General features: G+C 32.3%; 53 protein-coding genes. 23 read left to right on the top strand and 30 right to left on the bottom strand.

All coding sequences use genetic code 11. The features are described from left to right. Positions 1-235: 235 nt before the first annotated feature. Positions 236-3,301: an SIR2 family protein gene (locus ACN0TY_RS05950; protein WP_417443747.1), complete on the bottom strand. Its 3,066-nt coding sequence runs from the start codon at positions 3,299-3,301 to the stop codon at positions 236-238. A gap of 279 nt (positions 3,302-3,580) precedes the next feature. Then, positions 3,581-4,240, bottom strand: a complete 660-nt coding sequence (nfsB, locus tag ACN0TY_RS05945; protein WP_417443746.1) for an oxygen-insensitive NAD(P)H nitroreductase — start codon at positions 4,238-4,240, stop codon at positions 3,581-3,583. A 159-nt stretch (positions 4,241-4,399) separates the two neighbouring features. Between nfsB and ACN0TY_RS05940 the strand changes: the two genes are divergently transcribed. After that, a complete protein-coding gene (locus ACN0TY_RS05940) occupies positions 4,400-4,729 on the top strand; it encodes a winged helix-turn-helix transcriptional regulator (RefSeq protein WP_417443745.1) in 330 nt (109 codons plus the stop codon). A gap of 32 nt (positions 4,730-4,761) precedes the next feature. On the opposite strand, the gene ACN0TY_RS05935 is transcribed toward ACN0TY_RS05940, so the two are convergent. The 6 genes from ACN0TY_RS05935 to ACN0TY_RS05910 are packed head-to-tail and all read right to left on the bottom strand — an operon-like array spanning position 4,762 to position 11,143. Beyond that, a complete protein-coding gene (locus ACN0TY_RS05935) occupies positions 4,762-5,511 on the bottom strand; it encodes a LytR/AlgR family response regulator transcription factor (RefSeq protein WP_417443744.1) in 750 nt (249 codons plus the stop codon). Further along, positions 5,504-6,544: a sensor histidine kinase gene (locus tag ACN0TY_RS05930; RefSeq protein WP_417443743.1), complete on the bottom strand. Its 1,041-nt coding sequence runs from the start codon at positions 6,542-6,544 to the stop codon at positions 5,504-5,506. The genes ACN0TY_RS05935 and ACN0TY_RS05930 overlap by 8 nt, the downstream gene beginning before the upstream one ends. Position 6,545: 1 nt before the next feature. Beyond that, positions 6,546-7,763: an ABC transporter permease gene (locus tag ACN0TY_RS05925; protein WP_417443742.1), complete on the bottom strand. Its 1,218-nt coding sequence runs from the start codon at positions 7,761-7,763 to the stop codon at positions 6,546-6,548. Positions 7,764-7,815: 52 nt separating this feature from the next. Next, entirely contained in the window at positions 7,816-8,556 is a 741-nt protein-coding gene (locus ACN0TY_RS05920) for an ABC transporter ATP-binding protein (RefSeq protein ID WP_417443741.1), read from the bottom strand. Positions 8,557-8,575: 19 nt separating this feature from the next. Continuing rightward, positions 8,576-9,778 (bottom strand): efflux RND transporter periplasmic adaptor subunit, encoded by a 1,203-nt coding sequence (locus ACN0TY_RS05915; RefSeq protein ID WP_417443740.1) that lies wholly within the window; start codon positions 9,776-9,778, stop codon positions 8,576-8,578. Between the two features lie 33 nt (positions 9,779-9,811). Next, entirely contained in the window at positions 9,812-11,143 is a 1,332-nt protein-coding gene (locus ACN0TY_RS05910; protein ID WP_417443739.1) for a TolC family protein, read from the bottom strand. Between the two features lie 330 nt (positions 11,144-11,473). Here ACN0TY_RS05910 and ACN0TY_RS05905 point away from each other — a divergent pair, with 330 nt between their 5' ends. The 10 genes from ACN0TY_RS05905 to ACN0TY_RS05860 all read left to right on the top strand — a co-directional run bounded on the left by ACN0TY_RS05905 (position 11,474) and on the right by ACN0TY_RS05860 (position 21,208). Beyond that, the gene (locus ACN0TY_RS05905; protein ID WP_417443738.1) at positions 11,474-11,818 is read left to right on the top strand and encodes a cupin domain-containing protein; all 345 of its coding nucleotides are present in this window, start codon (positions 11,474-11,476) and stop codon (positions 11,816-11,818) included. Positions 11,819-11,828: 10 nt separating this feature from the next. Continuing rightward, positions 11,829-12,230, top strand: coding sequence for a group III truncated hemoglobin (locus tag ACN0TY_RS05900; RefSeq protein ID WP_417443737.1), 402 nt, complete (start codon positions 11,829-11,831; stop codon positions 12,228-12,230). Between the two features lie 101 nt (positions 12,231-12,331). Continuing rightward, on the top strand, positions 12,332-13,228 hold the full coding sequence (locus ACN0TY_RS05895) for an SMP-30/gluconolactonase/LRE family protein (protein ID WP_417443736.1): 897 nt from the start codon (positions 12,332-12,334) through the stop codon (positions 13,226-13,228). A gap of 46 nt (positions 13,229-13,274) precedes the next feature. Then, the gene (locus tag ACN0TY_RS05890) at positions 13,275-14,234 is read left to right on the top strand and encodes a tRNA dihydrouridine synthase (RefSeq protein ID WP_417443735.1); all 960 of its coding nucleotides are present in this window, start codon (positions 13,275-13,277) and stop codon (positions 14,232-14,234) included. A gap of 272 nt (positions 14,235-14,506) precedes the next feature. Next, positions 14,507-14,905, top strand: coding sequence for a DoxX family membrane protein (locus tag ACN0TY_RS05885; RefSeq protein WP_417443734.1), 399 nt, complete (start codon positions 14,507-14,509; stop codon positions 14,903-14,905). Positions 14,906-14,977: 72 nt separating this feature from the next. Next, entirely contained in the window at positions 14,978-16,372 is a 1,395-nt protein-coding gene (locus ACN0TY_RS05880; RefSeq protein ID WP_417443733.1) for a TolC family protein, read from the top strand. Between the two features lie 15 nt (positions 16,373-16,387). After that, a complete protein-coding gene (locus ACN0TY_RS05875) occupies positions 16,388-17,371 on the top strand; it encodes an HlyD family secretion protein (protein ID WP_417443732.1) in 984 nt (327 codons plus the stop codon). Beyond that, positions 17,368-18,528: an ABC transporter permease gene (locus tag ACN0TY_RS05870; RefSeq protein ID WP_417443731.1), complete on the top strand. Its 1,161-nt coding sequence runs from the start codon at positions 17,368-17,370 to the stop codon at positions 18,526-18,528. The genes ACN0TY_RS05875 and ACN0TY_RS05870 overlap by 4 nt, the downstream gene beginning before the upstream one ends. Then, positions 18,525-19,691 (top strand): ABC transporter permease, encoded by a 1,167-nt coding sequence (locus ACN0TY_RS05865; RefSeq protein WP_417443730.1) that lies wholly within the window; start codon positions 18,525-18,527, stop codon positions 19,689-19,691. Before ACN0TY_RS05870 ends, ACN0TY_RS05865 begins: the two co-directional genes overlap by 4 nt. Positions 19,692-19,747: 56 nt before the next feature. Then, positions 19,748-21,208 (top strand): potassium/proton antiporter, encoded by a 1,461-nt coding sequence (locus tag ACN0TY_RS05860; RefSeq protein ID WP_417443729.1) that lies wholly within the window; start codon positions 19,748-19,750, stop codon positions 21,206-21,208. Between the two features lie 65 nt (positions 21,209-21,273). Here ACN0TY_RS05860 and ACN0TY_RS05855 read toward each other — a convergent pair whose 3' ends face one another. The 9 genes from ACN0TY_RS05855 to aroC all read right to left on the bottom strand — a co-directional run bounded on the left by ACN0TY_RS05855 (position 21,274) and on the right by aroC (position 29,556). Continuing rightward, complete coding sequence (locus tag ACN0TY_RS05855; protein WP_417443728.1) at positions 21,274-21,741, bottom strand: heme-binding domain-containing protein; 468 nt, start codon at positions 21,739-21,741, stop codon at positions 21,274-21,276. Positions 21,742-21,806: 65 nt separating this feature from the next. After that, positions 21,807-22,292, bottom strand: a complete 486-nt coding sequence (locus ACN0TY_RS05850; protein ID WP_417443727.1) for a hypothetical protein — start codon at positions 22,290-22,292, stop codon at positions 21,807-21,809. Then, the gene (locus tag ACN0TY_RS05845; protein ID WP_236958399.1) at positions 22,282-22,599 is read right to left on the bottom strand and encodes a DUF6787 family protein; all 318 of its coding nucleotides are present in this window, start codon (positions 22,597-22,599) and stop codon (positions 22,282-22,284) included. The genes ACN0TY_RS05850 and ACN0TY_RS05845 overlap by 11 nt, the downstream gene beginning before the upstream one ends. 170 nt (positions 22,600-22,769) lie before the next feature. Beyond that, positions 22,770-23,411 (bottom strand): cytochrome P460 family protein, encoded by a 642-nt coding sequence (locus ACN0TY_RS05840; protein WP_236958400.1) that lies wholly within the window; start codon positions 23,409-23,411, stop codon positions 22,770-22,772. Between the two features lie 34 nt (positions 23,412-23,445). After that, on the bottom strand, positions 23,446-24,570 hold the full coding sequence (locus ACN0TY_RS05835) for a cytochrome P460 family protein (protein WP_417443726.1): 1,125 nt from the start codon (positions 24,568-24,570) through the stop codon (positions 23,446-23,448). Positions 24,571-25,199: 629 nt separating this feature from the next. Further along, a complete protein-coding gene (locus ACN0TY_RS05830; protein ID WP_417443725.1) occupies positions 25,200-25,562 on the bottom strand; it encodes a hypothetical protein in 363 nt (120 codons plus the stop codon). 253 nt (positions 25,563-25,815) lie between these two features. Then, a complete protein-coding gene (locus tag ACN0TY_RS05825; RefSeq protein WP_417443724.1) occupies positions 25,816-26,970 on the bottom strand; it encodes a flavohemoglobin expression-modulating QEGLA motif protein in 1,155 nt (384 codons plus the stop codon). Then, on the bottom strand, positions 26,967-28,409 hold the full coding sequence (locus tag ACN0TY_RS05820; protein WP_417443723.1) for a dicarboxylate/amino acid:cation symporter: 1,443 nt from the start codon (positions 28,407-28,409) through the stop codon (positions 26,967-26,969). Before ACN0TY_RS05820 ends, ACN0TY_RS05825 begins: the two co-directional genes overlap by 4 nt. Positions 28,410-28,485: 76 nt before the next feature. Next, entirely contained in the window at positions 28,486-29,556 is a 1,071-nt protein-coding gene (gene aroC, locus ACN0TY_RS05815) for a chorismate synthase (RefSeq protein WP_417443722.1), read from the bottom strand. Positions 29,557-29,741: 185 nt separating this feature from the next. Here aroC and ACN0TY_RS05810 point away from each other — a divergent pair, with 185 nt between their 5' ends. Beyond that, on the top strand, positions 29,742-30,572 hold the full coding sequence (locus ACN0TY_RS05810) for a UDP-2,3-diacylglucosamine diphosphatase (protein WP_236958406.1): 831 nt from the start codon (positions 29,742-29,744) through the stop codon (positions 30,570-30,572). A gap of 37 nt (positions 30,573-30,609) precedes the next feature. Then, complete coding sequence (locus ACN0TY_RS05805; protein ID WP_417443721.1) at positions 30,610-31,404, top strand: hypothetical protein; 795 nt, start codon at positions 30,610-30,612, stop codon at positions 31,402-31,404. Between the two features lie 6 nt (positions 31,405-31,410). Here ACN0TY_RS05805 and ACN0TY_RS05800 read toward each other — a convergent pair whose 3' ends face one another. Then, entirely contained in the window at positions 31,411-34,311 is a 2,901-nt protein-coding gene (locus ACN0TY_RS05800; protein WP_417444006.1) for an FAD-binding and (Fe-S)-binding domain-containing protein, read from the bottom strand. A gap of 75 nt (positions 34,312-34,386) precedes the next feature. Between ACN0TY_RS05800 and ACN0TY_RS05795 the strand changes: the two genes are divergently transcribed. Together ACN0TY_RS05795 and ACN0TY_RS05790 are read left to right on the top strand one after the other, a co-directional pair. Further along, complete coding sequence (locus ACN0TY_RS05795; RefSeq protein ID WP_236958409.1) at positions 34,387-34,884, top strand: hypothetical protein; 498 nt, start codon at positions 34,387-34,389, stop codon at positions 34,882-34,884. A 128-nt stretch (positions 34,885-35,012) separates the two neighbouring features. After that, a complete protein-coding gene (locus ACN0TY_RS05790; protein WP_417443720.1) occupies positions 35,013-36,122 on the top strand; it encodes a redoxin domain-containing protein in 1,110 nt (369 codons plus the stop codon). Between the two features lie 325 nt (positions 36,123-36,447). Here ACN0TY_RS05790 and ACN0TY_RS05785 read toward each other — a convergent pair whose 3' ends face one another. Then, positions 36,448-37,134: an SIMPL domain-containing protein gene (locus tag ACN0TY_RS05785; RefSeq protein WP_417443719.1), complete on the bottom strand. Its 687-nt coding sequence runs from the start codon at positions 37,132-37,134 to the stop codon at positions 36,448-36,450. Between the two features lie 52 nt (positions 37,135-37,186). Continuing rightward, positions 37,187-37,834 carry a rhomboid family intramembrane serine protease gene (locus ACN0TY_RS05780; RefSeq protein ID WP_417443718.1) on the bottom strand — a complete coding sequence of 216 codons (648 nt, stop codon included), beginning with the start codon at positions 37,832-37,834 and terminating at the stop codon, positions 37,187-37,189. Between the two features lie 56 nt (positions 37,835-37,890). Here ACN0TY_RS05780 and ACN0TY_RS05775 point away from each other — a divergent pair, with 56 nt between their 5' ends. Then, positions 37,891-38,808, top strand: coding sequence for a lysophospholipid acyltransferase family protein (locus tag ACN0TY_RS05775; RefSeq protein WP_417443717.1), 918 nt, complete (start codon positions 37,891-37,893; stop codon positions 38,806-38,808). A 114-nt stretch (positions 38,809-38,922) separates the two neighbouring features. On the opposite strand, the gene glmM is transcribed toward ACN0TY_RS05775, so the two are convergent. Continuing rightward, positions 38,923-40,311 (bottom strand): phosphoglucosamine mutase, encoded by a 1,389-nt coding sequence (gene glmM / locus ACN0TY_RS05770; protein ID WP_417443716.1) that lies wholly within the window; start codon positions 40,309-40,311, stop codon positions 38,923-38,925. Positions 40,312-40,593: 282 nt separating this feature from the next. Here glmM and ACN0TY_RS05765 point away from each other — a divergent pair, with 282 nt between their 5' ends. The 5 genes from ACN0TY_RS05765 (at position 40,594) to ACN0TY_RS05745 (ending at position 47,394) form a co-directional block, all read left to right on the top strand. Beyond that, positions 40,594-41,178 (top strand): ACP phosphodiesterase, encoded by a 585-nt coding sequence (locus tag ACN0TY_RS05765; RefSeq protein ID WP_417443715.1) that lies wholly within the window; start codon positions 40,594-40,596, stop codon positions 41,176-41,178. 7 nt (positions 41,179-41,185) lie between these two features. Next, a complete protein-coding gene (gene ggt, locus ACN0TY_RS05760; RefSeq protein WP_417443714.1) occupies positions 41,186-42,865 on the top strand; it encodes a gamma-glutamyltransferase in 1,680 nt (559 codons plus the stop codon). 12 nt (positions 42,866-42,877) lie between these two features. Continuing rightward, a complete protein-coding gene (locus tag ACN0TY_RS05755; protein WP_417443713.1) occupies positions 42,878-43,585 on the top strand; it encodes a hypothetical protein in 708 nt (235 codons plus the stop codon). Between the two features lie 217 nt (positions 43,586-43,802). After that, positions 43,803-46,634: an excinuclease ABC subunit UvrA gene (uvrA, locus tag ACN0TY_RS05750; RefSeq protein WP_417443712.1), complete on the top strand. Its 2,832-nt coding sequence runs from the start codon at positions 43,803-43,805 to the stop codon at positions 46,632-46,634. 70 nt (positions 46,635-46,704) lie between these two features. Beyond that, the gene (locus ACN0TY_RS05745) at positions 46,705-47,394 is read left to right on the top strand and encodes a TIGR00730 family Rossman fold protein (protein ID WP_236958419.1); all 690 of its coding nucleotides are present in this window, start codon (positions 46,705-46,707) and stop codon (positions 47,392-47,394) included. A 41-nt stretch (positions 47,395-47,435) separates the two neighbouring features. On the opposite strand, the gene ACN0TY_RS05740 is transcribed toward ACN0TY_RS05745, so the two are convergent. The 4 genes from ACN0TY_RS05740 to ACN0TY_RS05725 all read right to left on the bottom strand — a co-directional run bounded on the left by ACN0TY_RS05740 (position 47,436) and on the right by ACN0TY_RS05725 (position 52,819). Next, positions 47,436-48,314, bottom strand: coding sequence for a YihY/virulence factor BrkB family protein (locus ACN0TY_RS05740; RefSeq protein ID WP_236958420.1), 879 nt, complete (start codon positions 48,312-48,314; stop codon positions 47,436-47,438). Positions 48,315-48,426: 112 nt separating this feature from the next. Next, entirely contained in the window at positions 48,427-51,018 is a 2,592-nt protein-coding gene (locus tag ACN0TY_RS05735) for a phosphoenolpyruvate carboxylase (protein WP_417443711.1), read from the bottom strand. Between the two features lie 87 nt (positions 51,019-51,105). Then, the gene (locus ACN0TY_RS05730; protein ID WP_236958422.1) at positions 51,106-51,585 is read right to left on the bottom strand and encodes an Lrp/AsnC family transcriptional regulator; all 480 of its coding nucleotides are present in this window, start codon (positions 51,583-51,585) and stop codon (positions 51,106-51,108) included. A 100-nt stretch (positions 51,586-51,685) separates the two neighbouring features. Further along, positions 51,686-52,819, bottom strand: coding sequence for a M14 metallopeptidase family protein (locus ACN0TY_RS05725; protein WP_417443710.1), 1,134 nt, complete (start codon positions 52,817-52,819; stop codon positions 51,686-51,688). 302 nt (positions 52,820-53,121) lie between these two features. Between ACN0TY_RS05725 and ACN0TY_RS05720 the strand changes: the two genes are divergently transcribed. Both ACN0TY_RS05720 and ACN0TY_RS05715 read left to right on the top strand, forming a co-directional pair. Beyond that, positions 53,122-53,550: a helix-turn-helix transcriptional regulator gene (locus tag ACN0TY_RS05720; protein ID WP_417443709.1), complete on the top strand. Its 429-nt coding sequence runs from the start codon at positions 53,122-53,124 to the stop codon at positions 53,548-53,550. Further along, positions 53,551-53,928 (top strand): hypothetical protein, encoded by a 378-nt coding sequence (locus tag ACN0TY_RS05715; protein ID WP_417443708.1) that lies wholly within the window; start codon positions 53,551-53,553, stop codon positions 53,926-53,928. It abuts the gene before it with no gap. Between the two features lie 192 nt (positions 53,929-54,120). Here ACN0TY_RS05715 and ACN0TY_RS05710 read toward each other — a convergent pair whose 3' ends face one another. The 5 genes from ACN0TY_RS05710 to ACN0TY_RS05690 form a co-directional block, all read right to left on the bottom strand. Continuing rightward, positions 54,121-54,567, bottom strand: a complete 447-nt coding sequence (locus ACN0TY_RS05710) for a DinB family protein (RefSeq protein ID WP_417443707.1) — start codon at positions 54,565-54,567, stop codon at positions 54,121-54,123. 51 nt (positions 54,568-54,618) lie between these two features. Further along, the gene (locus tag ACN0TY_RS05705) at positions 54,619-55,068 is read right to left on the bottom strand and encodes a hypothetical protein (RefSeq protein WP_417443706.1); all 450 of its coding nucleotides are present in this window, start codon (positions 55,066-55,068) and stop codon (positions 54,619-54,621) included. Between the two features lie 498 nt (positions 55,069-55,566). Further along, a complete protein-coding gene (locus ACN0TY_RS05700; RefSeq protein WP_417443705.1) occupies positions 55,567-56,523 on the bottom strand; it encodes an alpha/beta hydrolase in 957 nt (318 codons plus the stop codon). Between the two features lie 249 nt (positions 56,524-56,772). Next, positions 56,773-57,075: a type II toxin-antitoxin system RelE/ParE family toxin gene (locus ACN0TY_RS05695; RefSeq protein WP_417443704.1), complete on the bottom strand. Its 303-nt coding sequence runs from the start codon at positions 57,073-57,075 to the stop codon at positions 56,773-56,775. Beyond that, positions 57,072-57,314 carry a type II toxin-antitoxin system ParD family antitoxin gene (locus ACN0TY_RS05690; RefSeq protein WP_417443703.1) on the bottom strand — a complete coding sequence of 81 codons (243 nt, stop codon included), beginning with the start codon at positions 57,312-57,314 and terminating at the stop codon, positions 57,072-57,074. The genes ACN0TY_RS05695 and ACN0TY_RS05690 overlap by 4 nt, the downstream gene beginning before the upstream one ends. Positions 57,315-57,671 lie beyond the last annotated feature (357 nt).

Genomic DNA, 57,671 nt, shown 5'->3' with positions numbered 1-57,671 from the left:
ATTAAAATTTGAAATACTCGATTCTCTATGTGAGTAAAAATAAAATCCTATACACTTGTTATATTTAGAACTTCAATTAATCCTTTTTTTTAATGTTTCATTATCTTGTGTCTTAAAACAAAAGAAACAAAAATTCAAGGTTACATAAAATTTTGGAAACAATTAACGGCTCATTTCACCTATTGTTTTAGCCAAAATTTTATGAGGTCGAATACTATGCAGCTTAAGCTATTCCTTAATAATCAATTTCACCATCAACAGCAAAACCTCCTGAATAATTGAATAAAAGTTTATAATGTACTCTATCTGATACATTTAATTCTCCAACTATATTTTTGTGCATAAATACCATTGTCTTAGAATTGAATCTTGTTGATTTTAGATAATAACCAGTAGCTGTGGTTCTTGCAACCATTCCTGTTTCTCTAAAATCTTCTTGATTTATAGTCCTATTTACATCATAAATGACTTTTAACTTATCTGTAAAACTCATATAATCAGAATATCTTAAGTCACCAAATAGTCTATCACACTCTTTAGATTTATTAATGTACAAGAATGCTGAATAGCACAACTTTATGAAACTATCTTTAGGGTAGTTAGATAAATATGTAGCGTATTCATTTTTTAGTTCATCAAATGAGAATCTATCTAGTTTATGCATAAGCTCAAACCTTAATCTATTTAAAGAAATTTCATCTCTTTTAAGTTTCACTCCATCATCACATACTTTAAAAGCTTCTTCAAAATGACCAGACTTCATAAATATTCGGGCAAGTAAATATCTTGCAGCCATATTTCTTGAATTAATCCTAACTGCTTTTTCAAAATAAGATTTTGATTGTACAGGGTCTTTTAATAATTGGTAAACCTTTCCATGTTCAGTTAGTATTAAAGTGTCATTCGGATTTTTTAAGGAAGCTTCGTCTATCAGGTTTTGAATTTCTACTATTAATTCATCGTCTTGATTAGTGTCTTTTTTGTACCATGAAATTAAATAATTAATTAAAGTATGATAATTATAAACATTATTATAATTTTTTCTTGCCCCACGAATTAATATACGTTTACCCTCTTCCAAGTAAAATTTGGACTTATCTAAATCTTTTTCGTTTAAAGACTGTTTCATTAAAATCATACCGTGTGTATGATGTAATACATTTGAAGCAGGATTTAATCTTAAAGCATCTTTTATTACTTCTTTTGCATCATCATAGTCATCAGTTTTATTAACTAAAAACAATGCTTTTTGTTGTAAAACATAGTAATCATCTGGTACTTCTTGAATTAAAATATCGTAACAACTCTTTGCAATTTCTACATTATCAAAAATAACCTCTATCGTATTGTGATGATATAGCTTTTTAATTAATGATGCTTCTAATGGATTAGATGGAATATATTCGGAAAAGATTTTTGTTAAAAAATCAACTTTTTCAACATCATCCTTAAAGTAAATTCTACTTACAATTTCTGCAATTACAGGATGCCTCGATTTTAATAAAATATCAGTTTCTGATTCATCATCCTCATAATAAATAATGTCTTTTGTGTATTTATATACGTTTTCAGATAAACTATTCAAATCTACTTCTAATACTCGCAGTAATAAGCTTTGTGGTATTTTATATCTGAATTGATGTATAAAACAAATATGACGATAAACATTTTTTGCAACTCCATCTTTAATTCCTGTGTATTCGTTGGCTATAATTTCTTCAAAATTTAAAGCCATTGTTGCTTCACGCATTGCGACAATAAGCTCACTATTTGCCTTTTCTTTAAATAGCTCAAATCTCCTTTCTTCATTGTATTTCTTCAATTTAAATAGAGCATCATTTATTTCTAGCTTACTTAAAATAAGACCAATTTCATTATCTGAAAGCTTTCCTAAAGAAAATTCAACTGGTTTGGCATAAAAGTCATTATGATGGGCATGCCAATCAGAATTTCTTGAAGCACCAATTATTAATATTTTAGCTTTGGCATTTCTGAAATCCGAAATTAGCTGGTTAATTTTTGTAACTCTATCAGTTGTGTTGTCTATGAAAAGAATTAAAGGAGTATTTAATTTTTCATATAAGCTTAAAATTTCTTTCGAAGATAAATTGGACCTTGATTTTGCAAATAAAACACTATCTCCTACTCTTTCAGAAATTTCCAAAGCTAATCTTCTTATAAAAGTAGATTTACCGTCACCTGCTCTACCAGTTATTAACCATAAATTGAATTTTGGACTTTTATACCAACTCTCAAAGTTTATTAGTACATCTTCTAATAAATCTCTTGATGCATCTAAATCGTGCTTAATATCACTCCAATTTGGTTGAGCGCCTTTGTAAAAGTTTTTATTTAATTGAGAATGTTTACTTATTTCTGCTTTTGGGAATTGATAATTTTGAGAAAGGCTGTAAGCAACTTCTTCATTAATTTTGGCCTTATCAAATAAATCAGAATCTGGTAAATGTTGTATTAAATAATCTCTCAATGTAGTTCTTTTTCCAGATGATAAATTTGATATATGATCAGCGAATTCATCTATTTTATAATCAAAACAAATAAAACCTTCTGATTCTAAAAAGTGTCTTAATGAAGATTTAATATTAGGTGCTATAAAAAAATATCTGTTTGGTTGAGTTGTTGTTCCACAGTATTTTTTAATTTCAGCCCAGACTTGCTGAAAATTAGAATCAATTAAACTGTAACCAATAAATATCATTGGCCTTTCCATTAAGTCAGTACTTAATTGAGTAAATAATTTAAGATGTGGGTTTTTAAATTCTGCATATTCATTCAAAGAAAAAACTAAATCAATATCAGGTCTTCCAATGCAACCGTGTAACTTAAATAAATTTACTTCTATATTTTTATTTTCTGTTTGTAAGTCTTTTGGGCCAACAATCGTTTTAATTTTTTGGGCTTTATCCGTGTTTTTTTTGTAAGCAATTTCAATAGCTCTATCAAGATTTGTAGTGTAAATATTAGACCATTTAAATTTAGATAATTTTGTTATACCACTTGATGGCTTTATCTCTTTAAAAAAATCTTGTAAAAATTCAAATAGACTCTCTTTACCAAATTGCTTTTGAACCATACTTGAAACTAAAGAAAGTGCTTCATAATCGAACTTTTCTTTTGGATAAAAATGATTATAAATGATTTCAGCCAATCCAGATCCAACAGGAGATGTGTTTCCATTATTTAAAACAGAAGAAGCTACAGCTCCAGACCCTAAAAAAAGGCATGATTTATTAGATAAAATTGCATCTATTAATATTTGTTCATCAGTTGGCTTTGGCATATGAATACTTTTTAAACAAATATATTAAATTACTTAAGTATATAAGCTAATATTATTTCCATTCCACACACTTTACACTTCCCTCCTACGTCGTCTCATAAAAGTGTTCCATTAACATTGTAGTAGAAACTTTTTAGAATAAATTTTTTGAAGAAACTATAGTAACAACTGCAAACAAAAAAGTTTTATCCATACAACTAAACTACTGTTGCACAAATAAAACTTTTTATGAGATATTTTAAGCTACTTACTAAGTGTAAATAATAAGTATCTTATAAATTATACGATCGAGAAAATCTCATTTGGTGATAATCTTGATTTTGGTGTTTTTTCTGTTGAGTTAAAGTCAGATTCTGCTCTATAACCTAAAGAAACAGCTACTAAAGCGGTGAAACCTTTTTCTCTTAAACCAAATTCCTCGTCTAAAACTTTTACGTCGATCCCTTCCATTGGTGTAGCATCGATTCCTAAAGTTGCAACTCCTAATAAAAAACCACCTATGTTAAGGTATACTTGTTTTTCCATCCAGTGTTGTTGGTCTTTTAAATCGTATTTATGAATATTTGCAAAAGCTTTTACTGCACCTAGAAAACCGTTTTTTATGTCTTCATTTGGAAACCTTCCACTTTTATCCTCTGTATCTGCAATGTGTTGGTAGTAGTCTTCATCAACATCAATTTTTGAACAGAATAATACTACTGCTGAAGCATTTGTTATTTTAGGTTCGTTAAAATGAAAGAAACCTTGTGTTCCTTTTGCTATACGTGCTTTTCCTTCTGGAGTTTCTGCAATTATAAAATGCCAAGGCTGAAGGTTTACACTTGATGGACTCATTCTTAATAGGTTTTTGACTTGAGCCATATCTGCTTCAGATATTTTTTTTGTTGGGTCAAATTTTTTAGTTGTGTAGCGCCAGTCTAATACTTCTTTTAAATTCATTTTTTAATTTTATTAATTTATTCTTCAATCTTAGTAAATGTAATTACTGTTAAATAGATACTATAATTTTTATAGTAGCAAAATTAAGTATAGTTTTGAAGCTTTACAATAACGGTCAAAAAGGATAGTATAGTATAAATTCCATATAAAAATATTATTATGCATACATTTAAAGGCAAAGAATACCCATGTTGTTCGAGTTTAACCATGGGAGTTATAGGTGGGAAATGGAAGACTGTAATTCTATTTCATCTTATAAATAGCACATTACGATACAACGAATTACGGAAACTTATGCCAACGGTTACCGAAAGAACACTGAGCCTACAACTTAAAAAACTGGAAGATGATGGGGTTATTAAAAGAGAAGTTTATACCTCTAAACCTCCTTTAAAAGTAGAGTATTCTTTATCAGAACTAGGAGAAACCCTAATCCCTACATTAATAGCTATTGCAAAATGGGGAGAGTTTGCTGCTGATAAAAAATAATCGATTTGGATAGCCTATTATTTGTGAATTAATCAAAAAGAATTTTTCTCTATAAACTCTAAAAATCTAGGTTTATACTGCTCTGAGACTGTGATTCGCTGTTTATTGATAATTATTTGACTCCGCTCTACTTCTTCAATATTTTTTAAAGAAACAATAAACGATCGATGTACACGCATAAAGTCGCTTTTTGGCAGCTCTTCTTCTAATGATTTTAAGCTTTTTAATGTGAGGATAGGTTTTGATTCCCCTTGAATCCAGATTTTTATATAGTCTTTTAAACCTTCAAAATACAAAACATCAGCAAGCTTAATTCGTAACTGCTTGTATTCTGATTTCACAAAAATAAACTCCTTTTGTGGCTCTTCTTTGGAGTCAGCCTCTTTAGAATCTGAATGCTTACTACTTTCTACCATTTTAAACCATGTGAGTGCTTTATTAGCTGCAGCTAAAAACTCGGCATAATCAAATGGCTTTAATAAATAATCGAGGGCTTCTACTTTATAACCTTCAATTGCATATTGGTTAAAAGCGGTTGTAAAAATTATCTTAGCTTTTTTTGGGAGCATCTTAGAGAGCTCTAAACCTGTTAAGTCAGGCATTTGAATGTCTAAAAATAGTACGTGGATGTCATTTTCTGAAACAAAGTTTAAAGCATCAATAGCATTATGAAAAATACTTTCTAGCTTTAAAAAAGGTGTTTTTTCAATATAACTAGCTACCAAATTTGCAGCCATCGGCTCATCATCAACAACGATACATTTTAGCACATTATTATCCATCAATAACTATTTTTAATTCAGAAATAAAAACATCCCCCTTTACTTCAAATCTTACTTCATGCCTTTCTGGATAAAGAAGTTCTAGTCGCTTTTTGATATTTTGTAATCCTATTCCAGAGCCACTTTTATCAATATTTGATTTTGGAAAATTATAGTTTTCAGTTTTAAAAAGCACTTTATTCCCTTCCGTTTTTAAACAGAAATTAATAACCCCCTTTTTTGTACTTGAAACACCGTGTTTAAATGCATTTTCAACCAAAGAAATAAATAAAAGAGGCGCTATTTTAATTGAAGGATCTACATTTTCAAACTCATAATGAACAACTGTATTATCTGACAAGCGTAGTTTCATCAATTCAATATACTTTTCTAAAAAGGTTATTTCGCTTTGTAGCGGCACTTTTTCAGTATTTGTTTCATATAATAAATACCGCATTAATTTACTTAAATTATGAATGGTAACCTTTGCTTCATCAGGAGAAATATCTACCATCGAATAGATATTATTCAGTGAATTAAAGAAAAAATGCGGCTGTAATTGATACTTTAAATGTTGTAATTCGGCTTCCAGCTTAATATTCTCCGCTTTCTTGCGTTCCGACTCGGTTTTTAAATAACGCTCGGTAATTTTTAATGCGATAGAAAAAATAAGAGCAATTAAATAAGATACAATCTGCAAGTATGCAAATAATGATTTTGGAGGCCCTTCCCCTTCTGCCCTTCTGGGAAGTGAATCTCGAAAATAAGTATCGATAAGATAGCTTGATAAAAATACGAAGCCAACTATAATTATAGCGTTGATTACAATGTATATAATGATTTTCTTCTTGAAGAAGTAAGTGTCTATTAATACAAAGTAATTGCTGTAAAATAAAATTGCGTAGAAACACAATGGCACCCAAGAACCTGCTATTACTCTCGATAAGCCTTCTTGCTTGCTTGCTAAAAGTAAATAAGGCAAACTAAACAATACAATCCATACCAGAATATGAAAAATAACTGTTACTTTTTTATTTCTTATATCGATAATCATCCTATTCGTATCTCAATGCATTTATTGGGTCTAGTGCAGCTGCTTTTCGTGCCGGATACCATCCGAAGAAAATACCAGTAACAGCACAAACAGCAAACGAAACAATAATTGAAAAACTCGTAATACTTGTTGGCCAATGTAAAAAATCTTCTACCAAAAAAGTAGCTAATAATCCCAAAGATACACCAATTATTCCACCCGTTATACTTATTAAAATGGCTTCTATTAGAAATTGCATTAAGATGTCATTTCCTCTCCCTCCAACTGCCATTCTTAGTCCAATTTCTCGTGTACGTTCTTTTACAGACACATACATAATATTCATAATTCCGATTCCTCCAATAAGCAACGAAATACTTGCTATGGCCACTAATAACACGGTTAGCATCTCACTTGTAGAACTGAATGTAGAAATCAATTCATTCATAGAAAACACATTAAAATCATCATCTTCATTACCAGTTATCTCATGTTGATTACGCAGGATATCAGTGATTTCATTAACAGCATCTTCCGCCTTCTCTTCACTAATTGCGGAAGCTACAATACTTTGAACATGATCGATAGCTAAAATCCTTTTCTGAACTGTAGTATAAGGAGTTAAAACAACATCGTCTTGGTCTTGCCCAAAAGTGTTTTCCCCTTTCTCACTAAGAACTCCAATAACTTTAAAAGGGGTGTTATTATAGCGAATCATTTTCCCAATAGGATCATCATCCAAAAATATATTCTCAACAATTGTTTGTCCGATTACTACTACCTTAGCAAAAGATTTCACATCGTCATCAGTGAACATGCTCCCTTCTTCAATTGTTGTTTTCTTAATGTCTATATATTCTGGAGAAACACCATAAATACTTGTGGGCCAGTTATTGGCGCCATAAATTACTTGTCCGTTTCCAGAAACTTGTGGAGAAACATCGGTAACCAATTCAGCTTGATTTTTTATAGCTAGAAAATCATCTATTTTCAAAGTTTCCATCTCGCTACCACCCAAGCGCACTCCTCCCCTAACATCAGCTCCTGGTCTAATGTTTATCATATTGGAACCCATACTAGAAATTTGTGTTTTGATGCTTTGTTTTGATCCCTCTCCAATGGCTAACATTGTAATTACTGAGGCCACACCAATTATAATTCCTAACATAGTAAGCAACGTCCTAACTTTATTAATTAGGATAGCATTCCATGCAGTTTTTATTAAATTAGATATTTTCATTAGTTATTTTTTTATGTTAAGATGGATTCAAAATCATCTATTATATAATTCATTAATCTTCTTTAGGGAGTGCAGCAAGTGCTTCCGCAGCATTTAAAATATTAGAATTATAGTCATCTTTAATAATGTTTCCATCCTTTAAAACAATTGTTCTACTGCTAAATTCGGCGATATCAGGCTCGTGGGTTACAAACACAATTGTTTTCCCATTTTTATTTAATTCTTGAAAGAGCGACATGATTTCGTATGACGTTCGTGTATCCAAATTCCCTGTTGCCTCATCTGCTAAGATCACCACGGGATCGTTCACTAAAGATCTAGCGATGGCTACACGTTGTTGTTGCCCTCCAGATAATTGTGCTGGCGTATGGTGAACTCTCTCCCCTAAACCTACTTTAGTCAAAGCATTTAAAGCTCTTTCTTTACGCTCTTCTGTACGAATGCTATTGTTGTACATTAATGGAAGCTCTACATTTTCTATAGCGCTTGTTCGCGGCAATAGATTATAAGATTGAAAAATGAATCCTATTTTTTCATTCCTAATAGTAGCCAATTCATTTTTAGATAATGATTTTACTCTCACCGAATCAATTTCATAAATACCATCACTTGGTTGATCTAAACACCCCAATACATTAAGCATTGTACTTTTCCCAGAACCACTAGATCCCATTATGGTAACAAATTCTCCTTCGTGAATAGTAAAAGAAATACCTTTTAGAGCATGAACCGTTTCTTCTCCCATTTTAAAGGATCTCTTTAGGTTCTCGATTTTTATAATCTCCTTTTTCATATGTATTCGTTTAATGGGATTATTTTTTTCCTGGAGGTTTTGGCATAAACGGACTTTCACTTCCGCCAGGAGCCGGCCCTAAAGGGGTATCTGTTTTCATAGCGTAAATTAATTGATCTCCTTCGGATAAACCATTTACGACTTCTACATTGACACCATCGCTCTCTCCTATTTCTACTTTTACAGGCTTAATCTCTTTTCCATTTAGTGTCCATACAACGTTTTCTCCCTCCAAAGGTTTCTCATCACCCTTAGGCATTGAAGTAATTCCTTCTTGCATTTCATACGCATGAATCATCCCCATTTCAGGCTCAAAGTTTACCGCTTTAGCCTGAATTGTTATTACATCTTTTAACTCCAAGCTATAGATATATACCGTAGCTGTTAATCCTGGTTTTAATTTTAAATCTGGATTATCTGCCTTAATAACAACGGTGTAAGTAATTACATTAGATTCTTCTGTTGGGTTTAAACGTACTTGAATAACCTCTCCAACAAATTCTTGTTGCTGGTAAGCGTCTACTGTAAATGTAACACGTTGCCCTTCTTTAACTTCTCCGATATCTGCTTCATCTACATCTGCTTCTACTTGCATTTCTTTTAAATCTTTAGCAATTGTAAATAACGTTGGAGTCTCAAAGCTAGCGGCTACCGTTTGTCCTTCATCAATTTCTCTTGATAAAACCACCCCATCTATTGGAGAATAAATATCAGCATAACTCAAGTTCGTTTTTGCCTGTTGGTAATCAGAATAAAGCTGGTCTACTGTATTTTTAGCTGTGTTTAAATTGTATAAAGCTTCATCATAATCTGCTTGACTGATAACACCCTTCTCGAATAAAGTATGCTGACGGTCATAGACTTTTTTAAGATATTCCTTATCATTTAAAGCATTGTTATAACTAGCTTTTGATTGTGCCAAAGATGCTCTTAAATTTGTTTTATCAAGCTCGGCAATCAATTGTCCTTTCTCAACAACACTGTTGTAATCGACATATATCTTTTCTACTTCCCCAGAAACTTGTGTTCCAACTTCTACTTCTGTAAGCGGTTGCACTGTACCGGTAGCAGTAACCATTTTGGTCACCTCTCCTTTCTTTGCAGTGATTGTTTCTATTGCAATCGTAGCATCGCTATTTTTATTTAATAATAAATAAGCAACACCAGCACCTATTGCTAATACTACAATAAGAAGTACTATTTTTAATTTTTTATTTTTCATTTGATACTATTTATTTTAAAACTGGTTGATAAACTATATTTTAATTTCATTTCCTTGATAAAACTCTAATAACTGCGTGTATAATATGTTTAGATATTTAGCTTGCAGATAATTTTGCTGTGCATTTGTATATGTATTCTGACTAATAATTAAATCGGTAGCATTAAGTCCTCCTAAATTAAATCTTTGCTGAGCTAGCTTATACGACTCTTCTGCGGCTTCACTAGCTGCTTCGGCTGCTACCAACTGCTCCTGTGTTGCTAATACATTTTGATAAGCAGTTTCTACCTTTTTATAAATCTCTTTCTTAACGGTTTGCTTTTGAATACCAGATTGATCGATCGCTATTTTTGCCTTCTGAACTTCTACTTTTGTTTGATTTCTATTGAAAATCGGTACGGTTAAAGAAAGTCCGACACGCTGATTAAAATTGCTATTCATCTGATCTTTAAAATTAAAACCCTGAACGCTCGTATACCCAGAACCAATACTTCCTGTTAATGATAAACTCGGCAGATATGCTCCTTTTGTTATCTCAAGGTCTTTTTCTGAAACATCAACTCCCAAAGATGCTGCTTGATATTCAGGTAAATATCCTAATGCAGCTTCATATACATTATTCCTATTGGCAATAATTTTAGGCTCATAAGTATCAGTATTTGGAGCTTCAATCTCAAAATTTGTAAGAGGCTCTAGTTCTAGTAACTGCTTTAAATCTATTATTTGTTGTGCATAAGAATTCTTAGCTTCTATCAAACTATATTTATTTGTAGCTTCTTGTGAGATGGCATCAGTATAATCTTGCATTGCTATACTTCCTGCTTCGAATCGTGCTTTTGCAGTTGCACTTTCTTTAGTGGAAGCTTCTAAGTTCTTTTCAGCAATAATAATTCCTTCTTTAGCATATAAAGCTTGTAAATATGCTTCAGTAACACTTAAAATAATGTTGTTCTCTGCTTCTGCAACAAATAAAGAATTCTGATCTACAAGCAATTTATTTTGCTTAATCTGATTGTTTAACTGATTCCCTTGAAATATTGTAATAGAGGTATTTAAATCAAAACTTGTTGAGTGGATTTGCTCATTTACAAAGTCGCTAGTAATAGGGTCAATCGACTGCCCGTTTGTAAATATCTGTGAAGCCGAACCCATTAAATTAGGAAGCCTTGCCGATTTAGATTTACTATAATCTAACTCTGCTATATCCTTATTATAACTGGCATCTTTTATAACGATGTTATTATCTAGTGCATATGAAATACAGTCTTGTAAATACCATATTTTTGGTGTTTCACTACTGGAAACATCTTGACCGTATGATAGACACCCTGCGAATAAACCTAAAATAGTAAGATATAATTTCATTGTTTGATTTTTTACTACAACAAAATTGAAACTATATACACTATATATATAACGCGATAGACGTTTGGGGAGATTCACTATACAAAAGCCCCTTTTTTATCGATGGGATTTTATAATTATCCTAAAAAAAGCATACTTATCAATGTTACATATTGACATTCAGATACTTTTAAGTTTTTCTTTTAACTTAAAATCATTGCTAAGTATAATATTGCCTGGTTTACTATTGAAGAAAGAAATTAATAAGAGAATGTTTGAGGTTTTTATTTAATATCTTTATAGAAAGAAGTATAATCGATATTTTTTCGATTGCTGAAAAATACTAATATTATGAAATTAGAATCTTTCAATAAAAATATAGCGTTTAATGATGAAAAGGTGGTTACTAAAGTTCTTTTGGAGACTTCCTTTTCAAAAGAAATAAGAATCCTTCTCAAAAAAGGTCAAATTATGAAAGAACATAAGGCTCCTTTCCCAATAATTGTACATTTACTGGAAGGAGCAATAGGTTTTGGTGTTGAAGGTGAAGTGCATTCTATCACAAAAGGCGATGTACTTACGTTGGGTGCTAATGTTCCTCACGATTTAACTGCGAAGGAAGATAGTATTGTTCGTTTAACGCTTTACAAATTAGATAAAATAGAGCGTGTAGAAAAAGTGATTACAGACTCATAATTAGCTTCCAATGAAGAATATTGAAGACAGAAATGATGTAAATATTTTAGTGAATACATTTTACGCTAAAATAAGAAAGGATGAATTACTGGGACCGATTTTTAATGTTCATATTCCTGATGAAAAATGGCCCGAACACCTAAGTAAGCTAACTGATTTTTGGGAAACAAATTTATTTGGAATTGCTAAATTTAAAGGCAGTCCATCAAGAAAGCATGTTAATGTAGATATGAATATGGACTATTCTATAGAGCAAACTCACTTTGGAAAATGGCTGCAATTATGGTTTGAAACAATAGACGAACTCTACGAAGGAGACCTAGCAAGAAAGGCTAAAGATTCTGCCCGAAAAATGGCTACAGGTCAGTTTTTAACCATTTGGCACAATAGACCCGAAGAATACAAAAAGTAAGACTAGTGTAAAAATATAAAATACCACTTCTATCCTATTCGGATTAATTTAAATCCCGATTTAGGAAGAATTCTTATATTTAAAGTTCAATAATCTTATTCATGAAAAATATTTATTACTTCTCCATTTGTATACTTTCCATCTTATTGTTTTCTTTTCCTGAATGGAAAGATAAGGGTGATATAATTGCTGAAAATGCCGAAGTTGAAATGGCGGGAACAGGATTTAAATTCACAGAAGGACCTGCTGTAAACTCAAAAGGGCAAATTTATTTTACAGACCAACCGAATGACAGAATTCATATTTGGGACTCAAAAAAGGGGATCTCTTTATACCTAGAGGGAACTCGGAGAGCTAATGGAATGTATTTTGATGAACAACAGCAATTACTAGCCTGTGCAGATGAGTTTAACCAGCTTATATATTTTGATAGCAATAAAGAGATTCATGTAATTTATGAAGATTTTGAAGGGAAACATCTAAACGGTCCAAACGACTTATGGATAAATAATAAAGGGGGAATCTATTTTACAGACCCATATTACCAGAGAAATTGGTGGGATGAAGACCATACTGAGATTCAAAATACTCGTGGAGTTTACTATTTAAATCCAAGTGGTGAAATTTCAAGGGTAATTAATGACTTTAAAAAGCCTAATGGGATTATAGGTACTCCAAATGGAAAAACGCTTTATGTTGCTGATATCGAAGATGACAAAATTTGGAAATATTCTATTGAAAATGACGGGGGTTTAACCAATAAAACTTTTTTTGCTCCTCATGGAAGCGATGGAATGACTATAGACAATAAAGGAAATGTTTATTTAACTTCTGGTAAAATATGGGTGTATAATCCTAAAGGGGAATTAATAAAAGAGATTGAAACTCCTGAGAAACCAAGTAATGTATGTTTTGGAGGTAAAAAGAGAGATATTCTTTTTATTACAGCAAGAACGTCAGTTTATACGCTAAAAATGAAAGTTAATGGAGTAGATTAGAAAACCATTCGCCAATTACACTATCTTTGTGCCTCTAAATTATAAGATGGCTTCTACTCTACTTTCATCGCCTTTGCAAGGCTTTACAGATTTCAGGTTTCGCAATGCTTTTCATCATTATTTTGGTGGGATAGATACCTTTTATGCTCCCTATATTAGACTTAATGGTAAGCTTAAAATTAAAGAATCTTATAAAAAAGATTTGTCTCCAGAAAATAACACAACCCTAGAAGTTATTCCACAAGTAATTACCAATGACCCAGAGGAGTTTCTATTTGTTGCTAAATATGTACAAAGCTTAGGCTATAAGGAGTTAAATTGGAATTTAGGATGCCCATATCCTATGGTTACTAAATCTGGAATGGGCTCTGGGCTAATCTGCAATCCACAACGAATAAATGAGGTGTTACATAAAGGTCACAATGAAACTGATATTTTAGTTTCTATGAAAATGAGAATGGGATATGAAAATGCTGAGGAAATTCTGGATACATTTTCTATTTTAGATCAATATCCTCTTAAAAACATAGCCATTCATGCCAGAATTGGAAAGCAACTCTATAAGGGACCTGTAGATTTAGATGCCTTTGAGAAATGTATTAGTAGCACAAAACATAAATTATATTACAACGGAGATATTACAAGTGTTGCTGCATTTAAAGCAATAGAAAAACGTTTTCCTTCCATAGATCATTATATGATAGGCCGTGGACTGATTGCAGATCCCTTTTTGCCGAATATGATAAAAAATAACACTACAGAATACCCAGCAGATAGATGGTCTATTTTTTCGGAATTTCATGATACTATTTATAAGCAATATGATGAATATCTATCTGGCCCAACACCTATAAAAATGAAAATGTTAGGTTTTTGGGAGTATTTTTCTCAGGCTACTTCAAATCCTCAGAAAACATATAAAGCTATTAAAAAAGCTGGAAATCCAATAAAGTATAGGCAAGCTGTAAATATGATTCTCAATACAGAAGCTAAAATTAGAAACTAATATATTATTGCCTTTATTTCTTATAGCTTCAATTTTACTTCTAAACGATAGGATTCTATTATACTATGTTTTAACAATGCTATTTATTTTTAAATAGGCTACATATTTATAGAAAATAAATTTGTGTGACTCGCTACAATAGCACAATTATTACTATTTTAGAGGTGTACAAAGGTTTTATTAATGATTTATAACCTTTTACATCCCCCTTCCCTCGCTTAAGTCTCTGTACTTAAAAAGCTACAATCATTATTACATATAATAATTAAAAAATGCATAAAAAAACAGCTTATATAATTGTAAGAATGGCTATCGGGTTAAGCATGTTCGGACACGGACTCGTTCGTATTCCTAAACTCGAGGCTTTTAGTAACGGAATCATAAAGACATTTGAAAACTCTATGCTCCCCGAGTTTTTGGTAATCCCATTTTCTTATGTATTACCATTTGCTGAATTAATATTTGGGCTTCTACTTATTTTAGGATTATTTACTAGAGTTGCAGCTATTGCAACTTCAATAGTATTACTTTCTCTAGTATTTGGATCTACATTAATAGAGAGTTGGGGGAACATCACTTCCCAATTAATACATATTGCTTTTTTAGTATTCGTTATTCAAAACATAGAAGAGAACACCTATGCTATTGATAATATTATTAAACAGAAGTAAAAGTTGAACTAGAGTCATTCTAGTTATATTTAATAAATAAGGATATAATCTTTGACTAACACTTAATAAGTAATGATTAAAAAAATACTCTTAATAAGTTTCCTTAACATTATCTGTTTTAGTCCTATAAATGCTCAAAATAATTTGAGTAATGTCGAAATTGATCTTATTAATCGGGGGTTAGAAAAAAGTTACGAATTGAAAAACTCCATTCATGAATTATCGATTGATAGTATTGAAAGAAAGACTATCCGACAAAACTTTATTCCAACTTTAGAACTGGATGCTCTTTATGGATATGGATCGAGTGGAATAAATGTTAACTTTCCTACGCTTCAACTGCCCATTACAGGAGTGAATTTATTTGATGGCAAGACTAGTTTTGATGCTCAAGGTCAAGTCTTTAATACCAATCTTACCGCTAAGGCATTACTGTTTTCTGGATTACAAGTTAACTATGGTTCTAAAGCTACCGATGAAAAAATTAAGGCTAAAAACTATATGCTCACTGCAAAAAGAGCAGATCTTGTAAAAGACATGATAGCTACTTTTGATAAAATAGAATTCTTAAAACGATCTGAAGTTGTTATTTTAAAAAGCGAAGAGCGATTGGCTAAAGAAAAAGCTAGAGTAACCACAGCAATAAAAAATGGATTAGCAATTCCATATGATCGTGATAAAATTAAAGCATCAGAATTAAACTTAGCATCAAAAAAAGCAGAGCTATATGGAAATCTAGGATTATTGTATTTAAAGCTCTCTATGCTTACAGATGTTGATGTTTCAACATTAGAAAAACAAAATTTCGAATTAAAACCATGGGAACTCCAACGTAATAATAATACTTTTAGTGATCGTTCAGAGTTAAAAGCATTAAATGCATCAGTAAGTGCTTACGATTATAAATTAAAGATGAATCGCAATTCATTCTTACCAAAAATTCAAGCAAGGGCGTCTCTTTCATATTCTAATTTATTTAATGCCAATTTAGACACACCATATAGTCTGTTGCCTGGTGGTACTAATATCAATTTAGAGCTAAATGAATTCGAACTCTTTCCAACATACTTTCTCGGCGTAGGAATGCATTGGGATATATTCACAGGATTAAAAAATACTAATGAAACCAAAAAAACACAGATTCAAAAAAGTATTGCGGAAGAGGAAAAAAACGAGGTCGAAGAGAAACTAGAACTATTTGCAAAAAAGATGGAAATAGATTTTGAAGTTAAAAATCAGCAATTACTATTTAAAAAGCAAGAAATGGAAGTTGCCAAAAACAGCTTAAATCTAGCTATTAAGAGTTATCATGAAGGATTAATATCCATTACAGACCGTTTACAAACAGAAACTGAATACCAAAATGCTGCTTTAAGTTACTACAAGTTAGTTGTCGAGCAGCGTATGGTGGCAGTAGATTTATTGATCTCTACAGGGAGCTTAGAAATAGAGAATTTAAATAATTAGAAATTTATTTTGATCATGAAAAACAAAAAGCAACTCTTTATATTAATTATTCCTGTATTAATCATCATTATTGGAATCGTTATATTAATATTTCTGAAACCCGATAAGAATGATAATCGTGTTTTTGTCGGGTTATTTGAAACCACAGAGATTCGCGTGGCTTCTGAAATTCCTGGTCGAATTGAAACAATTTATACAAAACTTGGAGATCAAGTTAAAAAAGGACAACTTTTAGCAACTATAGAAAGTGATATTATAGATGCGAAAGTTAAACAAGCAGAAGGAATGTACGATGCTGCTAAATCCGTAAATCAAAAAGCTATCTCTGGAGCTAGGAGTCAAGAAGTTCTTGCTGCTGGAGACAAATATAAGATGGCGCAAAGTCAGTATAATTTCGCCGAGAAGTCATATAAAAGATTAGAAGCCATGGCAAAAGACAGTTTAATTTCACAACAGCAATTAGATGAAGTTACTTTTAAACGAGACGCTGCATTTGAGCAAATGAACGCCGCAAAATCTATTTTTGAAATGGCAAAAGAAGGAGCTAGAATCGAAGATAAAAATGCTTCTAAAGGACAAATGAATGCGGCTGGCGGTAAAGTAAGTGAGGCTAAAGCATATTATAAAGAACTGGAGATATATGCACCTGTTTCTGGAGAAATATCTGCTAAGTTGGCGGAAGAAAGCGAAGTGATGCCCGCCGGTTACCCTCTATTTACAATTCAGAAATTAGAAGAAATTCATGCCGTTATTCATATAAGAGAAGATTTTCTTAGTGATTTTAAAATGGGTACTGAAATTTCAGGAAAACTCCCTGCTTTTGATAATAGATCCCATAAATTTAATGTCACTTATATTGCACCAATGGCTGATTTTGCAGATTGGATCCCTACAGCAGATAAAGGTAGGTTGGATATGAAAACATTTGAAATTCACTTATCCCCCGCAGAAAAAATTGATGGATTACGACCAGGAATGAGTTTAAATATTAAACTTTGAAAATCATATTACAAATAATAATTAGAGAGCTTCAAAGACTAAGAAAAAGACCTGCAGCATGGGTTCTTCTATTAGTGATTCCTATTGGAATATTTTTCTATTTGGGTGCTATTTATGAAAAAGGAGCAATAGAAAACGTTCCGATTGCAATTTTAGATTTAGACCATTCAGATTTAAGTAGAACAGTCATTAATAATGTAGAAGCCTCTCCAAAGTTAAGCATCGTTAAATTTTTAAATACTCATGATAACATTGATGAAATATTTATAAAGTATCCTGAAATCAAGGGATTTTATGTAATCCCAAAAAACTTTCAGAAGAATATCTTTAAAGGACAACAAGAAAACATTTTAGTCTATTCGAATTCTTCAAATATTATTTATGGGAATCTTATTTATAAAGAAGCAGCAACTTTTATTAATACGATGTCTGCTGGAATTAATTTAAAAAACTTTAAACTAAGCGGGATCCCTAAAGAAAAAGCTATGAAAATAGCAATGCCTATTAGAGTAATTGCAAAACCCATGTACAACCCCTACTATAACTACCTTTATTATCTAATACCTGGGCTTACAACCGTATTGTTACAAATGATAGTCTTTTTTTTGGCGGCTAGGTCTATCAACTCTGAGTATACAGATAATACTTTTAATGAATTATTAAGTTTTTCTAATGGTAGTATTTTTAAAATCGTAATAGGCAAATTACTTACCTATACCCTCCTCGGTTTTATGATAGCAGTTTTCATATTTTCTATGGTACATCCACTTTTAGGGATTCCAACTAGTAAAGGAACTTTATCTTTTTTATGGGTGGTTATAGTATTCGTTTTAGCAAATGCAATGTTAGGAATTATGATTTCTACAATCTTTAAAAATGAAGCTATAGCGATGGATATATCCTTTGTGTACAATTCTCCAGCATTCGTCTTCAGTGGTTTTACTTTCCCGATAATAGCAATGCCAGCTTTTAATGCCTGGTATGCACAATTAATACCATATACTCATTTTTTAAGTGCTTTTATAAAAGGCGTAGAAATGAATACCCCTTTTTTATTTTTAATCCAACCTATCATATATTTATTACTTTTCTTTTTAACGGGTTATATCATAACCATTACTATTCTAGTATTTCGAAATAAAAAAATTGAGGTATGAAAAAATGGTTTTCAATATTAAAAAAAGAACTGTCTTTAATTATTGAAGATAAAAGTATTCTTCTTACTTGTTTGGTAGCACCCATACTCTATGCGTTTTTTATAGGTTCTATTTATTCTGAAAAGGAAGTATCTGAAATTCCAATTGCCATTGTCGATTATGACCATTCTAATCTATCTAGAAAAGTTTCTAGATTAATAGATGCATCTGAAAAAGTAGCTATTAATGGTCATTATTCATCTTTTGATGATGCGATGTTTCTTCTTAACAATCTAGATGTTCAAGGAATAGTTATCTTCCCTAAAGGTTTTCAGAAAAAGACTATGAACCTAGACGGTTCAAGTATAGAGGTCATATTAAACAACACAAAATTTCTTACATCAAATGAAATTAATAAATCAATTCAGCAGGTCATATTAACTGTTGGTGGCGGTGTAAGAATGCAATATTTTATTTCTAATAAAATCCCTGTAGAAGTTGCTAAACAAAAGGCTCAACCAATAATGCCGATAATAAAATCAATCTATAATGCCACCAATAATTATGGAGATTACCTACTTCCTATTTTACTGATTCTAATTCTTCAACAAACCTTAATTATTGGATTCGGACAAAGTGTTGTTCACGAATTTAAACAGGGAACCTTTCAAGATTTAGAAAAATATAATTTCTTTGATTTTATAAAAGTTTTTACTGCTAAAAGTTTTTATTATGTCTTCCTTTATACGGCGTACTTTTTCGTATTCTATAAAGTAATATTTCCCCATTTTTCATTAGGATTTAATGGATCGATCTATTTACATTTAATTTTAAGCTTTCTATTTATAGCTGTTATATTGCTATATACAATTCTATTTGCATCCTTTTTTAAAACAATGATTGGGTGGACAGAGGTATTGGCATTTTCTACATATCCATTATTCTTAGTTTCGGGGTATTCATGGCCTATTGATGCTATGCCTATTGGATTGCAAGCATTTGCAAATTTATTACCTTCTACGCCCTATTTTAGTATATTTAATTCTTTGGCAACAGAAGGAGCTAAACTTTCTGATATTACAAATTGCTTTATTCATTTACTCATCTTGTTTTTAATAGGGTATCTGTTACTATATCTAAGGTTTAGGTATATAAAAACAAAAAGTAACAAGAGTTTTAATTGAATAGTATTAAAAAAATAGAAAACTGTATTTTTGTTTGTTAATGATTATTATAGCTAATGAATTTAACGATTGAAAACATCCTTTTAGTCGGCTCTTTATTACTTCTCATAAGTATCCTAGCCGGTAAAACTTCATATAAATTTGGTGTTCCAACGCTGTTACTTTTCCTTGGTATTGGAATGTTAGCAGGTTCTGATGGGATTGGAGGAATTCATTTTGACAACCCCAGACTAGCACAGTTTATTGGTGTAGTTTCACTAAATTTCATCTTATTTTCTGGAGGTTTAGATACAAACTGGAAAGCTATTAAACCTGTTATAAAAGAAGGAATAGCACTATCAACGTTAGGCGTTTTATTAACTGCAGTATCTTTAGGTACTTTTGTATATTACGTTACCGATTTCACAATTTATGAAAGCCTTCTTCTAGGGTCTATTGTCTCTTCTACAGATGCCGCAGCAGTATTTTCTATTTTACGCTCTAAAAGCCTTGCCTTAAAGAACAACTTAAGACCTACATTAGAATTAGAAAGTGGAAGTAACGACCCTATGGCTTATGTACTTACCATTGCTTTTCTAACATTAGTTATAAATCAAGATCAAAGCTTTTTATCGATCATACCTCTATTTTTGCAACAGATGATTTTAGGAGGTCTTGCAGGTTTTGGATTTGGAGTACTTAGTAAGCTTATTATAAATAAAATTAAACTTGATTTTGAAGGGCTCTATCCTGTATTAGTTATTGCCTTAATGTTTATTACATTTTCTGCGACCGATTTTGTTGGTGGTAATGGCTTTCTAGCTATCTATATTTGCGCTGTTTATTTAGGAAATCAAGATTTGATCCATAAAAAAACCATCTTAAAAATGTTTGATGGTTTAGCATGGCTCATGCAAATTGTGCTTTTCCTTACTTTAGGTTTACTTGTTTTCCCTTCTCAAATAATCCCTTATATGGGAATTGGACTTCTTATATCTATATTTTTAATTGTAGTAGCCCGTCCAATTGGAGTATTTATAAGTCTTATGTTCTTTAAAATGAAATTGAGAAGAAGGTTTTATATTTCTTGGGTTGGATTGCGTGGTGCAGTTCCAATAGTATTTGCAACATATCCCCTACTTGCTGGCGTTGAAAAAGCAAATATGATGTTCAATATTGTATTCTTTATATCTGTTACATCAATAATAATTCAAGGTACGACACTTTCTGTAGTTGCAAAATGGCTGAATGTGGCTTTACCTGAAGAAGATAAAAAATTAAGCACTGCAGATCAATTAATGGCTGAAAATCCGAAGGCAGAAATGAAAGAAATGATTATTACTTCTGATTGTAGTGCTGTAGATAAGAAAATTGTAGAATTAGGCTTCCCTAAAAATGCTATAATAGCAATGATAAAAAGAGACAATACATATATCACACCAAATGGCTCTACTAAAATTGAAGCCGATGACGTTTTGATTGTTCTTGCTGATAGGCCTGCTATTTTTGATGACGTTTACAAAACTCTTAAAGCTTAGTACGATTTATATCTAAAAATATTATATTACAAGTTGATTTTAATTATACTAAAATAAATGAGTTATTACATTTCAGGATAATTATCTTTTATCAATCTTTCTCTGATGCTATAAACCCAATCTTGTATAAGTTTTTTTTCATGCTCTGTAATTTTAGCTTCTTCATGAAGCCAATTATATGCTTTTTTAGGCATTCTTTCTGTCTGAACATCAAAATCTATAGCTACAATAGCTATTTCTCTTTCTAAGACTGTATAGTCTCCCCACTCTGAGAAATTTAACACCCGTTTTCCATTACGGATGTTATTATTAACATATAACGATATAGGAAAAATTTTATCTATAAAACTATAGTTTGTGTAATTAGAATGACAATCATAGCAAGAAGATTTAATAATTGCTGAAACTTCATCAGATGTCTCTTCAAAAATTAAAATATCAGAATCAGTAGCTTTTAGTTGTACGTTTTCCTCAGTTCTAAAAAACTGTAAAAGAATAAAAACTGATATAAAAAAAACAATAAGTTTCTTCATAAAAAGCAAAGCGAAAGGTATCTCTATGGATTAAAAAATAGAGGTACTGTAATGCATAATAAATATTAAAATTCGTAACCCAATTGAAGTCCCATTATAATTTTAAAATCTTCTCCTATTTGAGCTCCTAATACAGGCCCTGTATGCCAACCAGTATCACCAAAAAAATAGTTATACTCCCCTTCTAAGCTTAGTGAAACTTTTGTATCTAAATGAGAGTTTGGCATGGAGAAACTTGGACCAGCATTTAGGGTTAAAAAAGGCCATGGCTTATGACTTACAACTGCTGTTAACTCATGTCCGATTCTGCCTTCTTCTTCAAAAACCATTGTATATGCACCCCCAAATGCCCATTTATGGGATATCCAATATGTTATAAATAATTCGGAACCAAAATCTACATTACCACTTTCTGGTGTGTAGAAATAAACTCCCGTAAGTGCAGTTTCGAAACCAGGCTCTTTAGAATGCTCTTCGTTATGATGTTCTTGGGAATATAAAAAACCTCCTGATAAAAGAAGGATTAAAAAAAAGATTGTACTATTCTTCATTCTTATAATTTTTGAAACGGGAGACTCCGAGTCTGGCTAATGTTTTCTTTTGCATATTCCAAAAAAATTCATGCTGACCAAATAAAGTTCCTATTACTATTAGTAGTATTTGATACACAATAAACATAAGAAGGATTCTAATCGGCCAAAATAAAAATCCGCTAACTAGTTCTTTATTTAAGCCTATAAAATTCATTATAGGTTTTACTAAAGCTACAGCTAAAGAGCCATTTACAGCAAAAACTGTAAAAATAATTCCTAACTGAAAATTACTTTCGATATTCCATTTTTCCTTAAGTCTTTTCAAAATGTGCTTTTTAAATTAGTGTTTAAAAAATAACCCCAAATCCTAAAACTCATACGCTACTTCTTTGAAGAATATTCTATTTTAGGACTTAGGGATAAGTATTATATATTTCTGATAGATATAATATATAAGTTTCTACCTGAATTATTTTACATAAACTTTATAAAAGCTTATTCTGCTTGTCTTTTTGCTGAATTTTCAGGAGATACTCCTTCTCCAACACCTTTAGCAGCTCTTAGTACAGGATAGTATTGTGTAAATACAAAATCATCTTGTGCACTAGCATCATGACATGCAACACATGAAGCTACAGGTAATTTAGGAGCGGTTTCTTTTAAGATTCCATCCTTTGGACTTGTAAAACTAAAGATTGCCCAGTTTCCTGGCTCATCTGGAAAATGTTCTTTACTTTTTATAGAAGCTTCTAAACCTATATATTCTCCCATAAAATACCCTTTACCACTTACCGCTACAGTTGATCCAACACTAACTAGTTCTTTAACTAAAATAGTACCTTCTCTAAACTTCCCTGTCTTCTTGTAATGTTTAAAACTTACAGGATCGATATATACATTATGCATTTCTGGAAACGGAGCTTTACCTCCATTTAGATCATTTGGAGTAACAGGTGTTCCTACAAAGACCCAACTTCTATAATTTTGAGGACGTTCTAAGTCTCCCTTATCATTCATCGTGAAGTATGCTATTTCTTTATAATCCTCTGTCACAGCGGTATTACTAGCCTTCCCTTCTTTACACGATTGAAATAATACAACAGCTAATAAAGCTATTCCTACGGTTCTTAAATTCATAATGTTAATTTTTATTGTTAGTTAGATTCAAAAATTATTCGTCAAATGGATATGGAGTTCTTACCATATCTCTACCTACACTATGGCAGCTAAAACATCCTACAACACCATTACCAACGGCAGCAGTTTGTGTTGGATCCTCTGTAGAAGTAACTTCATACCAGAACCATCCTTTACCACCATCAGTCTTTTCACTTGTTTTAACCATTACAGCCCAACCGCTAAGAACTTCATCTTTATCATACATTTCTTTAACTAGCGTAGCTCCTAAAGGATGTTCCTCATTGTCTGCATCTAAAGATTTTGCCAAAATATCATTCATAAATACTCTAACTGGTAAGCCTAGTTTTTGATGAGGCCCTAAAGAGGGATGTAAGTTCTTCTCTTGCGTACTAAAGCTTTTATATTTTCCTTCCTTTAAAAATTTGAAAAGTTCATCTTTATTTAATGGAATATCAAGAGACTTATTATCTGGTGTTTCTGCTGTTGGCTCCCAAATATCTGTCATTCCAGACATTTCCATTCCTTCTTCAGAAAAACGTCTTGCTGCATTCTCAGGAATTATATCTTCTCCAACACCTTTAGCAGCTCTTAATACAGGATAATATTGTGTAAATACAAAATCATCTTCTGCACTAGCATCATGACATGCTACACAAGAAGCTACAGGGAATTTTGGAGATGTATCTTTTAAGATTCCATCTTTAGGACTTGTAAAACTAAAAATAGCCCAGTTTCCAGGTTCGTCAGGGAAATGTTCTTTACTTTTTACAGAAGCTTCCAAACCAATAAACTCCCCCATAAAATAACCTTTACCACTAACAGCAGCAGTAGATCCTACACTTACTAATTCTTTCATTAATATTGTACCTTCTCTAAACTTTCCTGTTTTTTTATAATGTTCAAAACTAACAGGGTCAATATACACGTTGTGCATTTCTGGAAAAGGTGCTTTACCTCCGTTTAATTCATTTGGAGTTACTGGTGTTCCAACAAAAATCCAAGTACGGTAATCTTTTGGGCGTTCTAATTCTCCCTCTTCATTTATTGTAAAGTATTTAATCTCCTTATACTCTTCTTTAGCTTCTTCTTTACAAGAAAATAATAATGAAGTAACGGAAATACATACAATTACTAATTTTAGAAAATTACATTTCATAAGTGTTTACTTTTTTTAATTAATATTTAGTTTACAAAAAGTATTTAAATGTAGAGCTAATATTCTACAAGAAACCAGTAATTATAAATTATTTTTTAAAAAATGTTATTTAAAACCTAAATAGTGTTTGTTCTTGTTAAGAAAAATAAATAAGAAAACTTCTGAGACATAACTAATACAGTATACTTAAGAAAGGTTACTCTTAATTCAGAATGGTTATAATTTAGAATATTATTTATAATATAACTGAAATAATCATCAATTTGGACTTGTAATAGTGTAAATAGTCAAGATGATTTACCCAATAATTGATGAATAAATGCTAGTTAGTAGGAATTATTGGACTAAAATTGAAGAAATAAAATTAAGAGTAATGTAAACACAGTATATTTTGTAATCGTATAAATCAATATAACTAAGTCGTTTTATAAACTAAAGTAACTTGTTTTATGGGAGTAAATAGTATGTAATATGCTTTTATTGATTTAAATCACTAGATAAGTATTATTAAGTAGATAATTAGTAATGTTAAACTAAGCATAAATCAGAATGTAGAAAATAACCTAAAATTAACAGTGTAATTAATACATATTCAGTCATCTTAAGAACAAAAAAACTACACACCTCTTTTACAAGTTATCAATTTGAGAGTTAATTTCTTTTAACACATAAGCATACTCCATCTTAAAATCAATAAAGAGATTTTTGATGTTAGTGAAATTATCCATATACTGGCATTCTTTCTGAATCATCGTTATATAATCTAATAAGACATATGCTTGGATCATTTCTAAGCCATTTATTATCTTATGTGCAGCTCTAAAAATTGAATATCTGTCTTTTGCTTTGAGTGATATTGTAGTAGAATCGCAAAACTCTTCTATGTTATTATTCAACAAAACCACTATCTCATTCATATATTCCTTATCTCCTAAACTATCTGAAACAAGCTTGGAAATATTTGCTCTAACAAGTGCTTTCTCTTTCTTCACTAAAAAAATAATTAAGTATCATTAATCACCTTACATAACTTCACATATATGAATCGAACTAAAGGTTTCATAGCAACGTTTTTTTCGTATTAAGTGTATATGTACATTTAATAACAACAAACATATCTACTAAACCCATTAAATAAAATATTTTGTTGTGAATGGTATAAAATTGTATATAAAAACAACTCACAAAGAGGGCTTTTCCTTGACTTAAGCTTATCTTTTACTACAATATTAAATAAGAAAAAACTTACTTTAAATTTTTAAGAATGAAATCTATTGAGCTGTTTTGATTTTGATTATCAGCATAGGAGTCGGTAATATGAATGGATTTTGAAGCCAATCCTAAATCTTGAAGCTTTTGGATAGATTGTACTTTATCAAGAGAAACTTTTCCTGTTAATAAAGGAGAAAGACTATTTCCTGAATTATAATATTCATATATTTTTTTCAATCCAGTTAAATACAAATAGTCTTTTGTGAATCCGCCACCACGATGAATTCTCAATGTAATAATAAAAGCTTTATCTCGATCTAATTTATATTGATTGTGGAGTAAATCGAATGTATCTGCAAAAGAATAACCTTTTATCAAACTATCGGCAGCAATTACCCTATACGCAAGTATTTTAAGCCTGCTAAGTGTTAAAGCGCCGCTCATATATTCACTAAAGACAGCTAACCCTTCTTGTGTTTCTACATTTTTAGGGAAGCCATTAGAAAAAATCTTTAGCGGCTGTCCAAGTCCGTTAAAAGTAGTAACCATATGGACACCAATTTCATGATTGGCAAGCGTTAATAACTGATTGTCATTAAACTTAGCATTCTTTTTAATAAACAGCGTTTGCTTACTATTAGAAACCATAGCATCGGCCGCAATGCTTGTAGATAATTTTATGTTTAATGGGAAATCATAACGTTGAACGAAATCCTCAAAATATGCTTTCGCATCTAAAGAATTATATTTCTTTTCTTCATACTCAGACTCGTCTTTTATATGAAGTATAAACTTAGCATTAGCAACGTCTTTCTCTTTTGGAGTTCCGTAAAGTCTTAAACTATTATAAAAGAACTTTTTCTTCTCTCCTATTGCTTCAGCACATTGTACCATATTTGCATAATAATATACAATACTTTGATACAATGAACGGATATCATCATCTTCAATTTTCTCTAATTGATTAGAAAAAAGAGAACGCTGTAGCTTAAAAGCACTGAAATTTTGCTTAGCATATTTAAAAACGGGATCTTTAGTATATTTAGAAGAATAAAAGCGTTGCTTTTCCTTTTCAGTATTTAAAGGATTAAGGTAGCTAAGTAATTCTATTCGCTTTATTAAACGATCTAAATTTTTATCTATCGAAAATAAAGTAGCGTGCTCCTTTAAGATATCTTCTGAAATCATATAGTAGTTTCCTCTATTTTATCTGGTTTCTCTCCAGGATAATTAAGCATTCCTTCGCTCTTAGCTATTAAAGAACAAACCGTAGCATCTCCAGTAACATTCACAACAGTTCGCATCATATCTAGAATTCTATCCACAGGAAGGATAATTCCAATCCAAGCAGGATTCAACCCAACAGACTGTAAAACAATAATTAGCATTACTAAACCTGCGCTAGGAACCGCAGCAGAACCAATAGATGCCAATGTTGCAGTTAAAACAATAGTTAATTGCTGACCAATAGTTAGGTCGATCATGTGTAATTGTGCTAAGAATACAACGGCAACAGCCTGATAAAGACACGTTCCATCCATATTTACAGTAGCTCCAATTGGAAGTACAAAACTTGTAACTTTCTTATCTACACCCAAATTATCTTCCACACACTCCATTGTTACAGGAAGTGTAGCTGCACTACTAGATGTAGAGAAAGCTAATGTTTGTGCTGGACTTACCGCTTTAAAGAATCCGAAGTAAGAAATAACTCTAATAAATATTTTAAATATTCCAGGATATACAACAAATATCATTAACGATAATCCTAAGGCTACAGTTAATGAATACCAACTTAGTCCTTTAAATATTTCTACTACTTTCCCGATATCATCACCAGCCATTTTACTAACAACACCTGCTAGCAATGCAAAGACAAAAAATGGTGCAGCCTTCATTATTAGAGCAACCATCTTCAGGAAAACTTCCATGACTCCATCCATAAAAGCCTCTACTGGCTTAGATTTTTCATCAGGAATAAATAATAAGCTTACTCCAAAGAAAAGAGCAAAAAATATCACTTGAAGCATTAATCCATTATCACCCAAAGAAGTGAAAATATTACTAGGAACAATATCTACTAATGGTTGTAACGGTCCAGCCTCTTTCGCTTGATTTGCAGTATTTAATTTATCTTTTACGGTTGCATCCTTTAATTCAGATCTAGACATATCTGAAATACGCTCTGCTCGATCTAAAAATTTTGGATCATGAAGGTAATTAACCCCATCTTTAATTTCTAAATTCTGTGATGCAGCCCAGAGTTCGTAGCTTATTCTATTATCAATACGACTCTGTTCATCAATAAGCTTTCCAGGTTTGATAACGTTTACTAATACCAATCCTAATGAAACTGCCAATACGGTGGTTAGAAGATATGCTAAAAGCGTCTTACCTCCCATTCTTCCTAAGCTTGAAGGGTCTCCAATATTAGAAACTCCATTTATAATAGAAAATAACACTAACGGAACGGCTATCAACTTTAATAAGTTTATAAATATAGTTCCAAACGGCGCTATCCAGTCGATTGTGAACTGGCTCCATCCTAATTTACTAGATAGAATTGCCCATATAATTCCAAGAACTAAACCTATAATAATTTGCCAATGTAATGCTAATTTCTTCAAATGAATTGTTTTAATAAGTTATTAGTAATCGCTTGATAATTTATAACCTTGAGGATAAATATAATTAAACTTAAGATTATTTTTTATGCTGATGACTGTTATTAATCAATGTGTAATCTGCTAAAACTAAAGCTGCCATAGCTTCAACAATAGGAACGGCGCGTGGAACTACACATGGGTCATGACGACCTTTTCCCTGCATTTCTACTTCTTTCCCCTCGTTATCTATAGTTTTTTGCGTCTGCATAATAGTTGCAACGGGCTTAAAGGCTACTTTAAAGTAAATATCCATTCCGTTACTAATTCCACCTTGAATTCCTCCAGAATAGTTGGTTTTAGTAGTTCCATCTGCATTGTATAAATCATTATGCTCACTTCCTTTCATTTCTGCTCCAGAAAAACCACTTCCATATTCAAAACCTTTTACAGCATTTATAGAAAGCATTGCTTTTCCTAATTCTGCGTGAAGCTTGTCAAAAACAGGTTCTCCAAGTCCAATAGGTACATTCTGAATCACACAAGAAACAACACCTCCAACAGTATCTCCTTCCTTTCTGATCTGCTTGATATAATTCTCCATTTCTGAAGCCATAGCTGTATCTGGACAACGAACAATATTTCTTTCTGCATTTTCTAATTCCAACTCAGAATAATCCTTTTCTAAATGGATATTCCCTACTGAAGAAACATAAGCGGTAACTTTTATCCCTTCAAGCATTTGCTTAGCAATAGCTCCAGCTACTACTCTACTTGCTGTTTCTCTTGCAGAACTTCTTCCGCCACCACGATAGTCTCTAAAACCATACTTTTTTTCGTATACATAATCTGCATGCGAAGGTCTGTAATTATCTTTTATATGTGAATAGTCGTGAGATTTCTGATTGGTGTTTTCAATAATAAAACCAATTGGTGTTCCAGTAGTTTTACCCTCAAAAATACCTGAGAGAAAACGAACTTCGTCTGGTTCTTTTCGTTGGGTAACAATAGCAGATTGACCCGGTTTACGTCTATCTAAGTCTAATTGAACTTTACTTAAATCTAGTGAGATGCCTGCTGGGCATCCATCAATAACTCCGCCTAAAGCCTCACCGTGAGACTCGCCGAAAGTGGTTAACTTAAAGAGGTTTCCAAAGGAATTTCCTGCCATAAAATTTTGATTTTGACAAATGTAAATCTTATAAAAGAAATACAAAAATTAAATATGCGTAATAATAAATTAATATTTAGGATAAATACTATTAGTTTCTTAACATTCTTATCATATATATTTAATTATCAAATAATACGGTAACAGAATATCTTCCTTTACTTCGTAGTATCAAATAGTTAAGGTTGAGAAAAAGAAAATTAGACGTTGTTGTCATTTCAGATGTACATTTAGGAACCTTCGGATGTCATGCAGGAGAATTACTCTCTTATTTAAATAGCATCGCTCCTAAAAAGTTAATCCTAAATGGAGACATAATTGACATTTGGCAGTTCCGAAAGCGATATTTTCCTAAAAACCACCTACAGGTAATCAAAAAGATTATCGACCTCTCCACTAAAGGAACTGAAGTTTATTATATTACTGGAAACCATGATGAAATGCTAAGGAAATTTAGTGATGTTTCTATGGGAAATATCCATATCCTAGATAAATTGATTATGGATTTAGACGGTAAAAAAGCTTGGATATTTCATGGTGATGTATTTGACGCTTCTATCCAACACACAAAATGGATTGCAAAGCTCGGCGGTTGGGGTTATGATTTTTTAATCTTGTTTAATAGGCTCATTAATTGGTTTTTAATCAAAATGGGGAGAGAAAAGTATTCTCTTTCTAAAAAAATTAAAAATAGTGTAAAGAAAGCCGTTAAGTATGTAGGCGATTTTGAAAAAGTTGCGGCAGATTTGGCTATAGAAAACGGTTATAAATATGTTGTTTGCGGACATATCCATCAGCCTCAAATGCTTAGAAAGGTCAATAAAAATGGCACTTGCCTATATTTAAACTCTGGAGATTGGATTGAAAACCTCACTGCGTTAGAATATCATGATAAACGTTGGGATTTATACCATTTTAATGAAGACAAACTAAGTCCCTTTTACTCTGATGAGGACATAAAAACCATGAATTATAAGGAGTTATTGGCAGCAATTACAATTACAGGTAAAAAGTAAGTTATATTTTTTTTACATTTGAAAAATTTCAAACTGAATGCGTTTATACCAATTTCTTTTTACTTTACTAATATTCTCGATTTTAAGCTCATGCTCCAGCAATGAAGCTATTTCTGAAGAATTGTTATCTGAGATAGATTCTGAGAACTATTTCCCTTTGAAAACATCAGAAAATTGGACTTATAATATTGAGGGATTAACTAAAGGAAGAGACAGTGTTTGGGTTGAAAAGGACACTCTTATAGAAGGAAATATCCATTATAAAACACAAGCTAACAATCCTAATCTTGGTTTTTTCACCAACCTAATAGCAGACGGATTACTTCATAAAAGTAAAAGCAAGCTTATATTAAACGGTACGATTTCTAATGTGATTCCAGAATTAGCTATTCCTGTGGAAGGATTAGTTTTATTAGATATGAAAGATCCCGCAGGGAATGTAAGCTACCAAACTTCTGGGATGACGTCTTTTAATAATCAAGATTATATTATTGAAATAGCGTATATCATTACTTCTAAAACAGAAGATATTATTGAAGATTACAATCTTAACGGAACAGATTACGAGAATATCATAAAAACCTCTGTAACTGTTAATATTGCTGCTATTGCAAATACTAAAATTGATGGATATGAGGCTTCTATACCGATATTAAACCCTCATGACGTAATAACTTCCAACATATACTTTGCACCAGGAATTGGAGTTATAAACAACGAAACAAATACCAATTATAAGCTTACCAATCTTGATGAATTAAATATGGAAATCAGCATCGATAAACAAGTTTCTGAAGTTGTTGCTCAGCGTATTTCCAACTATTCAAAATAAAGTAACTTACTTTCTAACAACCATTTTATTTAGCAATGTTACTGGATGGATAGCCTCTCGCCCAGTTCCATCTTTAATTTGATGTCTACAGCTTGTTCCATTAGCAACAATTACAGTTTCTTTACTCGCCTTTCTAACTGAAGGGAATAAACGAAGCTCGCCAATAGCCATACTTACCTCGTAGTGCTCTTTTTCATAACCAAAAGAACCAGCCATACCACAACATCCAGAATTTATCATAGTTACAGAGAAATTCTGAGGGATATTTAGCACATCAAAAGTGGCCTTTGTATTAGATTGCGACTTCTGATGACAATGAGCATGATATTTAATCGTTTTTTCTTCCGTAGAAAAGTCTTCAGAAGTAATCACGCCTTTTTTAATTTCTTCAGCAAGAAACTCTTCAATAATAAAGCTATTTAAAGCAACTTTTTTTACCGAATCTTGATCTTCAACCAATCTAAGGTATTCATCCCTAAAAGACAAAATAGCAGAAGGTTCAATCCCAATTATAGGACAATCTGAAGCAACTAAATCTTTTAATCTAGCTACGTTATTAACTGCTAATTCTTGAGCTTGTTTTAAAAATCCTTTAGAGATAAATGTACGACCACTTTCCCCATAATATAAACGCACTTCATATCCTAAGGTTGTAAGCAACTCGATAGCATCTTTTCCTACTGTAGTGTCTAAATATTGAGTGAATTCATCAATATAAATAATTACTTTTCCTTTTGTAACTGATTTACTTAATGAACGTTGAAGGTGTTTATCGAAATTAAAACTTTCAATAGCAGGAAGTGTTCTTTCTGGAGCGATATTAAGCACCTTTTTCATGATACCTCCCGAAAACTTACTATTCGTTATAGATGGAAATACGCTCCCGAGTTTACTAAGTTTTGTATTAAAAGCAAAAGCTTTATCTCTAATCGACGGCGGATTATCTTTATAATATTGATATAGAAATTCCGCTTTTAAGGTAGCTACATCTACATTACTTGGACATTCACTACTACAAGCTTTACAACTGACACATAAGTCAAAAACTTCTTTTAGTTCTTTATTATCGAATTTATTATTCTTTTCTGATGTTGTAAGATAATCTCGAAGGGCATTGGCTCTAGCTCGAGTGGTATCTTTTTCATTCTTAGTAGCGTGGTAACTGGGGCACATTGCTCCATTTGAAACATGAGTTTTTCTACAATCTCCACTCCCATTACATTTTTCTGCAGCTCTTAAAATCCCTTCAGAATCTGAAAAATCCATTAATGTATCAACATTTGGTTCCTCCCTATCCGGTTGATAACGAAGAGAAGTATCCATCGGGGCACTATCTACAATTTTCCCAGGATTGAATATATTATTAGGATCAAATGCCTTTTTTACACGTCTAAGCAGCTCATAGTTAGCATTTCCGATCATCAATTCTATAAACTCTGCTCTCACTCTTCCGTCACCATGCTCTCCACTCATAGAACCACGATACTTCTTCACTAAATGAGCAACATCTGTAGTTATTTTTCTAAAGAGTAATACGTCTTCCGACTTTTTAAGATCTAAAATTGGTCGCAAATGCAATTCGCCAGCACCAGCATGAGCGTAATAAACAGCATTCTGTTTGTACTTACTCATAATCGCAGAAAATGCAGTAATATATTCACTTAAATCTTCGATACTTACAGCCGTATCTTCTATACAAGCTACCGCTTTTTTATCACCTACAATATTCCCAAGCAGTCCAAGTCCAGCTTTACGCAACTCTAAAGCCTGCTCTATTTCGGAACCATAAAGCGATGCATTGGCATAACTAAGACCTGTTTTATCCAAAGAAGCAATAAGCGATTTACGTTTTTCTTCCAATCTATCTTTATCAGTATCTCGTAACTCTAACATTAGAATTGCCGCAGGATCTCCTTCAATGAAAAAACGATTCGGGAGCTGTGATTTATTGTTTTTAGTACAGTCTAAAATCACTTTATCCATCATTTCGCAAGTATACAAGTCGTGCTGCATAACTTCATACACAGAATCGCAACAATCTGCTACGCTCTTATAATGAGCAGCTACCATTACTGCGTTATCTGGCATCAAATCGTCCAACTGAATCTTAATTCTTGTAATAAAATTCAGCGTTCCTTCGCTTCCAGAAAGCAACTTACACATATTAAAAGAATCTCCACTTTCAGAAAAAGGCTGAAGCCTCAGTAATTCATCTACCGCATAACCTGTATTTCTTCTGTGAATCTCTGGTTTAGGGAAATTATCAAAAACTTGCTCTTTTACCCCATCAGCATTTAATTCAGCAAAAATAGTTCTATAAATATCACCTTCTAGCGTCTGTAACTCGAGTTTCTCTTGAAATTTAACCTTAGAAAGCGGCTTAAACGTAACTTCGCTACCATCACTCAACACTGCATCAATCTCAATTACTTTATCTCGAGTTACACCATATTTAATAGAAGTTGTTCCACTAGAGTTATTTCCGGTCATCCCTCCTATCATACAGCGATTTGAAGTAGACGTATTGGGCCCAAAAAATAAACCGTACTCCTTCAGATAAATATTCAATTCATCTCGAATCACACCAGGCTGGACAGAAATAGTCTTTGTTGTGGTATCCAATTCCAAGATATCGGTAAAATATTTAGAAACATCCACTACAATTCCATCACCAACACATTGACCAGCTAATGAAGTTCCAGCAGTTCTAGGAATAACCGACAACTTATGTTCATTACAAAAATGAATTATCGTTTTAAGATCTTCAATATTTTTAGGATACGCAACAGCCGTTGGTATTACGCGATACACAGACGCGTCTGTTGCATAAATAGTTTTATGAAGATCGTCGAAAAAGAGCTCTCCTTTAAGTGACTCTTTCAGCGTTTGTAGGAAATTTTTAGATATTTTTAACAAGACTAAGTGATCTATAAATTAAATTAGCACCGTATATAACTCGAATACAAACTTAAAAACTAATTTATGAAAAAATTCATTTTATTTAGCATTTTAGCAATTGGCTTTGCTGCAACAGCTTATTCTCAAGAAGTATCTAAAAATGCCTTAGGGTTAAGATTAGGAGATGGAGATGGCTTTGGAGCAGAGATTTCTTACCAAAGAGGCATAAGTGCAAATAACAGACTTGAATTTGACTTAGGATGGAGAGATAACGATCATTATGATGCATTTAGATTAACAGGACTTTACCAATGGGTATTCCCTATTGAAGGGGACTTCAACTGGTACGTTGGTGCCGGTGGTGGTCTTGGAGGATATGACCATAATGATGATTACTTTAACGATCACGGTCATGATGATGGTGGCGTTTATGGTTTTATAGCTGGAGATATAGGTGTAGAATATGACTTTAATTTCCCTCTATTATTATCATTAGATTTCCGACCAGAAATTGGATTTGGAGACTTTGATGATAGCGATTTTGATTTTGATATAGCCTTAGGAATAAGATATCAGTTCTAAAAAAATTCAACATATAATCTAAAAGCCCTGTATATTAAAAGTTCAGGGCTTTTTTTTGTTAATTCCCTTTAAGGATTAACGAGAAATTTTAACTTTGCAGGAAACTAAAACTGTTTAAATAAATTTTAATGAAGAAAATAGGAAGTATTGTCTTATTACTAGTAGCTCTTGTAGCTTGTAATAAAGCAGAAGAAAACACATATAAAGTAACCGTTAGTGTTGATGGTGTAGAAGACGGGAAGCAAGTATTTTTACAAAAACCAATTGACGGTCAGCGTCCAGAAGTAGTAGATACTTTAGAGGTTTTAGAAGGTAAATTTGAATTTACAGGGAAAACAGAAACACCACAGTTACACTATTTATTTTTTGAAGGTGTACAAGGAGTTTTACCGATTATTCTTGAAGAAGGAAACATTAATGTTACTGCCTACAAAGACAGTTTGAACTTTTCTAAGATTGAAGGAAGTCCTTCTAATGAAGACTTTACTTCTTTTATCCAAGGATCTAGAAACATTAGAACTAAAATCTCTGACATTCAGAAAAAAGGAATGGAAGCACAACAAGCTGGAGATACTTTAACAATGAATACGCTTAGAGAAACTTTTGAAGAAGTTCAAGAAGAAGCTAAAGCATATGAGTATGATTTCGTTGAAACACATAAAGATTCTTATATCTCTTTATTAGTTATTCAGCAAATGATGCGTACAAAAAGTAAAACTACTGAAGAAATTGCAGCTTTATTCAACAGTCTTTCTGATGACGTTAAGAAAACTGAAATGGGAAATACTATCTCTAAAGAATTAGAGGAAGCTAATAAACTATCTGTTGGAGCAATTGCTCCAGATTTTTCAGCACCAAATCCTGAAGGAGAAACAATCTCTTTAAAAGGATCTTTAGGGAAAGTAACTATTTTAGATTTCTGGGCTGCTTGGTGTAAACCTTGTAGAGCTGAAAACCCTAATTTAGTAAAACTTTACGCTGAATACCACGACAAAGGACTTAATGTAGTTGGAGTTTCTCTTGATAAAACTGCAGAAGACTGGAAAAAAGCAATTGCTGATGACGGCCTTGAGTGGAACCACATGTCTAACCTAAAGTTTTGGCAAGATCCTATTGCTCAACTTTATAACATCCGTTCTATTCCTGCTACGTATATCTTAGATGAAAACGGTAAGATTATCGCTAAAGATCTTCGTGGAGAAGCTTTAAACAGTAAAATCGCTGGATTGTTAAATTAATCCGCTCACAATAAATATAGAAAAGGCTTTTCAGTACATGGAAAGCCTTTTTTTTGTTTAAAATAATTGCTGTTTAAAGAATTACAAATGCAGAGTGGTATTATTTGTTATTAATTCATCACGAGTAACAATGAATAAATGCAGGCTTTGCAAGCCGCAACAATTACAACTAAACTATACAGGCTAACATTAATCGCAATCAAGAAGCGCTAATGGTATCAATAAAAACAGCTACAAGATAACACCGTAAACAAAAAAAATCCAGAGAAGTCGTCTTCTCTGGATTTCTTGTATTTATTTATAATCCTTATATAAGGTTAATATTTTACTTTAGCTCGAAAGTAATATTCACTTTAGCCTCGATTACCATCTCACCAACTGCAATAGTATCCATATCTCCACCACTATTATCAGAAGCTTTCATCATTTCCATTCTATAAATTGGCTGTGGAGCGCTTACAGATCCTGTTTCTGAGATTACAAGAGCTTTTCCTACAGATTGCCCAAGCACAGAAGCATACTCCTCTGCTTTCTTTTTAGCATCTTTTACTGCCGCTATTCTCGCTTTAGAATTATAAGCATCAATCTCTGTAGATTTAAAAGTCACACCGTCAATTCTGTTAATTCCAGCATTTAACAATCCTTCTGTAAACTCAGAATATTTATTTAAATCTTTCAGCAATATAGAAATCGACTGATTTGCTACATACTTATATTCTTTAGTTTGATAATCGTAGTTTTTATTAAGGTTTACATATTCTGTTTTAACATCACCTTCTTTAACCCCCATTGACTTGGTATATTTCAAAACCTTGTCAATAGCTTTATCATTATCACTTTTTGCAGCTTGCGCTGAAACACCTTCACTTTCTACTCTAACTTTAATTAGAACTTGATCTGGTGTTACTTTTACAACTCCTTCTCCAACTACCGCAACAGATGGAGTAACTTCTTGTGCCTGCATACTATTCATACCTATAAATGCTATTGCTAATAAAATAAATTGTTTCATATTTTCTTTTGATTAAATATTCTTTTAACAACTATACAAACAAGATGCCAAACTATATTTTACCTGTTTTTTCTAGAATAAATAATATTACAATAGGGATTGCTAATAAAAACACCATCAATGTTTCTTGCGCTAATAAGGAAGGCATCATCAATAGCGTCATAACATAACCCCCAATAGCACCACCAAAATGCGCTGTGTGCCCTATATTTCCAATTCTAGCTTTCATACCATAGATAGAATAAAGCAAATAACCAATACCAAAAAGATAGGCTGGAATCGGAATTGGAATAAAAAAGAAAGCTAATCGCATTTCTGGCTGCAAAAGTATTGCTGCATATAACACTCCCGTAACAGCGCCACTTGCTCCAACTGCACTATAACTAGGTTCATTTTTATGGAAACTTAAAGACAATAAACTTCCTGCCAACAAACTAACAAAGTATATGATAATAAACTTTACGTCTCCAAAATATTGCACAACAATAGGTGCGAAAAAATAAAGCGTAAGCATATTAAATAGTAAATGAGAAATATCTACATGTAGAAATCCAGAAGTAATAGTTCTAATTTTTTCTCCTCTATTAATAGCACCAATATTAAATTTATAACGCTCAAAAAAAGAAAAATCATTAAAGCCTTTTATAGAAGCTAAAACATTGGCTCCAATGATAACAATAGTAGCAATACTTAAATTCATAAAAACAATTAAGGTTTAGCTTCAAATATAGCTATATTTGCCAAAATACTTACTGAATGCAATTACTTATTTACCTACTCGCTTACCCTTTGCTATGGATAATCTCAATACTTCCATTTCCTATATTTTATAAAGTATCTGATGCCGTCTATGGTTTAGTGTATTACATTATAGGCTACAGAAAGAAGATGGTTTTAAGTAATTTAGAACGATGTTTCCCAGAGAAGTCGAAAGAAGAACTGCTGCTAATTAGAAAGAAATTCTATAAACATATGTGTGATTTATTTTTGGAAATGATAAAATCACTCACTATGTCTCAAACAGAAATGAAGAAAAGAGCTAAGTTTAACAATGTAGAATTACTTGATAAATATGCTGAACAAAATAGAAGCGTAGTTTTACTTTGTGGTCATTATGCAAACTACGAGTGGGTTTTATCCTTAGGGCAACATATTAAACATGATGGATTTGGAATTTACTCTCCGCTATCAAATAAATATTTTGATAAGCTGATAAAGAAAACTAGAAAAAGACAAGGCGGAACATTAATTTCTAAGTTTGACACCGCTAAGACCATTGTTAAAAACTACCGAGCTAATCACTTATCCTTATATGGTTTTGTTAACGACCAATCACCACAAGTAAGCCACACCAGATATTGGAGACCATTTTTTGGAACTGTAGTTCCTGTTCATACCGCTGCAGAAACACTTGCTAAGAAATTTGACTTAGCCATTGTATTCTTCTGCGTTAAAAAAGTTAAAAGAGGGTTTTACGAAACAACAATTATAGATGTAACAGATAATCCTAAAGCATATTCTGATTATGAAATTACAGATATCTATACGGAAATGTTAGAGAAAGAAATAAGAAATAAACCAGAATATTATTTATGGACACATAATAGATTTAAGCACCGAAACAAAGTCCCTAAAGAGTCTGGTAAAGACAATGTTAAAGTGAAATATAGTTAAACTATTAGTTTACCAAACAAGTATTAAGAGCGGTAAAATCAAGTGTTTAAAAAAACAAAAAACCTCTTCAACTATTTTAAAGTGAAGAGGTTTTTACTTGTATATAAAATACTATTATAAAGCGGCTACTGCTTCAATTTCAGCAATAAACTTATCAGCAAGTGTATCTGCTTCTTCTTGAGATTTAGCTTCTGTATATATTCTAATTATTGGCTCTGTATTCGATTTTCTTAAATGAACCCAATTTTCAGGGAAATCAATCTTAACTCCATCTATCGTTGTAATATTTTCGTCGGCATAACGCTTTTCCATTTCAACTAAAATAGCATCCACATCTAACTCTGGAGTAAGAGTTATCTTCTTTTTACTCATAAAATAAGAAGGATAACTAGCTCTTAATTCTTGAACAGTCATTCCTTTTTCAGCTAAATGTGTTAAAAATAAGGCAACTCCAACTAAAGCATCACGACCATAGTGACTTTCTGGATAAATAATTCCGCCATTTCCTTCTCCTCCAATAATGGCGTTATTTTCTTTCATTAATGTTACAACATTCACTTCTCCAACGGCGGAAGCCTCATAAGTACCTCCGTGTTTTTCCGTTACATCTCGCAATGCACGAGAAGAGGACATATTAGAAACTGTATTCCCTTTGGTCTTCCCTAAAACATAATCAGCACAAGCAACCAAGGTATATTCTTCTCCAAACATCTCCCCGTCATTACTTATAAAAGCCAATCTATCTACGTCTGGGTCTACAACAATTCCTAAATCGGCTTTTTCTTCTACAACCAATTTGCAAATATCTGTAAGATGTTCTTTTAACGGCTCTGGATTATGAGGAAAACGACCATTTGGCTCACAATAAAGCTCTACGACCTCTACTCCTAATTCTTTTAATAACTTAGGAATAACAACTCCTCCTGAAGAATTCACACCATCTACAACAACTTTAAATTTGGCTTCTTTAATTTTTTCAGCATCAACTAAAGGTAAATCAAGCACTTCATCGATATGAATATCTACATAAGAATCGTTGATTACTGTCTCTCCTAAGTCATCAACTTCAGCAAAATCAAAATTTTCACTTTCTGCAATTGCTAAAATTTTCTTCCCTTCTTCTCCGTTAAGAAACTCTCCTTTATCATTTAATAATTTTAAAGCATTCCATTGCTTAGGATTATGGCTGGCAGTTAAAATAATTCCACCATCAGCTTTTTCTAAAGGAACAGCAATCTCCACCGTAGGAGTTGTAGAAAGTCCTAAGTCGATTACATTTATACCTAATCCCACTAATGTTGAAGCTACCAGATTCTGAATCATTTCTCCAGAAATACGGGCATCCCTACCAATAACTACTGTTAGTTTTTTATTTTCTGATTGAGATTTCAACCAAGTTCCATATGCTGCAGCAAATTTCACTGCATCTAAAGGCGTTAAGTTTTCACCTGTCTGCCCTCCTATTGTTCCTCGTATTCCTGAAATCGATTTTATAAGTGTCATGTAAAGTATGAGTTTTTAATTCTACGTAATGCGTAAAACTGTGTATTAACAACACCAGAATTACTACTATCAGCAAATATAAAAGTTTTATATGTTTAAATTCCCTAAAAAGCAAAAATCGATGTTTACACTCACTACAGAATACAGTAGAAAAAATACAATAATCTAAAAAACAACACAATACATAAATACCCTCTTCAATATATAGAATATGTTAATTACAATTGTTTAAAATTACTGCAAAACCATTTTTTGTATGAATTGAATTTGTAATTTTAGGGAATGAATTTTTTAGCACATATATATTTGTCAGGAGATAATCCAGAAATAAAAGTAGCTAACTTTATGGCGGATAGCATTCGTGGTAAAAAATACCTAGCATACCCAGACGATTATAAGAAGGGGATTTTGCTACATCGAGAAATCGACACATATACAGACGCACATCCAACTGTAAGGTTAAGTACTAAAAAACTACATAAAAACTATAGTCACTATAGCGGTGTTATTGTAGATATTTTTTATGATCATTTTCTAGCTAAAAACTGGAATTCTTACTCCGATGTTCCTTTAGAGAAATATGTTGACAATTTCTATGATTTACTAGGCGAGCATTATGATATTCTCCCTATGAATATAAAAAAGCTAATGCCATACATGATTGCGGATAATTGGCTACTTAACTACGCTAAATTAGACGGAATCGCTAAAGTTTTAGAAGGGATGAACAGGCGTACAAAGAATAAATCGAAAATGAATTTTGCCATTCAAGATTTAGAAGAACATTATCTTTCTTTTGAAGCTGAATTCACATCTTTCTTCGAAGAACTTCAAGAATTTTGTGCTCAAAAACTAAAAACTTTATAATATTTATATGATAAAAAGAATACTCCTACTCTCACTTATAATTCTAGCAAGTTGTAAAACAACAGAAGCTCCTAAACAAGGACTTATAGCTGAAAACGGAATGGTTGTTTCCGCAAGAATGGAAGCTTCGAAAATTGGTGCTGATATTTTAAAGCAAGGAGGAAATGCTTTTGATGCTATGATTGCAACAAAGTTTGCTCTTGCAGTAGCTTTTCCTTTCGCTGGAAACATTGGCGGTGGTGGTTTTTTAGTTTACCGCTTAGACGATGGTAGCACAGGGACATTAGATTTTAGAGAGAAAGCTCCATTAGCTGCCACAAAAAACATGTATTTGGACTCTTTAGGGAATGTTATTCCCGATAAAAGCACTGTTGGAGCTCTAGCAGTAGGAGTTCCAGGAAGTGTTGCTGGTATTTTTGCTATTCATGAAAAGTTTGGATCACTTCCAATGGAAAAATTAATCCAACCAGCCATCAACCTCGCCAATAGAGGTGTTGAAGTAACTTCAAAACAAGCAAACAGGCTAGAGAACTATCAAAACATAATTACTAAAGTTAGTGGAGACACAGTGCTTTTTGCTAAGAAATATTCAGAAAACGACACTATAAAATATAATGCCCTAGCAAGAACTTTAGAAACTATAAAAGAAAAAGGTCAAGATGGTTTCTACAAAGGAGAAGTCGCTGAAAAAATCGTGAATTTTATAAATAGTAACGGCGGAATTATCACACTCGAAGACCTTGAGAACTACAAAGCTGTTTGGAGAGATCCTGTTACTTTTAACTACAAAGACATAAAAGTAATATCAATGGGTCCACCAAGTAGCGGCGGTGTTACTTTAGCGCAAATCATGAAAATGATAGAGCCTTATGATCTAGATTCTGAGCATAATTCTGAAAAAGCAATTCAATTAATAACTGAAGCTGAACGAAGAGCATATGCCGATAGATCTTACTTTTTAGGAGATCCAGATTTTACAGAGATTCCTGGCATAGAAATCACAAGTAGTAGTTATTTAAATGAAAGAATGAAGTCATTTTCTTATGATAAAGCAACGCCGTCTAGTGAAATATCGCACGGAGAAGTTGAAATCATTGAAAGCGATGAAACAACTCACTTTTCTATTATCGATCAATTTGGAAATGCTGTTTCTGTAACAACAACTTTAAACGGAGCTTATGGCTCGAAGCTATTTTCTGAAGAGTTAGGTTTCTTTTTCAATAACGAAATGGACGACTTCAGTGTAAAACCTGGAGTTCCTAATATGTTTGGACTTATAGGCGGAGAAGCAAATAGCATTCTTCCTGAGAAACGAATGTTAAGCAGCATGACCCCAACTATCGTTGAGAAAAATGGAGAATTATCAATGGTTTTGGGTACTCCTGGAGGATCTACTATTATCACTTCCGTATTACAAACAATACTCAATGTTTATGAGTACGACATGGGAATGCAGCAAGCTGTAAACATGCCTAGATTCCACCATCAATGGTTGCCAGACGAAATTAGAATGGAACCAAATGGTTTTGACAAAGAAACGATAGAAAAACTAAAAAGCTTAGGCTATCATATTAATGAATCCAACTCAAGGATAATAGGACTTGTAGATGCTATTCTAGTACTTCCAAATGGAGATTTAGAAGCTGGTGCCGATAGACGTGGAGACGACTCTGCTGTTGGGTTTTAAAAAAGAGAACATATGAAAATCATAAAAAAAATATTAAAATTCATATCCATTGCACTCCTGCTCCTCATAGCTGTTTTTGCAGTTGTTTATTTTATCTTCAATGAGCCTGTTCCAAAAGGTAAAACTGGACCAGAAGCAGAAGCTCTTGCCGATAAAATGCTTAAAGCAGTAAATTATACTAATTATAAAAAGACACGCTTTATAGAATGGACTTTCGCTGGGAAACATTCCTATAAATGGGATAAAGAGAAAAAGCTTGTAGATGTAAAGTGGGATAATTATGTTGTAAAGCTAAATTTAAACAACTACGATAAAAGTGAGGTTCTTATAGATAATGTAAAAATGCACACAGAACCAAGGCAAGAACTTATTGATAAAGCGGTAGGATACTTTAATAACGATTCTTTTTGGCTTGTAGCTCCTTTTAAGGTGAAAGATAAAGGCGTTACAAGAAGCGTAGTAACATTAGAAAATGGAAAAAAAGCATTATTGGTAACATACACTCAAGGAGGCTCAACTCCTGGAGACTCTTATCTATGGAAGCTTAACGATAGTGGTTTTCCTGAAAGCTTTAAAATGTGGGTTAGTATCATTCCAATTGGTGGATTAGAAGCTACTTGGGACGAATGGAAGATTATGGAAACTACCACTTACCTCCCATCATCTCATAAATTTCTATTTCTCAATATAGAAATGACAAACCTAAAAGCCTATAATTAAGAATGAGAATTATTTAGTTAAAGGCTAAAACCTCATTAAAAACACATATCGGAAAGTCCCTGAAGCAAAAGAAAAACAATGCTATATAACTATCTAAAAACAAAGAGTTTTGAGATCTCATTTTCTATATAATCATAAGCGTTAATATTTTCCTTTCATGATATACTCCCTTCGGTATTAAAGCTTAAAACCTTAACTTTGCGGTTTTGTATTATATATGGCAAATTTTGAAGAAAATATAGAGGTAAAAGGCGCTAGAGTCCATAACCTTAAAAATATAGATGTTACCATCCCTAGAGAAAAACTTGTTGTTATTACAGGTCTTTCAGGGAGTGGTAAATCCTCATTAGCATTCGATACTATTTACGCAGAAGGTCAACGTCGGTACATAGAAACATTTTCCGCTTATGCCCGCCAATTTCTTGGAGGTTTGGAGCGTCCAGATGTAGATAAAATTGACGGATTATCTCCTGTTATTGCAATCGAGCAAAAAACGACTTCTAAATCTCCTCGTTCTACAGTAGGAACGATTACTGAGATATACGACTTCTTACGTTTGTTATTTGCGAGAGCAGCAGATGCCTACAGTTACAATACTGGAGATAAAATGGTAAGCTATAGCGATGAGCAAATAAAAGAGCTTATTATTGAAGAATACAGCGGTAAGCGCATAAATATATTAGCGCCCGTTATCCGCAGTAGAAAAGGTCATTATCGTGAATTATTTGAGCAAATTGCAAAGCAGGGATTTGTAAAAGTACGTGTAGATGGAGAGATTCTCGACATCACAAAAGGAATGAAAGTGGATCGCTACAAAGTGCATGATATTGAAACAGTTATCGATAGGATGCAAATTGATGATAGCGAAAATACTTCCAAACGCTTAAGTGAGAGTATAAACACTGCTATGTATCACGGAGATGATGTACTCATGGTTATAGATCATGACACGAATGAAGCTCGCTTTTTCAGTAGAAATCTTATGTGTCCTTCTTCAGGAATATCATATCCTAATCCTGAACCTAATACATTCTCTTTCAACTCTCCAAAGGGGATGTGCCCTACTTGCAGCGGTTTAGGGAGAATACATGAAGTAAACCTTGAGAAGATTATTCCTAATGATAAAATCAGTATTAAAAAAGGAGGAATAGCACCTTTAGGAGGATATAAAAAGTCATGGATCTTTAAGCAACTGGAGGTTATAGCGCAACGCTATGAATTCGAATTAACGGATGCTATTAGTGAGATTCCTAAAGAAGCTATGGACATGATTCTTAATGGTGGAAACGAAAAGTTTTCCGTAGAATCTAAGACTCTTGGGATTACTCGCGATTATAAAATTGATTTTGAAGGGATTATAAGCTTTATAAAAAATCAATTCGAAGAAAGTCAATCCACTTCTATTCGTAGATGGGCAAAAGGATTTATGGATAAAGTAGATTGCCCTACTTGCGAAGGAAGTCGCTTAAGAAAAGAATCTCTATATTTTAAGGTGAATGAAAAGAATATTGCAGATCTATCTTCTATGGATATGATAGAACTTGCAGGTTTTTTCAAAGATTTACCAAAAGAACTTTCCGAAAAGCAATTAAAAATCGGAGAAGAGATTTTAAAAGAGATTAAAGCTCGTATTAATTTCTTACTCGATGTAGGCCTCGATTACCTTTCTCTAAATAGAAGTTCAAAATCACTTTCTGGAGGGGAAGCACAAAGAATCCGACTAGCAACACAAATTGGTTCGCAATTGGTGGGCGTTTTATATATTTTGGATGAGCCTAGCATCGGGTTACACCAAAGGGATAACGACCGTCTCATAAAATCATTAGAATCTTTAAGAGATATCGGGAACTCTGTTATTGTTGTAGAGCACGATAAGGACATGATCGAGCGCGCTGATCATGTTATTGATATCGGTCCGAAAGCAGGTAAACTTGGAGGAGAAATAATTTCTGAAGGCCCTCCTTCTGAATTAAAAAAATACAATACACTTACCGCTGATTATATTACAGGTAAAAAAGAAATAGAAGTCCCTAAAGAACGGAGAAAAGGAAACGGGAATTCCATACTTTTAAAAGGATGTACCGGAAATAATTTAAAAAAGGTGAATGCCGAATTTCCTTTAGGATTAATGATTGGTATTACTGGAGTTTCAGGAAGTGGGAAGTCTACATTAATTAATGAGACCCTCTACCCTATTTTAAATGCTCATTTTTTCAATGGTGTAAAAATTCCTATGCCATATAAAAGCATTAAAGGTTTAGAGCACATCGATAAGGTAATTGATATTAATCAATCTCCAATTGGGAGAACTCCTCGCTCAAATCCTGCCACTTACACAGGTGTTTTTAGCGAAATAAGAACTTTATTCACTCAAACTCCAGAAGCTATGATTCGCGGTTATAAGCCTGGAAGATTTAGTTTTAATGTAAAAGGAGGAAGATGTGAGACATGCCAAGGTGCAGGTGTAAGAGTAATCGAAATGAATTTCTTACCAGACGTTACTGTAGCTTGTGAGACATGTAATGGTAAACGCTTTAATAGAGAGACTTTAGAAATAAGATTCAAAGGAAAGTCTATTTCCGACGTTTTAGAAATGACTATTGATGAGGCTGTAGATTTCTTTGAGAACATCCCGAAAATATATCGTAAATTAGCTACATTGAAAGATGTAGGTTTAGGATATATAACACTCGGACAGCAATCTACTACACTTTCTGGTGGAGAAGCACAACGTGTGAAATTAGCCACAGAACTCTCTAAAAAAGACACTGGAAATACTTTTTATATCTTAGATGAGCCTACAACAGGGTTGCATTTTGAAGATATTAATGTTTTAATGGGAGTTCTAAACGCATTAACAGATAAAGGGAACACAGTATTGATTATCGAACATAATTTAGATGTTATTAAAATGGTCGATCATATTATTGATATTGGCCCTGAAGGTGGTAAAGGCGGAGGGAAAGTTATTGTTTCTGGCACTCCTGAAGAAGTAGCGAAGCATAAAAAGAGTTATACCGCTAAATATCTAAAGAAAGAATTGAAGTAAATAACTAGTTTAAGTAACTGTTTTAATTAAATGTAAGTCAGTTATTTAATTAATTATAAAATAATTAAGAATGAGAAAAGAACAACATTTTAAAGGATGGAATGGTATAAAGACAAATGACTCATGGGCTATTTTTAAAATCATGGGAGAGTTTGTTAGCGGATTTGAAAAAATGAGTAAAATCGGTCCTTGCGTTTCTATTTTTGGTTCAGCAAGAACTAAACCAGATCATAAATATTACCAATTATCAGAAAGAATTGCTCAAAAGATTGTAGAATCTGGATATGGTGTGATTACTGGTGGTGGCCCAGGAATTATGGAAGCAGGAAATAAGGGCGCTCATTTAGCAGGTGGAACTTCTGTAGGATTAAACATCGATTTACCTTTTGAACAACATGATAATCCGTATATAGACAGTGATAAAAGCTTAGATTTTGATTATTTCTTTGTGCGTAAGGTAATGTTCGTAAAATACTCACAAGGCTTTGTAGTAATGCCTGGTGGTTTTGGAACACTAGATGAACTTTTTGAAGCTATGACGCTTATACAAACAAAGAAAATAGCTATGTTCCCTATTATTCTTGTTGGGACTGATTTTTGGGGCGGATTAATGGATTGGGTAAAGACTACCTTACTAGAAGCTAATAACAACATTAGTGAAGGCGATTTAGACCTTATAAAGCTTGTTGATACCGAAGATGAAGTTATTGAGATTCTTGATAGTTTCTATAAAAAGTCAAATTTAAGCCCTAATTTCTAGGATTATATTTCAACAGAAAAAACTTTTATAAAAAATATAAATTATACCTGAACATCATCAGTTGATGCTTCAGGTATTCTTTTATCCCTACGATATTCAGAATAAACCATTGTAAACTCTGCTCCCATAAAAAATATGAGTCCTGTGTAATACACCCATAACAATATTAAAACCACAGAACTTGCTCCTCCATAAACAGAAGCTGGCGACGCTTGTCCGAAGTAATAACCTATAGCTGTTTTACCTAGTAAAAATAATAATGTTGTTACAGAAGCCCCTATCAACGCTGTCTTCCATTTAATTCGTTTGTTTGGTAAAAACCTATAAATAGCTCCAAACAACACAGTTATTACCACTAAAGAAACTGTAAAATTAAGTCCGCTAACAATAATGGTTGCCGCTTGTGGATAGTAATTCTCTACATAATTATTAAGAACAGAAATTACTGCAGAAACCATCAATGAAATGATCAATAAAAAACCTATCGCCATTATCATTCCAAAAGAAATAAGACGATCTACAACCATCTTTTTAAAGGTTGAATTATCCTCTTCAGCCTCAAAAATAGTATTTAGAGTTTTCTGTAATTGAAAAAACACCCCCGTTGCACCAAAAACCAACGTAGCTGAACTAATTATAATATTCATAGTAGAATTACTATCAATACTAGCACTACTTATCATCCCTTCGATAGCTTTTGCAGTATCATAACCAATCAAGCTAGATAACTCTTGCGTAACTCGCCCCTGCACAGCGTCTCTCCCGAAAAATATACTTGTTACCCAAATAACAATTAAGAGCAATGACGGTAAAGAAAACAAGGTGTAATAGGCTATAACAGCACTTTTAGCAAAGGGATCTAAATCCAACCACCGTAAAAATGTCTCTTTTATGATTTTAATGCTGGTTTTTATATTCATCAAATACAGGTTATATATCCACTAAGTTAATTATAATTTCGAACAAGAAAAAGGCTGCTAAATAATCTTAAAAGAATTACTTAACAGCCTTTATAATATTTATTGTAAATGATTAAGCTGAGTTTCTACTTGCATTTATATTTCCAAATAAAGAACGTGTAACCATACGCTCATATATTTCTAAAAGCTCAGGATCTACATCGCTATCTTTAGCATTAAGCTCCTGGATCTGTCTAAGTGCAAATTGCTGAATTGTAAGTAATGGCAATACAATTTTTTCTCTCACCTGAATAGAAGCTCTCATAGAACGTGTATCTTCCATCAACTCAGAATAACCAGTCAATTTCAATAACATCGCTTTACTACGCTCAAATTCATCATGAATAATTGTCCAAAATTCACCAAACTCCTTATCATCTTGCATATATGCTGTAAGCTTAAAGAAAGATTTCGTTAAACTCATCATACTGTTTTCTAGCAACGTTCTAAAGAATGCAGAATTTTGATATAGCGATTTTACTTTTTCAAATTCATTATTATCTACAAACTCCTGAATAGCAGTTCCTACTCCGTAAAAACCAGGAACATTTTGCTTCAACTGACTCCAACTTCCAACGAAAGGAATTGCTCTTAGGTCTGAAAATACTAATTCATCAGACTTACCTCTTTTAGAAGGCCTACTTCCAATATTTGTTTTAGCATAATACTTTAAAGTACTCATCCTTTCTAAGTAAGGTAAGAATTTAGGATGATTTTTAAAGTCAACATAAGCGCCATAACTAATTCCCGCTAACCTATTCATAGTATCTCGATCTTCTTCACTCAAGATATCTTTTTCATTAGTGAATACGTTATTTGCAATCCCAGAACTTATTAGCTGTTCTATATTATACTGACAAGATTCTGGCGTTCCAAAATTAGAACTAATAGTTTGTCCTTGTATTGTAAGCTGAACTTCTTCATTTTCTATTGAAGGTCCTAAAGAAGCATAGAATTGATGTGTTTTTCCTCCTCCACGTGCAGGTGGTCCACCTCTACCATCAAAGAAAACAACGGTAATACCATATTCTCTAGAAATTGCAGTTAAAGCTTCTTTGGCTTTATAAATACTCCAATTCGCCATTAAATACCCACCATCTTTAGTTCCGTCAGAGAAACCTAGCATAATTGTCTGCTTATTCCCTCTACGTTTAAGATGTGCAGCATACGACTTGTTTGTATAAAGCGTTCTCATTACGTTATGAGCATCTTCAAGATCATCTACAGTTTCAAAAAGAGGCACAACATCTGTTGTTGGCTTCTCCCAATCACACATACGGATCATTGCAAAAGCTTCCATAACATTAAGCACACTTCCGTTGTTACTTATAATATATCTATTACAACCCATTTCGCCATTATTCTTCTGAATGGTTTTCATGGCATAAATAGATTCCAACGTACTTCTACTCATTTCGTGCTTAAATAAGCTAGGATTTACTTTACCAACAACCTTACTTAAGGCTTTAATCTGTTGCTCTTCATCCAGCTTCTCATAATCTTTAGGGAAAATATCAAGTCCCATTTCTAAAGACTCCTTAACGATATTAGATAATACATTATGATGCACTCTAGAATCTTGACGAATATCAAGTGAAGCGAAATGGAAACCAAACAACTTCATCTTATTAATAAGGTCGCTTATTTCTTCTACAAATAAAGATTGATGCTTCGTCACAAGAATCTCTCTTATTTCTAGTAGCGTCCCCATAGTCTCCTCAAGCGTAATTGTAGTTCTTCCGCTTTCTAAGAAGATATTTTCATACAACTTAGACTCTAAATTTGCTATAAGCTTATCTACGTAGTTAAAAGTTATTCTACGACGTAGCTTTCTAACATCGCGGTAGTAGTTCTTTAAAACCGTGCTTCTTAGCCTATCTGCAACTTTTAAAGTAATATCTGTAGTTACAAATGGATTCCCATCTCTATCTCCTCCAGGCCAAAAACCTAGATTTAATACTTGGTTATTTAATTCTGTGTCTCCAAAAATATTGTCTTGGATATAATCAAAAATCTGACTAGCAGATTCATAGAATACATTTTGCAGATACCATATTAAGCTTACCGCTTCATCAAAAGGAGTTGGTTTTTCCTTTTTGAAAAATGGAGTCTTCCCTAGTTGGGCAAGTAACTTCTTAATAAGGTTTAAATCATTCTCTCTAATAGCTTTAGATAGATCGGTAATAATACCTAATACAGAACCTGGATAAAACTGCGTTGGATGCGCCGTTAAAACAGGTCGTACTTTAAAATGCTCTAAGTAAGCTTTTAATTCAGGCATTTTATTTTTAGCTTCCGCCTCTTCCTTTACATTTCGCAAGGTCCCTCTCCCATTCATATTATTTACAATAGGGAAAGTTGCATCTTCAATAGCATCAAATAACACTACTTGTCTTTCTATATACTGAATAAATCTAAAGAGAAGATCAAATTTGTCTGAATCAGCAGGCTTTTCGTTGTAGTATTTTTCAAAAAAGTCACCTACAATATCTGATGGATTTTTATTATCCGCATATCCCTTTTCACAAATTTCGGAAAATAGCGGTAATAAAGCTCCAGTATTACTTATCTCATCAAAAGGTAACGTGATAAAAATACTGTTGTAGATTTGATATCTTGATAAAACACTTTCATTAAATCGATCAATCTTTGGTTTTCTTAGCATAAAATTTTTCTGTTTTATGTAAAAATACAAAAAACCCTCTCAAAACAAGGCTTAAGAGGGCTTAATTAATGTTATTAAACAGAAATCCTACAAATCGTTAAAAATAGTATGCATAAGACGGCGTTTGTCGTTTATACTCTCCTCTAAAGAGATCATAGTCTCCGTTCTAGAGACACCATCAATATCATCTACTTTAAAAATAATATCTTTTGCATGTTTTGTGTCTTTCGCACGAATCTTACAGAAGATGTTAAACTTACCTGTAGTAATATGAGCTACTGTTATATAAGGAATCTGATTAAGTCGTTCTAAAACAAACTTTGTTTGATGCGTTTTCTCAAGGAAAATCCCTACGTATGCTATAAAAGAATATCCTAACTTAACATAATCTAATGTCAAAGAAGAACCTCTTATAATTCCAGCATCTTCCATTTTCTTAACTCTAACATGAACCGTACCAGCAGATATAAGTAATTTCTTTGCTATATCTGTAAATGGAGTTCTGGTATTATCTATCAACATATCAAGGATTTGATGATCTACCTCGTCTAATTTAAACTTTGCCATACTTTTTTTAATATCTTTAAATATTATGCAAAAAAAATAAAAAAAAATGAATTATTCACAATCACGGAGTAATTATTTTTTTAACGTTTCTTGAATATCTTTAAATTTTCTTCAGAAATTCTGTTAAATAACTGCTATTTAAATCATGCACTGGAATAGGATTAATTTCTATGTTACTCATATCTAATTCTTTATGTCCGAAGTAATGTAAATCCTCTTCAACATGCTCTATTGTAGGCATAAACTCCACTTTACCATTAATTAACGTTTCCTTAAAGAATACCGCAACATCTTTATGTACTAACTTCTCTTTTTCTGAAATAGGAAACTTCCTTAAAATAATGTCATAAAACAACTTCTCATTTGATGGGATCTCAAAATAATCATGATACTCCCCTCCTGTTACTTCATTATCTACCATATAAACCAATGCTGTAACTAATGAAAAAGCAATGTATTTACGAGTTTCCTCTCTCATATAATCATTATGGTAATGCCCTGACTCAAATAATATAGTTGGAATCCCTAAGGACTGAAAAGTATCCCCTACACAATTCAAATTAAAGCCATCGTCGTACCTACCTACTTGTTTAGGTATAAATTGTTGCAGCATTTTATTCATCGCCACAATAACCTCCATACTCTTCTTTCTGTTAGGAGTAACCTTTCGTTCTTTATCTTCTGCAGGCGTTAAAAATGACACTGTAGCCGAACGCTTATGCTTTCCAGCACTGAAAATAGTACGTTGATCATGTAAATTAAAACAATAATCTGGCTGGAAAGCATCAAAAACAGCTCTCAACACCCTACTTTCAGGCTGAGATTGATTCTGAGCATCCCTATTAAGGTCAACCTCATTACTATTTACACGCGTATAAGCCAATGCTCCATCTGGATTTAGCATTGGTATGATGCATAGCGTAAAATTGTTGTTTATATAAGTACCAAACTCCTTATTACTATCAATAAACTTTAATAGATCGAATACAGCTTTTGTGGTGGTCGATTCATTTCCGTGCATCTGAGACCACATTAAAATCTTTCTTTTCCCAGAACCGATTTCAATACTGTGAATTGGATTCCCTAAAACAGATGTTCCCAATAAGGTTACTTTATATTTTTCCTGATACTCCTTAATTAAAGGGGCAATCATTTTATGTGTAACATATCTGTCTGCTATTCTCGTATCTAAATACTCGTTGTAGTTCTCTGTAAAATGTGTCGTAAAATTCATAGTAACTTTTATGGTTTACAAATGTAAAATTATAATTGTTTACAATAATAAACACCTCAAATATACATTTGTAAACAGATGTAGATAGCATTAGTGACAAAATGTATACACTTGTAAACGTAAAATTCTATTTAATCAACTTAAGTTACTTATTAAATCATAAAATATTGTTTTCTAGTCTATTATGTAGTTTTATTTAAAGTGTTAGATTACAATTGACATGTGTTATCCCCTTATATTTGCATATAAACTCAGTTATGTTTACATTTGTAACAACTTAATTATACAAACATTAGTTTACAATGGTAAACAAGGAAGAATTTATTAAAAGACTAGAGAAAGTGTTGGAGTTTTACGACTTATCAGCCTCATCTTTTGCAGATAAAATTGGTGTACAACGCTCTTCTATCTCTCATATATTATCTGGTAGAAACAATCCGAGTTTAGAATTTGTGATGAAGATTCTTCAGAATTTTCCTGATGTGGAATTATATTGGCTCTTAAATGGTAAGGGTAATTTCCCTCTTAACGAAGATCAACATATACCAACTCCCCCAAAGGAAAATATTATCCCAGCAGAAAAAAAGAATGTTGATTCTAACGAAACTATTAATACTGAAATTCCTCCTGCTATAAATAATACCTTTCCTATTTCTGAAAAAAATGAAATCGCTCGTATTGTAGTTTTTTATAAGAATGGTACCTTTGAAGAATACAAAAACAAACAATAGATGAGACTTTCTATTTTAGCTTGCTTACTTTTAATCACACTTACTTCTTGTTATCAAAGAGAACGAAACTGTAAAGATTTTAAAACTGGAGAATTCGAATTTACTTATACTTTAGATGGTGTAGAGAAGAAAAGTAGATTTATACGAAATGATACTTTAGAAATTGATTATTACGAAAACCGAATTGATACAAATTCAATCCGTTGGATAAATGATTGTGAGTTTATCGTTAAAAAGATGAATCCTACTTCTATGAAAGATTCCAAAGCTATCCATATGAAAATATTAGCTACGGAAAAAGACTCTTATATTTTTGAATTTTCAGCTGTTGTAGATCAGAAAAATAAATTTAAAGGAACAGCCACTAAGATTAAATAAAATAATTTACCCTAAAAAGCCCTTGTTTTTGCTTAAAAGTATAGAACAAGGGCTTTTATATGACTATAGGTTTGAAATAAGATTATTTTTCACTTCTAATAATCTTTAAAATTCTACTGTACATTATTTCTGAATATACCTCTAAAATTTAATAAATCATTAGTACTTTGATTAGTAATGGTATTTTCAATTCTATTTATCAATCAGCCTTCTATGATAATTTATTTGACCTAAATGATAGTTAAGGTGACTTAATAAATGAACTAGTAAATATTCTATCGTTTCAACATTTGGAAACTTCATTATTGGATATTCCTCCTTCAAGTCTCTCTCTGTAAGCGGACTCAACGAATCTTCGATCATTTTTATAGTTCCTTGTACACTAACTATCAACTCGCCTCTAGGAACATCTTTTTGCGTAAATTCAAGCTCTCTATTTCTTATGTAGCCTGTTTTACCTATTTCTTTCCCTATGAAAGTATGTAAGTTTCCAATTAAATGCAATGCTAAATTCCCTGCTGAATTGGAAATCCCTTTTTCTACTTGCCAAATATGCTCTTCATCATTATAAAGTTCTAATTCAGCAATTAACTTATTCAAGTCTCTTTTAAAAAAGGTAATTAGCTCGTTTGGATTCATTTGTTTGATTCTTTTTAAGTAACAATATATACACTTACTCCAGATGCAGTTTTATTCAACAAGGATTTTATATATCCCTGTTTGAGTGTCCAATTCAGAATTTGATACTCTTATTTCATTATATTGAGAAAAACTACAGCAGTTTTCAGATTTTCGCTCCACATCAACATATAAGTCAAAAATATGATCTTCAGAAATATTAATATTTAGATTTACTATTTCTGTTTCCCAACCAATAGACCAAATTTGAATAAGATTAAGATTGTCTTCAGAAATAAATGTGTATGCTACAGATTGGTTATCATTCAAACTGTCCGTTATTATGATATCTTCAGGGTTATAAGTTTTAATGGTAAACAAATTCTCACCACTTGTTTTATCCACTACTTCAAACAGGAAAGTGTTAGGAGGTGTAAAACAGTCTTGGTCACAGTTATCATCATTGTTACAACTTTGTAAAATGATAATCAATGTGAACAATAATAAATTTATTCTTTTCACTTAATGCAGTTTTAACCGGTATTGGTTGTTAAAAATACATATAAATGTTAATAATAGTCAATATAGATTCGTGTATTTATGTTATGTTTTTACATAGAGAACAATTGGAATCTCCAACTAACTTCCCATTTTTATCAAACTCATATTTACAACATTCATTAAACTGTTTCTTCAAAATATCTTTGGCTCTCTTAATTCTAATTTTTACATTTTCAAGAGTGATTCCTAATTCTATAGCTGCATCTTTTTGTTTACACCCAATGTATTTAAATACAACGGCACAGAAATACTTTCTAACCCACTCTTTCTGATATTAAGTCACTATTTCCTTTATTCACTATTTATTTAAGTCTTTCCTCAATAGCATTTTTATAATCTAAAAGCCTTTACGCTACCTTCAGATTATGGTCTTTTCTGAATTAAATCCCATAGAATCCATTTCTGTTTTACTCAACTGATTTGCTATTATCTTAGTTCTTTATTGGCAAATATCAATTTCTATTCAACCGATTCTGCCATTGAACGTATTTCTTTATTAATAATAACAGCGTTTTCCTTGTTTGTTATGATAGAACCGTGATTTGCTTCTATATAAAGTTGCTTTCCATTGGTAGATAATTCTTTGAGTTCCTCTTGCATTTCAAACCATTTTTGAGCATCCCCATACTGATCTGTGGCTGTAAAAACTAAAACAGGCAATGAATCTAATGTAGTTGCGCTACCTGCTCTTAGTAGAATGTCATTATTTATAGCATACTCTTTAAGATACCTTCTATACACATCACCAGATTGCACAAGAAGATCCTTTTTACGGTCCTCGCACTCTTTTGGTAAGCCTCCATCAATAGATTTGGAACTAGTTATTTGATTATAAACTCCCATAATTCCAAGATCGGAAAGTATGGAAAGAGTTTTAATTAAGAATATCTGATTTTCCTCAAACAATCCATTTTCTGCCAATCGCTCCCACTGTTCTGGGTGACTCGAATCTATAAAAACCATTCCTTTTACTTCATTGGGATATAGATCTCTAAAAATCCGATTATATGGACCACCCATAGAGTGCCCCACTAATATATAAGGAGGCTGTTCTCCGCTTTTTTCAAGCAATTCATGTAATTGGTGTGCATAAAATTCTGATGTTATACTATCTTTACTTGATTCGCTAAACCCTTTCCCTTCTCTATCATAACGCACAACTCTCATGTCTTCTTTCAATCCTTCATTAATCCAATGAAACATATCTGTATCGCCCCCTGCACCAGATTCTAATACAAGAGTTGGTAAATCATTTTTATTCCCCTCTGCTCTTATATGAAGTTTAGTTTCATTAACACTCACCAATTTCCCTGGCGGAACAGGCTTCGAACTAAATAACCGGAAGCATAACCCTGACATTAACACTAGAATAATAAACCCAACTAAAATTTTACCAATCCACTTAAGTATTTTCATTGTAGTTTTCATAAATGTTTTCAAGGAGTATAAACAAGATTAGTTGCTGTCTTAAACACCAAATTTAACAAATAGAAGTTAGAATATCCTACTTATTGTCATGTATAAAAAATATGATAAAGCGTGTATTGAAGAATGAAAAAGCTTACAAAGTCAATTTATTGAATATCTAAGCCTAATATAAGAGTGTCTAATATTTTTGAAGAAGTGATTTGCTTTTTACCTCAGTTCTTTGTTGTAAGCAGTTTTTTATTTCAGTAGCTTTTTAATATCCATTCTCTGATGTAAAATTCTAATGATTTCGAAAATTTCATTTTCGACCTTTCTGTAAAAAATCAGATGTGACTTGATTTTCGTTGCACGATAATTTTTTCGCGTTTGCTCTGCGGATTTTCCAATCAGATAGTTGTCCGCTATAAATTCAATTTCATCAATTATCAATTCATAATATCTGTCAGCTTGTCCTTTAGACCATTTGTGAAAAGTATAAACCCAAATATCATTTAAATCATCAATCGCTTGTTTACTTATTCGGTATTGACTTTTACTCATAAGTGTTTACGATGTAATTCAGCCAAGTTTTCTTTCGGGTCAAAATTTTCAATAAAGCCACTATTTTCTCCGATTTCAAGAGCTTTAATTAGTTCTCTTTCTTTTTTTTCTTCACGTTCTAGTAGCCGTAATGCAGAACGAATAACTTCGCTTACAGAACCATATCTACCTGAATCTACTTCTTCTCTGATAAAATTTTCAAAATGATTTCCGAGTGATATTGATGTGTTTTTTCCCATTTTGACTATAATTTTATTCAAATATACCAAATCTTGGTAATCTAGCCTAATTGCACACATCTAACAAACGAACTAGCTATAGGGATTAAATTAAGAAACTATTTACGGGAAACCGTAATCAGAAAAAAAGAGTAAAGATAAAAGAGTATAGAATAGAGAAATGCCTTCTGCAAATTCGCAGATTCGCGAATTTGCAGTTTTACAACTTTACAATGCTAAGCATCAACTTTGAAAAACTAGACTAGCGCTTTTCATAGGTACCATTGTTTACAGTAGTTTTTATTTTTTCATTCCTGTATTCTATATAATATTCTTTATTTCCATTTTCAATAACCGCTTCAAAAGCTTCGTAATTTA

The organism is Joostella sp. (assembly GCF_048266025.1).
Classification (GTDB): domain Bacteria; phylum Bacteroidota; class Bacteroidia; order Flavobacteriales; family Flavobacteriaceae; genus Galbibacter; species Galbibacter atrarenae.
This window is presented reverse-complemented; position numbering and strand designations above follow the sequence as displayed.

Coding starts and splice junctions, on each gene's coding strand:
- ACN0TY_RS05950 (WP_417443747.1), bottom strand. CDS start 3,301: ATGCCAAAGCCAACTGATGAACAAATATTAATAGATGCAATTTTATCT.
- nfsB (WP_417443746.1), bottom strand. CDS start 4,240: ATGAATTTAAAAGAAGTATTAGACTGGCGCTACACAACTAAAAAATTT.
- ACN0TY_RS05940 (WP_417443745.1), top strand. CDS start 4,400: ATGCATACATTTAAAGGCAAAGAATACCCATGTTGTTCGAGTTTAACC.
- ACN0TY_RS05935 (WP_417443744.1), bottom strand. CDS start 5,511: ATGGATAATAATGTGCTAAAATGTATCGTTGTTGATGATGAGCCGATG.
- ACN0TY_RS05930 (WP_417443743.1), bottom strand. CDS start 6,544: ATGATTATCGATATAAGAAATAAAAAAGTAACAGTTATTTTTCATATT.
- ACN0TY_RS05925 (WP_417443742.1), bottom strand. CDS start 7,763: ATGAAAATATCTAATTTAATAAAAACTGCATGGAATGCTATCCTAATT.
- ACN0TY_RS05920 (WP_417443741.1), bottom strand. CDS start 8,556: ATGAAAAAGGAGATTATAAAAATCGAGAACCTAAAGAGATCCTTTAAA.
- ACN0TY_RS05915 (WP_417443740.1), bottom strand. CDS start 9,778: ATGAAAAATAAAAAATTAAAAATAGTACTTCTTATTGTAGTATTAGCA.
- ACN0TY_RS05910 (WP_417443739.1), bottom strand. CDS start 11,143: ATGAAATTATATCTTACTATTTTAGGTTTATTCGCAGGGTGTCTATCA.
- ACN0TY_RS05905 (WP_417443738.1), top strand. CDS start 11,474: ATGAAATTAGAATCTTTCAATAAAAATATAGCGTTTAATGATGAAAAG.
- ACN0TY_RS05900 (WP_417443737.1), top strand. CDS start 11,829: ATGAAGAATATTGAAGACAGAAATGATGTAAATATTTTAGTGAATACA.
- ACN0TY_RS05895 (WP_417443736.1), top strand. CDS start 12,332: ATGAAAAATATTTATTACTTCTCCATTTGTATACTTTCCATCTTATTG.
- ACN0TY_RS05890 (WP_417443735.1), top strand. CDS start 13,275: ATGGCTTCTACTCTACTTTCATCGCCTTTGCAAGGCTTTACAGATTTC.
- ACN0TY_RS05885 (WP_417443734.1), top strand. CDS start 14,507: ATGCATAAAAAAACAGCTTATATAATTGTAAGAATGGCTATCGGGTTA.
- ACN0TY_RS05880 (WP_417443733.1), top strand. CDS start 14,978: ATGATTAAAAAAATACTCTTAATAAGTTTCCTTAACATTATCTGTTTT.
- ACN0TY_RS05875 (WP_417443732.1), top strand. CDS start 16,388: ATGAAAAACAAAAAGCAACTCTTTATATTAATTATTCCTGTATTAATC.
- ACN0TY_RS05865 (WP_417443730.1), top strand. CDS start 18,525: ATGAAAAAATGGTTTTCAATATTAAAAAAAGAACTGTCTTTAATTATT.
- ACN0TY_RS05860 (WP_417443729.1), top strand. CDS start 19,748: ATGAATTTAACGATTGAAAACATCCTTTTAGTCGGCTCTTTATTACTT.
- ACN0TY_RS05855 (WP_417443728.1), bottom strand. CDS start 21,741: ATGAAGAAACTTATTGTTTTTTTTATATCAGTTTTTATTCTTTTACAG.
- ACN0TY_RS05850 (WP_417443727.1), bottom strand. CDS start 22,292: ATGAAGAATAGTACAATCTTTTTTTTAATCCTTCTTTTATCAGGAGGT.
- ACN0TY_RS05840 (WP_236958400.1), bottom strand. CDS start 23,411: ATGAATTTAAGAACCGTAGGAATAGCTTTATTAGCTGTTGTATTATTT.
- ACN0TY_RS05835 (WP_417443726.1), bottom strand. CDS start 24,570: ATGAAATGTAATTTTCTAAAATTAGTAATTGTATGTATTTCCGTTACT.
- ACN0TY_RS05825 (WP_417443724.1), bottom strand. CDS start 26,970: ATGATTTCAGAAGATATCTTAAAGGAGCACGCTACTTTATTTTCGATA.
- aroC (WP_417443722.1), bottom strand. CDS start 29,556: ATGGCAGGAAATTCCTTTGGAAACCTCTTTAAGTTAACCACTTTCGGC.
- ACN0TY_RS05805 (WP_417443721.1), top strand. CDS start 30,610: ATGCGTTTATACCAATTTCTTTTTACTTTACTAATATTCTCGATTTTA.
- ACN0TY_RS05795 (WP_236958409.1), top strand. CDS start 34,387: ATGAAAAAATTCATTTTATTTAGCATTTTAGCAATTGGCTTTGCTGCA.
- ACN0TY_RS05790 (WP_417443720.1), top strand. CDS start 35,013: ATGAAGAAAATAGGAAGTATTGTCTTATTACTAGTAGCTCTTGTAGCT.
- ACN0TY_RS05785 (WP_417443719.1), bottom strand. CDS start 37,134: ATGAAACAATTTATTTTATTAGCAATAGCATTTATAGGTATGAATAGT.
- ACN0TY_RS05780 (WP_417443718.1), bottom strand. CDS start 37,834: ATGAATTTAAGTATTGCTACTATTGTTATCATTGGAGCCAATGTTTTA.
- ACN0TY_RS05775 (WP_417443717.1), top strand. CDS start 37,891: ATGCAATTACTTATTTACCTACTCGCTTACCCTTTGCTATGGATAATC.
- glmM (WP_417443716.1), bottom strand. CDS start 40,311: ATGACACTTATAAAATCGATTTCAGGAATACGAGGAACAATAGGAGGG.
- ACN0TY_RS05765 (WP_417443715.1), top strand. CDS start 40,594: ATGAATTTTTTAGCACATATATATTTGTCAGGAGATAATCCAGAAATA.
- ggt (WP_417443714.1), top strand. CDS start 41,186: ATGATAAAAAGAATACTCCTACTCTCACTTATAATTCTAGCAAGTTGT.
- ACN0TY_RS05755 (WP_417443713.1), top strand. CDS start 42,878: ATGAAAATCATAAAAAAAATATTAAAATTCATATCCATTGCACTCCTG.
- uvrA (WP_417443712.1), top strand. CDS start 43,803: ATGGCAAATTTTGAAGAAAATATAGAGGTAAAAGGCGCTAGAGTCCAT.
- ACN0TY_RS05745 (WP_236958419.1), top strand. CDS start 46,705: ATGAGAAAAGAACAACATTTTAAAGGATGGAATGGTATAAAGACAAAT.
- ACN0TY_RS05740 (WP_236958420.1), bottom strand. CDS start 48,314: ATGAATATAAAAACCAGCATTAAAATCATAAAAGAGACATTTTTACGG.
- ACN0TY_RS05735 (WP_417443711.1), bottom strand. CDS start 51,018: ATGCTAAGAAAACCAAAGATTGATCGATTTAATGAAAGTGTTTTATCA.
- ACN0TY_RS05730 (WP_236958422.1), bottom strand. CDS start 51,585: ATGGCAAAGTTTAAATTAGACGAGGTAGATCATCAAATCCTTGATATG.
- ACN0TY_RS05725 (WP_417443710.1), bottom strand. CDS start 52,819: ATGAATTTTACGACACATTTTACAGAGAACTACAACGAGTATTTAGAT.
- ACN0TY_RS05720 (WP_417443709.1), top strand. CDS start 53,122: ATGGTAAACAAGGAAGAATTTATTAAAAGACTAGAGAAAGTGTTGGAG.
- ACN0TY_RS05715 (WP_417443708.1), top strand. CDS start 53,551: ATGAGACTTTCTATTTTAGCTTGCTTACTTTTAATCACACTTACTTCT.
- ACN0TY_RS05710 (WP_417443707.1), bottom strand. CDS start 54,567: ATGAATCCAAACGAGCTAATTACCTTTTTTAAAAGAGACTTGAATAAG.
- ACN0TY_RS05700 (WP_417443705.1), bottom strand. CDS start 56,523: ATGAAAATACTTAAGTGGATTGGTAAAATTTTAGTTGGGTTTATTATT.
- ACN0TY_RS05695 (WP_417443704.1), bottom strand. CDS start 57,075: ATGAGTAAAAGTCAATACCGAATAAGTAAACAAGCGATTGATGATTTA.
- ACN0TY_RS05690 (WP_417443703.1), bottom strand. CDS start 57,314: ATGGGAAAAAACACATCAATATCACTCGGAAATCATTTTGAAAATTTT.